The 57,671-nt window shown below is 64.6% G+C and carries 49 protein-coding genes (2 of these 49 cut by a window edge); 34 read left to right on the forward strand and 15 right to left on the reverse strand.

Annotated features, from left to right (window positions below; all coding sequences use genetic code 11):
• The 7 genes from sucC to lpdA form a co-directional block, all read left to right on the forward strand.
• On the forward strand, window positions 1-212 hold the 3' end of the coding sequence (gene sucC, locus RBB46_RS06755) for an ADP-forming succinate--CoA ligase subunit beta (RefSeq protein WP_306028134.1). 982 nt of this gene lie to the left of the window's left edge; 212 of the gene's 1,194 nt are visible here — the last part of the coding sequence; its start codon lies off the left edge, out of view; the stop codon is at window positions 210-212.
• Window positions 213-597: 385 nt separating this feature from the next.
• Window positions 598-1,506, forward strand: coding sequence for a succinate--CoA ligase subunit alpha (sucD, locus tag RBB46_RS06760; RefSeq protein WP_306028135.1), 909 nt, complete (start codon window positions 598-600; stop codon window positions 1,504-1,506).
• Between the two features lie 203 nt (window positions 1,507-1,709).
• The gene (locus tag RBB46_RS06765) at window positions 1,710-4,700 is read left to right on the forward strand and encodes a 2-oxoglutarate dehydrogenase E1 component (RefSeq protein WP_306028229.1); all 2,991 of its coding nucleotides are present in this window, start codon (window positions 1,710-1,712) and stop codon (window positions 4,698-4,700) included.
• A gap of 145 nt (window positions 4,701-4,845) precedes the next feature.
• Window positions 4,846-6,357, forward strand: coding sequence for a 2-oxoglutarate dehydrogenase complex dihydrolipoyllysine-residue succinyltransferase (odhB, locus tag RBB46_RS06770; RefSeq protein ID WP_306028136.1), 1,512 nt, complete (start codon window positions 4,846-4,848; stop codon window positions 6,355-6,357).
• Window positions 6,358-6,402: 45 nt separating this feature from the next.
• Entirely contained in the window at window positions 6,403-7,017 is a 615-nt protein-coding gene (locus tag RBB46_RS06775; RefSeq protein ID WP_306028137.1) for a LysE family translocator, read from the forward strand.
• Between the two features lie 35 nt (window positions 7,018-7,052).
• Entirely contained in the window at window positions 7,053-7,811 is a 759-nt protein-coding gene (locus RBB46_RS06780) for an SDR family oxidoreductase (RefSeq protein WP_306028138.1), read from the forward strand.
• A 54-nt stretch (window positions 7,812-7,865) separates the two neighbouring features.
• The gene (lpdA, locus tag RBB46_RS06785; protein WP_306028139.1) at window positions 7,866-9,275 is read left to right on the forward strand and encodes a dihydrolipoyl dehydrogenase; all 1,410 of its coding nucleotides are present in this window, start codon (window positions 7,866-7,868) and stop codon (window positions 9,273-9,275) included.
• Window positions 9,276-9,389: 114 nt separating this feature from the next.
• Here lpdA and RBB46_RS06790 read toward each other — a convergent pair whose 3' ends face one another.
• The 4 genes from RBB46_RS06790 to fsa form a co-directional block, all read right to left on the reverse strand.
• Window positions 9,390-9,623, reverse strand: coding sequence for a hypothetical protein (locus RBB46_RS06790; protein ID WP_306028140.1), 234 nt, complete (start codon window positions 9,621-9,623; stop codon window positions 9,390-9,392).
• Between the two features lie 201 nt (window positions 9,624-9,824).
• Window positions 9,825-10,241, reverse strand: coding sequence for a hypothetical protein (locus tag RBB46_RS06795; protein WP_306028141.1), 417 nt, complete (start codon window positions 10,239-10,241; stop codon window positions 9,825-9,827).
• A gap of 62 nt (window positions 10,242-10,303) precedes the next feature.
• Window positions 10,304-11,266 (reverse strand): tyrosine recombinase XerC, encoded by a 963-nt coding sequence (locus RBB46_RS06800; RefSeq protein ID WP_306028142.1) that lies wholly within the window; start codon window positions 11,264-11,266, stop codon window positions 10,304-10,306.
• Between the two features lie 62 nt (window positions 11,267-11,328).
• The gene (gene fsa / locus RBB46_RS06805; RefSeq protein ID WP_306028143.1) at window positions 11,329-11,982 is read right to left on the reverse strand and encodes a fructose-6-phosphate aldolase; all 654 of its coding nucleotides are present in this window, start codon (window positions 11,980-11,982) and stop codon (window positions 11,329-11,331) included.
• A 180-nt stretch (window positions 11,983-12,162) separates the two neighbouring features.
• Here fsa and RBB46_RS06810 point away from each other — a divergent pair, with 180 nt between their 5' ends.
• The 7 genes from RBB46_RS06810 (at window position 12,163) to RBB46_RS06840 (ending at window position 20,369) form a co-directional block, all read left to right on the forward strand.
• Window positions 12,163-14,397 carry a primosomal protein N' gene (locus tag RBB46_RS06810; protein WP_306028144.1) on the forward strand — a complete coding sequence of 745 codons (2,235 nt, stop codon included), beginning with the start codon at window positions 12,163-12,165 and terminating at the stop codon, window positions 14,395-14,397.
• 257 nt (window positions 14,398-14,654) lie between these two features.
• The gene (locus tag RBB46_RS06815; protein WP_306028145.1) at window positions 14,655-15,215 is read left to right on the forward strand and encodes a F0F1 ATP synthase subunit delta; all 561 of its coding nucleotides are present in this window, start codon (window positions 14,655-14,657) and stop codon (window positions 15,213-15,215) included.
• Entirely contained in the window at window positions 15,215-16,744 is a 1,530-nt protein-coding gene (gene atpA / locus RBB46_RS06820) for a F0F1 ATP synthase subunit alpha (protein ID WP_306028146.1), read from the forward strand. The genes RBB46_RS06815 and atpA overlap by 1 nt, the downstream gene beginning before the upstream one ends.
• Before the next feature lie 35 nt (window positions 16,745-16,779).
• Window positions 16,780-17,649: a F0F1 ATP synthase subunit gamma gene (locus tag RBB46_RS06825; RefSeq protein ID WP_306028147.1), complete on the forward strand. Its 870-nt coding sequence runs from the start codon at window positions 16,780-16,782 to the stop codon at window positions 17,647-17,649.
• Between the two features lie 24 nt (window positions 17,650-17,673).
• Complete coding sequence (gene atpD / locus RBB46_RS06830; RefSeq protein ID WP_306028148.1) at window positions 17,674-19,113, forward strand: F0F1 ATP synthase subunit beta; 1,440 nt, start codon at window positions 17,674-17,676, stop codon at window positions 19,111-19,113.
• A 24-nt stretch (window positions 19,114-19,137) separates the two neighbouring features.
• Window positions 19,138-19,545, forward strand: coding sequence for a F0F1 ATP synthase subunit epsilon (locus tag RBB46_RS06835; RefSeq protein ID WP_306028149.1), 408 nt, complete (start codon window positions 19,138-19,140; stop codon window positions 19,543-19,545).
• A 230-nt stretch (window positions 19,546-19,775) separates the two neighbouring features.
• Complete coding sequence (locus RBB46_RS06840; protein ID WP_306028150.1) at window positions 19,776-20,369, forward strand: alpha-ketoglutarate-dependent dioxygenase AlkB; 594 nt, start codon at window positions 19,776-19,778, stop codon at window positions 20,367-20,369.
• A gap of 43 nt (window positions 20,370-20,412) precedes the next feature.
• On the opposite strand, the gene RBB46_RS06845 is transcribed toward RBB46_RS06840, so the two are convergent.
• Window positions 20,413-22,023, reverse strand: coding sequence for an MFS transporter (locus RBB46_RS06845; RefSeq protein WP_306028151.1), 1,611 nt, complete (start codon window positions 22,021-22,023; stop codon window positions 20,413-20,415).
• A gap of 36 nt (window positions 22,024-22,059) precedes the next feature.
• On the opposite strand from RBB46_RS06845, the gene RBB46_RS06850 reads away from it, so the two are divergent.
• Window positions 22,060-22,917: a helix-turn-helix transcriptional regulator gene (locus RBB46_RS06850; protein ID WP_306028152.1), complete on the forward strand. Its 858-nt coding sequence runs from the start codon at window positions 22,060-22,062 to the stop codon at window positions 22,915-22,917.
• 49 nt (window positions 22,918-22,966) lie between these two features.
• Here the strand turns inward: RBB46_RS06850 and ubiB are convergent, their stop codons facing one another.
• Complete coding sequence (gene ubiB / locus RBB46_RS06855) at window positions 22,967-24,535, reverse strand: 2-polyprenylphenol 6-hydroxylase (protein WP_306028153.1); 1,569 nt, start codon at window positions 24,533-24,535, stop codon at window positions 22,967-22,969.
• 7 nt (window positions 24,536-24,542) lie between these two features.
• Entirely contained in the window at window positions 24,543-25,340 is a 798-nt protein-coding gene (gene ubiE, locus RBB46_RS06860; protein WP_306028154.1) for a bifunctional demethylmenaquinone methyltransferase/2-methoxy-6-polyprenyl-1,4-benzoquinol methylase UbiE, read from the reverse strand.
• Between the two features lie 229 nt (window positions 25,341-25,569).
• Here ubiE and mutM point away from each other — a divergent pair, with 229 nt between their 5' ends.
• From mutM to rpsL, 9 genes are all read left to right on the forward strand, one after another.
• Window positions 25,570-26,487, forward strand: coding sequence for a bifunctional DNA-formamidopyrimidine glycosylase/DNA-(apurinic or apyrimidinic site) lyase (gene mutM, locus RBB46_RS06865; protein ID WP_306028155.1), 918 nt, complete (start codon window positions 25,570-25,572; stop codon window positions 26,485-26,487).
• Window positions 26,488-26,623: 136 nt separating this feature from the next.
• A complete protein-coding gene (locus RBB46_RS06870) occupies window positions 26,624-27,397 on the forward strand; it encodes an enoyl-CoA hydratase (RefSeq protein ID WP_306028156.1) in 774 nt (257 codons plus the stop codon).
• A 277-nt stretch (window positions 27,398-27,674) separates the two neighbouring features.
• Window positions 27,675-27,941 (forward strand): 30S ribosomal protein S20, encoded by a 267-nt coding sequence (rpsT, locus tag RBB46_RS06875; protein WP_306028157.1) that lies wholly within the window; start codon window positions 27,675-27,677, stop codon window positions 27,939-27,941.
• A 1,137-nt stretch (window positions 27,942-29,078) separates the two neighbouring features.
• Window positions 29,079-30,554, forward strand: a complete 1,476-nt coding sequence (dnaA, locus tag RBB46_RS06880; RefSeq protein ID WP_306028158.1) for a chromosomal replication initiator protein DnaA — start codon at window positions 29,079-29,081, stop codon at window positions 30,552-30,554.
• A 229-nt stretch (window positions 30,555-30,783) separates the two neighbouring features.
• Window positions 30,784-31,902: a DNA polymerase III subunit beta gene (gene dnaN, locus RBB46_RS06885; RefSeq protein WP_306028159.1), complete on the forward strand. Its 1,119-nt coding sequence runs from the start codon at window positions 30,784-30,786 to the stop codon at window positions 31,900-31,902.
• Window positions 31,903-31,990: 88 nt separating this feature from the next.
• Window positions 31,991-33,130 carry a DNA replication/repair protein RecF gene (recF, locus tag RBB46_RS06890; protein WP_306028160.1) on the forward strand — a complete coding sequence of 380 codons (1,140 nt, stop codon included), beginning with the start codon at window positions 31,991-31,993 and terminating at the stop codon, window positions 33,128-33,130.
• A gap of 41 nt (window positions 33,131-33,171) precedes the next feature.
• The gene (locus RBB46_RS06895; protein WP_306028161.1) at window positions 33,172-33,789 is read left to right on the forward strand and encodes a LysE family translocator; all 618 of its coding nucleotides are present in this window, start codon (window positions 33,172-33,174) and stop codon (window positions 33,787-33,789) included.
• A 215-nt stretch (window positions 33,790-34,004) separates the two neighbouring features.
• Entirely contained in the window at window positions 34,005-36,458 is a 2,454-nt protein-coding gene (gene gyrB, locus RBB46_RS06900; RefSeq protein ID WP_306028162.1) for a DNA topoisomerase (ATP-hydrolyzing) subunit B, read from the forward strand.
• Between the two features lie 117 nt (window positions 36,459-36,575).
• Window positions 36,576-36,947 carry a 30S ribosomal protein S12 gene (rpsL, locus tag RBB46_RS06905; RefSeq protein WP_306028163.1) on the forward strand — a complete coding sequence of 124 codons (372 nt, stop codon included), beginning with the start codon at window positions 36,576-36,578 and terminating at the stop codon, window positions 36,945-36,947.
• A 113-nt stretch (window positions 36,948-37,060) separates the two neighbouring features.
• Here rpsL and RBB46_RS06910 read toward each other — a convergent pair whose 3' ends face one another.
• From RBB46_RS06910 to RBB46_RS06945, 8 genes are all read right to left on the reverse strand, one after another.
• Entirely contained in the window at window positions 37,061-38,602 is a 1,542-nt protein-coding gene (locus tag RBB46_RS06910; protein WP_306028164.1) for a cryptochrome/photolyase family protein, read from the reverse strand.
• Between the two features lie 150 nt (window positions 38,603-38,752).
• On the reverse strand, window positions 38,753-38,968 hold the full coding sequence (locus RBB46_RS06915) for a hypothetical protein (protein ID WP_306028165.1): 216 nt from the start codon (window positions 38,966-38,968) through the stop codon (window positions 38,753-38,755).
• Between the two features lie 265 nt (window positions 38,969-39,233).
• Window positions 39,234-39,701, reverse strand: coding sequence for an OmpA family protein (locus RBB46_RS06920; protein WP_306028230.1), 468 nt, complete (start codon window positions 39,699-39,701; stop codon window positions 39,234-39,236).
• Between the two features lie 90 nt (window positions 39,702-39,791).
• Entirely contained in the window at window positions 39,792-40,439 is a 648-nt protein-coding gene (locus tag RBB46_RS06925) for a L,D-transpeptidase (RefSeq protein ID WP_306028166.1), read from the reverse strand.
• 197 nt (window positions 40,440-40,636) lie between these two features.
• A complete protein-coding gene (locus RBB46_RS06930) occupies window positions 40,637-42,253 on the reverse strand; it encodes a molybdopterin-binding/glycosyltransferase family 2 protein (protein WP_306028167.1) in 1,617 nt (538 codons plus the stop codon).
• Window positions 42,250-42,948 (reverse strand): XdhC family protein, encoded by a 699-nt coding sequence (locus RBB46_RS06935; protein WP_306028168.1) that lies wholly within the window; start codon window positions 42,946-42,948, stop codon window positions 42,250-42,252. The genes RBB46_RS06930 and RBB46_RS06935 overlap by 4 nt, the downstream gene beginning before the upstream one ends.
• Window positions 42,949-43,016: 68 nt before the next feature.
• Complete coding sequence (locus RBB46_RS06940; protein ID WP_306028169.1) at window positions 43,017-43,358, reverse strand: XdhC family protein; 342 nt, start codon at window positions 43,356-43,358, stop codon at window positions 43,017-43,019.
• Window positions 43,359-43,539: 181 nt separating this feature from the next.
• Complete coding sequence (locus RBB46_RS06945; RefSeq protein WP_306028170.1) at window positions 43,540-45,153, reverse strand: phosphoenolpyruvate carboxykinase; 1,614 nt, start codon at window positions 45,151-45,153, stop codon at window positions 43,540-43,542.
• Window positions 45,154-45,661: 508 nt separating this feature from the next.
• Here RBB46_RS06945 and RBB46_RS06950 point away from each other — a divergent pair.
• From RBB46_RS06950 to tsaE, 10 genes are all read left to right on the forward strand, one after another.
• Window positions 45,662-47,056, forward strand: a complete 1,395-nt coding sequence (locus tag RBB46_RS06950; protein WP_306028171.1) for an MATE family efflux transporter — start codon at window positions 45,662-45,664, stop codon at window positions 47,054-47,056.
• 113 nt (window positions 47,057-47,169) lie between these two features.
• A complete protein-coding gene (locus tag RBB46_RS06955) occupies window positions 47,170-47,868 on the forward strand; it encodes a response regulator transcription factor (protein ID WP_306028172.1) in 699 nt (232 codons plus the stop codon).
• 76 nt (window positions 47,869-47,944) lie between these two features.
• Window positions 47,945-49,786, forward strand: coding sequence for a sensor histidine kinase (locus RBB46_RS06960; protein WP_306028173.1), 1,842 nt, complete (start codon window positions 47,945-47,947; stop codon window positions 49,784-49,786).
• The gene (locus RBB46_RS06965; protein ID WP_306028174.1) at window positions 49,783-50,283 is read left to right on the forward strand and encodes an HPr kinase/phosphorylase; all 501 of its coding nucleotides are present in this window, start codon (window positions 49,783-49,785) and stop codon (window positions 50,281-50,283) included. Before RBB46_RS06960 ends, RBB46_RS06965 begins: the two co-directional genes overlap by 4 nt.
• 213 nt (window positions 50,284-50,496) lie before the next feature.
• Window positions 50,497-50,901 (forward strand): PTS sugar transporter subunit IIA, encoded by a 405-nt coding sequence (locus RBB46_RS06970; RefSeq protein ID WP_306028175.1) that lies wholly within the window; start codon window positions 50,497-50,499, stop codon window positions 50,899-50,901.
• On the forward strand, window positions 50,898-51,194 hold the full coding sequence (locus tag RBB46_RS06975; protein ID WP_306028176.1) for an HPr family phosphocarrier protein: 297 nt from the start codon (window positions 50,898-50,900) through the stop codon (window positions 51,192-51,194). The genes RBB46_RS06970 and RBB46_RS06975 overlap by 4 nt, the downstream gene beginning before the upstream one ends.
• Before the next feature lie 196 nt (window positions 51,195-51,390).
• Window positions 51,391-51,780, forward strand: a complete 390-nt coding sequence (locus RBB46_RS06980) for a VOC family protein (RefSeq protein WP_306028177.1) — start codon at window positions 51,391-51,393, stop codon at window positions 51,778-51,780.
• Window positions 51,781-51,990: 210 nt separating this feature from the next.
• Window positions 51,991-53,388 (forward strand): adenosylhomocysteinase, encoded by a 1,398-nt coding sequence (gene ahcY / locus RBB46_RS06985; RefSeq protein WP_306028178.1) that lies wholly within the window; start codon window positions 51,991-51,993, stop codon window positions 53,386-53,388.
• A gap of 301 nt (window positions 53,389-53,689) precedes the next feature.
• Window positions 53,690-56,212, forward strand: coding sequence for a PAS domain-containing sensor histidine kinase (locus RBB46_RS06990; protein ID WP_306028179.1), 2,523 nt, complete (start codon window positions 53,690-53,692; stop codon window positions 56,210-56,212).
• 68 nt (window positions 56,213-56,280) lie between these two features.
• Window positions 56,281-57,671: the 5' portion of a tRNA (adenosine(37)-N6)-threonylcarbamoyltransferase complex ATPase subunit type 1 TsaE gene (gene tsaE, locus RBB46_RS06995; RefSeq protein ID WP_306028180.1), read on the forward strand. It continues 118 nt past the right edge of the window; only the first 1,391 of its 1,509 coding nucleotides appear in the window; it begins with the start codon at window positions 56,281-56,283; its stop codon lies off the right edge, out of view.

A 57,671-nucleotide genomic window follows, 5' to 3' on the forward strand; every position in this document is an offset into this window, starting at 1 on the left:
TCTTCGGCGGCATCATGCGTTGTGACGTCATTGCCGAAGGCGTGATCGCGGCTGTGCAGGACGTTGGCCTGAAGGTGCCGCTGGTCGTGCGCCTCGAGGGCACGAATGTCGAGCTTGGCAAGAAGATCATCAATGAGAGCGGTCTCAACGTCATCGCTGCGGATGACCTCGACGATGCCGCGCAGAAGATCGTCAAGGCCGTTAAGGGTTGAGCCACACGCACGCTCGAAACGACGTAGGGCTGCGGATACTTGGGAGTTGATAGGAGCTTTGATTCCGATAAGCAGCCTGTTGGGGGGAGTTGCGTTGGCACTGTTGGGGCTAAGCATCTTCTCGTTTGCAGCGGGTCGCTGGGCTGGTTGGCTTGGGTTTGAAAAATGGGTGTCTCTAACATCCGTTGCCTTATCTGGCTTGGCCTGCGGCGCTTGTTGGGTTGTTGCTAGCTATCTATCGAACAATGCAAATAACGGGTTCCAGCCGATGGCGGCCGCGTATTTTGCGTTCTTTACTTCCGCGGTTCTCCTGATGAATGCCCTAGTGGCATTGTTTGGAATGTGGTTTCGGAGGCGCGCCGTGAAAATCAAGGAAGGCAGCTAGATGTCCATTCTCGTCAACAAAGACACCAAGGTCATCGTCCAGGGATTGACCGGCAAGACCGGCACGTTCCACACGGAACAGGCACTCGAATACTACGGCACCAGGATGGTGGCCGGCGTGCATCCGAAGAAGGGTGGCGAAAGCTGGTCGTCGGGTCTGGAAAGCGCGGCGTCCCTGCCGATCTTCGCCACCGTCGGCGAAGCGAAGGAAGCGACCGGTGCGGATGCGTCGGTGATCTACGTTCCGCCGGCAGGCGCAGGCGCCGCGATCATCGAGGCAATCGATGCCGAGGTGCCCTTCATCGTCTGCATCACGGAAGGCATTCCGGTCGCCGACATGGTCAAGGTGAAACGCCGGCTGGAGAAGTCCAACTCGCGTCTGCTCGGACCGAACTGCCCGGGCGTCCTGACGCCGGAAGAGTGCAAGATCGGCATCATGCCGGGCTCGATCTTCAAGAAGGGCTCGGTCGGTGTCGTCTCGCGCTCGGGCACGCTCACCTATGAGGCGGTGTTCCAGACCTCCAACGCCGGTCTCGGCCAGACCACGGCCGTCGGTATCGGCGGCGACCCGGTCAAGGGCACCGAGTTCATTGACATCCTGGAGATGTTCCTCGCCGACGACGAGACCCAGTCGATCATCATGATCGGCGAGATCGGCGGTTCGGCCGAGGAAGAGGCTGCCCAGTTCCTCAAGGACGAGGCCAAGAAGGGCCGTTCGAAGCCGATGGCCGGCTTCATCGCCGGCCGTACGGCGCCTCCGGGCCGCACCATGGGTCATGCCGGCGCGGTCATCTCCGGCGGCAAGGGCGGCGCCGAGGACAAGATTGCGGCGATGGAAGAGGCGGGCATCCGCGTCTCCCCGTCCCCGGCCAAGCTGGGCGAGACCCTGCTCGAGGTTCTCAAGGGCTGATTTTCCGCGATCACCGGTTTTTTTACCGAGTTCGCAGTCACATATGGGTACGGGTGCTTCCCTCAAGGAAGTTTCCCGTGTACCGCTTTACATAGAAGCCACGCGGGACACGCCTCGCGTGGCTTCATCCCACATCCGTTTAACGGGGCGCTGCGTGAAAGGGCTCCCCTCAACAGGTGGGCGGGGGAGACCTCGCTATGGTGATGGCTCGGCAGGACGCGAACAGTGCTTTCGCGATGACGTCGTTTCTTTACGGCGGCAACGCGGCGTATATCGAAGATCTTTATGCGCGCTTCAAGGAAGACCCCGGCTCTCTCGATGAGACGTGGCGAGATTTCTTCTCCAACCTTGCCGATGAAAAGTCGGACGTCCTGAAGGAGGCGCGCGGCGCCTCCTGGAAGCGTCCCGACTGGCCGCCGGCCGCCAACGGCGATCTGGTCAATGCCTTCGACGGCAACTGGGCGCCGGTGGAGAAGGCGATTGGCGACAAGCTGAAGGCGAAGGCGGAGAAGGGCGGCAAACAGCTGACCGATGCCGACGTCCAGCAGCAGACGCGCGATTCGGTTCGGGCGCTGATGATGATCCGCGCCTATCGCATGCGCGGCCATCTGCACGGGGACCTGGATCCGCTGCACCTCAAGGAGCAGCTCGATCACGAGGAACTGCATCCCTCCTCCTACGGCTTCACCGAAGCCGACTGGGATCGCAAGATCTTCATCGACTACATGCTCGGGCTGGAATTCGCGACCATTCGCGAGATGCTCGATATCCTAAAGCGGACCTATTGCTCGACGCTTGGCGTCGAGTTCATGCACATCTCGAATCCTGCCGAGAAGGCCTGGATCCAGGAGCGCATCGAGGGTCCCGACAAGGAGATCGAGTTCACCCCGAAGGGCAAGAAGGCGATCCTCAACAAGCTGATCGAGGCCGAGGGTTTCGAGAAGTTCCTCGATATCAAGTACACCGGCACCAAGCGGTTCGGCCTGGACGGCGGCGAAGCCCTGCTGCCCGCGCTTGAGCAGATCATCAAGCGTGGCGGCGCGCTCGGCGTTCAGGAAATCGTGCTCGGCATGGCCCATCGCGGCCGTCTCAACGTGCTTTCCCAGGTCATGGGCAAGCCGCTGCGTGCGATTTTCCACGAGTTCAAGGGCGGGTCCTTCACGCCGGACGACGTGGAAGGCTCCGGTGACGTCAAGTATCACCTTGGCGCGTCTTCGGACCGCGAGTTCGACGGCAACAAGGTGCACCTGTCGCTGACTGCGAACCCGTCGCATCTGGAGATCGTCAACCCGGTGGTCCTGGGCAAGGCCCGCGCCAAGCAGGACCAGTTGTCGGCGGTCGACGGCAAGTGGGTGGACACGACCGATGTCGACCGGTCGAAGGTGCTGCCGCTGCTGCTGCATGGCGATGCCGCGTTCGCCGGTCAGGGCGTGGTTGCGGAGTGTTTCGGGCTTTCGGCATTGCGCGGCCATCGCACCGGCGGCTCGATCCACGTCATCATCAACAACCAGATCGGCTTCACCACCAATCCGCGGTTCTCGCGCTCATCGCCCTATCCCTCGGATGTGGCCAAGATGATCGAGGCGCCGATCTTCCATTGCAACGGCGACGATCCGGAAGCCGTCGTCTATGCGGCCAAGATCGCGACCGAGTTCCGTCAGCTTTTCGGCAAGCCGGTCGTTATCGACATGATCTGCTACCGCCGCTTCGGCCACAACGAGTCCGACGAGCCGGCATTCACCCAGCCGATCATGTATCGCAAGATCCGCAGCCATCCGACGACGCTGCAGATCTACTCGGAGCGTCTGGTCAAGGACGGCGTGCTGACGGCCGAGGAAATCGACGCCATGCGCGCCGAGGTTCGTGCGCGCCTGGACGAGGAATTCGAGGCCGGACAGGCCTACAAGCCGAACAAGGCCGACTGGCTCGACGGCAAGTGGTCGGGCCTGAAGCAGGCGCAGGATCTCGACGATCCCCGCCGCGGCCAGACCGGGCTGCCGATCGAGGAGGTGCGTGAAATCGGAGCGGCCCTGACAAGGGTTCCCGAGGGTTTCAACGTTCACCGGACCATTCGCCGCTTCCTCGACAACCGGAAGAAGATGTTCGAGACCGGCGAAGGTGTCGACTGGGCAACCGCCGAGGCACTGGCCTTCGGGTCGCTGCTTCTGGAAGGACATGCGGTGCGTCTCTCCGGCCAGGATTGCGAGCGCGGCACGTTCTCCCAGCGTCATTCGGTTCTCTACGATCAGGAGGACGAATCGCGGCTGATCCCGCTCAACAACCTGCGCGAGGGCCAGGCCCGCTACGAAGTCATCAACTCGATGCTCTCCGAAGAGGCGGTTCTCGGCTTCGAGTACGGCTACACGCTGACGGAGCCGGGCGCGCTGACCTTGTGGGAAGCCCAGTTCGGCGATTTCGCCAATGGCGCACAGGTCGTCTTTGACCAGTTCCTGTCGTCTGGCGAGCGCAAGTGGCTGCGCATGTCGGGGCTCGTCTGTCTCCTGCCGCATGGCTATGAGGGGCAGGGGCCGGAGCACTCCTCCGCGCGCCTCGAGCGCTTCCTGCAGATGTGCGCGGAAGACAACATGCAGGTGGCGAACTGCACCACGCCGGCCAACTACTTCCACATCCTGAGGCGCCAGCTGAAACGCGACTTCCGCAAGCCGCTGATCCTGATGACGCCCAAGTCGCTGTTGCGCCACAAGCGCGCGGTCAGCCGGGTGGAAGAGTTCGCGGACGGGTCAAGCTTCCATCGGCTGTTGTGGGACGATGCGCAGCTTGAGGGCTACAGCGACATCAAGCTGGTGGCCGACGACAAGATCCGGCGGGTGATCATGTGCTCGGGCAAGGTCTATTACGACCTGTTCGAGGAGCGTGAGAAGCGCGGCATCGACGATGTCTACCTGTTGCGCGTCGAGCAGCTCTATCCGTTCCCGACCAAGGCGCTCGTCACCGAGCTTGCCCGGTTCAAGGACGCGGATTTTGTCTGGTGTCAGGAAGAGCCGAAGAACATGGGCTCCTGGTTCTTCGTTCAGTCCTACCTCGAGTGGGTCCTGAACCAGATTGACGCCAAGCATGCGCGCCCGCGCTACATCGGGCGTGCCGCGTCGGCGGCGACGGCGACCGGCCTGATGTCCAAGCATGCGGCCCAGCTGCAGGCATTCCTCGACGAGGCATTTGCCGACCAGTCATAGCCGGTTGTCCCGCTCCCGGTATTCGTGCCGGGAGCGGGATGCCATCATTCTCCCCGGCCTTCGGCCGGGAAAATGCCAGAACCCATCGTTCGCGCGCGCAGAGCCGGGATCTTCGCGCAGCCACCGAATGAAAGAGATTGTGACCATGGCGACCGAAATTCGAGTGCCCACCCTCGGCGAATCCGTGACCGAAGCGACGATTGCCCAGTGGTTCAAGAAGCCGGGCGAGCAGGTGACGGCCGATGAGCCGATCGTCGAACTCGAAACCGACAAGGTAACCGTCGAGGTGCCGGCGCCGGCATCCGGCACGCTTGGCGAGATCCTGGTCAAGGAAGGCGACACGGTGGAGGTCGGAACCTTGCTCGGGCAGATCAACGAAGGCGAGGGGGCCGGCGCGGCTCCGGCCAAGCCTGCGGCCGCGAAGACGGAAGCAGCGCCGGCCAAGGCGCCCGCCTCGGCGGAAACCGTTGATGTCGTCGTGCCGTCGGCGGGCGAGAGCGTGACCGAAGCCGATGTCGGCGAATGGTTCGTGAAGGTCGGGCAGCAGGTCAAGGCCGACGACATTCTCGTAGAGCTGGAGACCGACAAGGCGGCCCAGGAAATACCGGCACCTGTTGCCGGAACCGTGACCGAGATTGCTGCCGCGACGGGTGACACGGTCACCCCGGGCCAGCTGCTGCTGAAGATCGCTGTGGGTGCCGGCGCTGCCGCCGCGCCGGCCGCGAAGCCCGCGGCCGCTGCCCAGGCCGATCCTGCCACCTCGATGCCGCCGGCGCCTGCCGCCGCCAAGATGATGGCCGAGAAGGGTGTTGCCGCCGACCAGGTCGCCGGGTCCGGCAAGCGTGGCCAGGTGCTGAAGGGGGACGTGATTGCAGCGGTCGCTTCCGGCATGACGCAGGACGCGCCCGCGGCGAGCGCACCGGCTGCGGCCCGCGCGCCGTCCGGCGAGGAAGATGCCGTGCGCGAGGAACGTGTGCGCATGACCAAGCTGCGCCAGACCATCGCCCGTCGCCTCAAGGACGCTCAGAACACGGCGGCCATGCTGACCACCTATAACGAGGTGGACATGGGCCCGGTGATGGAGCTGCGGAAGACGTACAAGGACCTGTTCGAGAAGAAGCACGGCGTCAAGCTCGGCTTCATGGGGTTCTTCACCAAGGCGGTCTGCCATGCGCTGAAGGAAATCCCGGCGGTGAACGCCGAGATCGATGGCACCGACATCATCTACAAGAATTACTGCCATGTCGGCGTGGCCGTGGGCACCGACAAGGGGCTTGTCGTCCCGGTCGTGCGCGATGCCGATCAGATGTCGATCGCCCAGATCGAGCAGGAGATCGGCAATCTCGGCCGCAAGGCGCGTGACGGCAAGCTCGGCATGGCCGACATGACGGGTGGCACCTTCACCATCTCCAACGGCGGTGTCTACGGCTCGCTGATGTCCTCGCCGATCCTCAATGCGCCCCAGTCGGGCATTCTGGGGATGCACAAGATCCAGGAGCGGCCGATGGTCGTCGACGGCCAGATCGTGGCACGGCCGATGATGTATCTGGCGCTCAGCTACGACCACCGGATCGTCGATGGCAAGGAAGCCGTGACGTTCCTCGTTCGGGTCAAGGAGAGCCTGGAAGACATCCAGCGCCTCGTCCTGGACCTCTAGATCGGGAACGGGCGGGTACGGGACCGCGAATCGGGAGGCGCACGCATGGGTCTGGAATTCCTGCTCACGGCCCTGCTCGTGGTCCTGATCCCCGGAACCGGAGTGGTCTACACGGTGGCGACCGGCCTCGCGCTTGGCCGCCACCAGGGGATTGCGGCGGCCTTTGGTTGCACGGTCGGGATCCTGCCGGCGCTTTTGGCTTCGACGCTGGGTCTGGCGGCATTGTTGCATGCCAGTGCGCTTCTGTTTCAGATCCTGAAATATGCGGGGGCGGCCTACCTTCTCTATCTCGCCTGGCAGGCGTTCAGGGAGGCTGGTCCGATGGCACTGGTGGGACGCTCGGCAAACGCACCCAGCCTTTGGGCGGTGGCCCGGACGGGTTTTCTCATCAACGTGCTCAATCCCAAGCTGTCGCTTTTCTTCCTGGCGTTCCTGCCGCAGTTCATCCACGCGGAGGGCGGTTCGGCAACACTGCAGGTGCTGCAGATGGGCGGCGTCTTCATGGCGCTCACGCTGATCGTGTTCATCGGGTACGGGATGTTTGCCGCCGTGCTCGGCGCGCGCGTCCTTGGAAGCCGGAGGGCCATGGCCTGGCTGAGCCGGACAGTGGCGCTGGCCTTCGCCGGGTTCGGCATCCGGCTCGCCCTTTCCGAACGATAACCGGTCATGTGTAACGCATCCATTCGGGGGATATGATGGCTGAAGACGTCGTCGTGGTAACCGGCGGCAGCCGGGGGATCGGAGCCGCAGCCGCGCGCCGGCTGGCCTCCACTGGCGCCACGGTGCTCCTGACCTATGTTTCCAGCGCCGGGCGCGCGGATGAGGTGGTTGCAGAGATCGTCGGCCAGGGCGGCAAGGCTGTCGCGCTTCGTGCCGATGTGGGCACGGAAGATGACTGCCTGCGCATTTTCGCGGAAGCCGACCGGATCGGCCGGCTCCGCGGACTGGTAAACAATGCCGGGGTGGTTGATCTGGCCTGCCGGGTGACCGACATGTCGTTCGAGCGCCTTCGGCGCATCTTCGATATCAACGTGCTGGGCTCGATTGTCTGTGCCCGCGAAGCAGTGAGGCGCATGTCCACCGCACATGGCGGCGATGGCGGCAGCATCGTCAACCTGTCGTCGGCATCGGCCAAGCTCGGTTCTCCCGATCAGTATGTTGATTATGCCGCCGCCAAGGGGGCCATCGATACGTTTACGGTGGGACTGGCAAAGGAGGTCGCGGGCGAAGGCATCAGGGTCAACGCCGTGCGTCCGGGGATTATCGACACCGAGATCCACAGCTCGGGCGGCGATCCCGACCGTGCGGCCCGCATGGCCGCCGACCTGCCCATGCGCCGTGCCGGGACAGCGGAGGAATGTGCCGAGGCGATCGCCTGGCTGATGTCCGATGCCGCAAGCTACACGACGGGAGCGATTCTCGACGTGTCCGGCGGCCGCTCGATCCTGCCCTGAGACACCATCCGGCGGCGCATGCCGCCGAAACGCGTAAAGCAAGAGGCGAATGCAATGTCACAGTTTGATCTCGTCGTGATCGGCACCGGACCGGGGGGCTATGTCTGCGCCATCAAGGCGGCCCAGCTTGGCCTCAAGGTCGCGGTTGTGGAGAAACGTGCCACACATGGCGGCACCTGCCTGAACGTCGGCTGCATTCCCTCCAAGGCTCTGCTGCACACCTCTGAACTTTTCGAGGAAGCGGCGGAAAGCTTCGAGGGCTTCGGCATCAAGGTCGGCAAGCCCAAGCTCGATCTCAAGGCGATGATGGGGCACAAGCAGAAGACCGTGGACGGCAACGTTACCGGCATCGACTTCCTGTTCAAGAAGAACAAGGTGACGGCCTTCCACGGCACCGGCAAGATCCTGGCGGCCGGCCAGGTCGAGGTGAAGGCGGAAGACGGCTCGACCCAGATTGTCGAGGCGAAGTCGATCGTGATCGCGACCGGCTCCGACGTTGCCCCCTTGCCCGGTGTCGAGATCGACGAGAAGCAGATCGTTTCCTCGACAGGCGCGCTCGAACTCGACAAGGTTCCCGGCAAGCTGCTCGTCATCGGCGCCGGCGTCATCGGTCTCGAGCTCGGATCCGTCTGGCGCCGGCTTGGTGCCGAGGTCACTGTCGTCGAGTTCATGGACAAGATCCTCGGCCCGATGGATGGCGACGTGTCCCGCAATTTCCAGCGGATGCTGAAGAAGCAGGGGATGGAATTCCATCTCTCGTCGAAGGTCACCGCGGTCGAGAAAAAGGGCAAGCAGCTTGCCGTCACCGTCGAGCCGGCAGCTGGCGGAGAGGCGGCTGCGCGCACGCTCGAGGCCGATGTCGTGCTGGTCGCCATTGGCCGCCGTCCGGTCACCGATGGCCTCGGGCTCGATGCGGTGGGCGTGGCGCTTGACGATCGCGGCCGGGTCAGGACCGACGGCCACTACCAGACCAACGTGCCAGGCATCTACGCCATCGGCGACGTGATTGCCGGGCCGATGCTTGCCCACAAGGCTGAGGACGAGGGCGTCGCGCTCGCCGAGATCCTTGCAGGGCAGGCGGGTCACGTGAATTACGGCGTCATCCCCGGCGTGGTCTACACCAGCCCGGAAGTCGCCGAGGTCGGCAAGACGGAAGAGGCGCTGAAGGCCGAGGGCATCTCCTACAAGGTTGGCAAGTTCGCGTTCATCGCCAATGGCCGCGCCAAGGCAACCGGGCATACGGAGGGGTTTGTGAAGGTGCTTGCCGATGCCGAGACGGATCGTGTGCTGGGTGTGCATATTCTCGGCCACGGCGCCGGCGAGATGATCCACGAGGCCGCGGTCCTGATGGAATTCGGCGGGTCTTCGGAAGATCTGGCACGCACCTGCCATGCTCATCCCACCATGAGCGAGGCCGTCAAGGAAGCCGCGATGGCTGCCTTCGCCAAGCCGATCCACGCCTGATCCTGCTCAGAGGGCCGGGTGCCGGCCAAATGGCAAAAGGCCCGCGCCGTTTACGGCGCGGGCCTTTTGCGTATGCGGGCCAGGATCATCTGCGAAACAGCGGTGACCATCCTGTCACTGCTGCGTGTCAGGTTCCTCGCCGGGCGTATCGAGGGCCTCGGCCTGGCCGGCTTTCACCAATTCGTCCGTCAGGTCGTTTGTGGCCAGGGATGTCTGCGGCAACTCGGTGGATGCAACCGGGCTCATTTTCTTCTGGGAGGTCTTCATCCAGTTGCACTCGGCGATGGCCGGCGCGGTGGAAAAGGCGGCCAGGGCAACAAGACCCGTCAGTCCGGCTAGAATACGCATGTTCCTCTCCGTTGTTGGCGGCGGGCGGTGGGAAACCCGCACCCGCCGCTGGCGGTTTCGACATGGCGTGGCGCCAACCGAAGCGGCACCTTGGCGTCGTCCGGTGCCTCGGGCAGGGCGCGTGAGACGAGGAAGACGCTACGTTAGTTTAGCGCGCCGATGCTGCTGCGGCCAGTGGTGATTCGTTGAAGATCGGGGGCGTTATTCCCGCGTGAGGATTGCCGCGTGGAAGCTGTCGGCGACTTTGGGATCGTGCGAATCGATCTTCACCAGCGCCTCGATGCGCGATCCCATCGAGATGATTTCGATCTCCCGCGCGCCGAAGAAGCCGGGGAAACGGGCGATCAGGCGACCGTTGGTCAGCCGGATCGCGGGTGTCCAGCCCCATTTGCAGTCCCGCGGTGCACATCGGGTGAACGCGCGCATACGCGAGACGATGACGCCACCGGCACAGTGGCTCTCGATCTCGATGCGGCGGATCTGCTGGGTCTGGGCGGCCGAATTGTACCAGTGCCCGATCTCGGGGATGCGGCAACGGTCTTCAGCCTGTGCGCCCGTCGCGAAGAGCGGAGCGCACACAAGCAAGGCGATGAAGGACAGAATCAGCATCATCGGCATGCATGATTCTTGTCCGGAAAGGCCCATGCCGCAAGCGGTTTCGGAACCCGCATCGGGCTCCCCTATTGCGACCGCCCCGCGCCGCGCGGATGGGCCTTGTCATAGGCATCCAGCAGTCTTGCCGTGTCGACCTCGGTGTAGATCTGGGTGGTCGACAGGCTGGCATGTCCCAGCAGTTCCTGGATGGTCCGCAAATCGCCGCCGCCGGCCAGCAGGTGCGTGGCGAAGGAATGGCGCAACGCATGCGGCGTGGCGCTGTCCGGCAGGCCCAGGGCCCGGCGCGCCCGCGCCATGGCCAGTTGCACGATGCGCGGATTGAGCGGTCCCCCGCGAATCCCGAGGAACAAGGGACCCTCGGCGGCGGGAACATGTGGGCACAGCGCCAGATAGGCATCGACCGCGTCGCAGACGACGGGCAGGACCGGCACGACCCGCTCGCGCCCGCCCTTGCCGACGATTCGAAGGCTTCGCGTACCCCGTCGCGGAGCCGTCTTTCCTGTCAGCGACAGGGCTTCCGAGATGCGCAGTCCGCAACCGTAGAGAAGTGTCAGCACCGCCGCGTTTCTGGCCGCCACCCAGGGCTCTTCCTCAAGGCTCGCCTCCGCATCGACCAGCGTCATGGCGTCACCGGCGGAGACGGGCTTGGGCAGGGATTTCGGCTGACGGGGGGCACGTATGGCGGCGCTCGCGGCGGCATTGACCTGGCCGCGGGCCTCCAGAAAGCGCAGAAAGGAGCGGATCCCTGCAAGGCCGCGGGCGAGTGTCCGGCTTTCCGCGCCGGTCTTGCGGCGCGCGGCGAGAAAGCCGCGAAAGTCCGCCGGCTTCAACTCCGCGAGATCGGCGATCGCCGGAGGTTCGCCAAGATGCATGGTGAGGAAGCGCAGGAACTGGCGCAGGTCGCGTTCGTAGGCGACCAGCGTCTTGTCGGCAAGACGCCGCTCCGAGCCGAGCTGATCCAGCCAGTCGCCGATCGCCGCGTTGATGTCGGGCTTCGCCAGGACGAGAAGGGAATCACCATTGCTCATGGTGCAAGCCTAGCATGCCGTCGGCACTGGCGCGGCCTCCCGCCAGTGCCGGTGCGGCAGGGTTACAGGATGCTCTGGCCGGTCTTGGCCCAATCGGAAAGGAACTGCTCGAGCCCCTTGTCGGTCAGGGGATGCTTGACCAGTCCCTTGAGCACGGCAGGCGGCACGGTCGCGACGTCGGCGCCGACCAGCGCGCAGTCCTTGACGTGATTGGCGCTGCGGATCGAGGCGGCGAGAATTTCGGTCTCGAACCCGTAATTGTCATAAATGATGCGGATTTCCCGGATCAGGTCCATGCCGTCGATGTTGATGTCGTCAAGCCGGCCGATAAAGGGCGAGATGAAGCTTGCGCCGGCCTTGGCGGCGAGCAGCGCCTGGTTTGCCGAAAAGCACAGCGTGACATTGACCATGCGCCCTTCGTCCGTGAGCGTGCGGCAGGCCTTCAGCCCGTCCAGCGTCAACGGCAGCTTGACCGCGATATTGTCGGCGATGGCAGCCAGGGAGCGGCCTTCCGCGATCATCGCGTCGGCTTCGGTGGCGGTAACTTCCGCGGAAACCGGTCCTTCGACCAGGTCGCAGATCTCGGCGATAACGTCCTTCATGGGCCGGCCGGCCTTCAGGATGAGCGACGGGTTGGTCGTCACACCGTCGAGCAGTCCGGTTGCGGCAAGCTCCTTGATGTCTGCTGTATCGGCGGTGTCGACAAAGAATTTCATGACGGCTCTGGCTCCTTCGGCAAAGGCGGCGTAAGGCGGACGCGGAAATCGCGAGGGCGCGGGCAAGCGCTGTCGCCCGCGCCTGTCTGCATACCGTAGGATGGCGCGCGACGACAGTCCCGATTCGCGCCCGATGGCGGAAGCCGGCGCGGCGGATACGAGGTTACGAGGGCGAACAAGATGCCGGCGGGCAACGGGCAGGACCTGTTCGGAAACAACAATGCGGGCGCCGGCGGCGCCACGATCGCGCGTGTCCTGCTGCCGGTGGCGCTTGATGTCGCCTACAGCTATCGAGTGCCGGCCGGCGAGAGCGTTCGCCCGGGGACGATCGTTCGCGTTCCGCTCGGGCCCCGCGAGGTGACCGGTGCCGTCTGGTCGCTCGCACCTGCCGGTGCCGATGGAATCGCGCCCTCGCGGCTGAAGGACATCATCGAGGTCTATCGGGACGCGCCGCCGCTCGATGACACGCTGCGTGCCTTTGTCGACTGGGTCGCCAGCTGGACACTGGCACCTCCCGGCATGGTTCTGCGCATGGTTTTGCGATCCGAGGAGGCGCTGGTCGCCGAGCCGCCGCTGCCCGGCGTCCGGAGGGCGGAGGGTGGAGGTCCGCCGGACCGGCTCACGCCGGCGCGAAAGCGCGTTCTCGCCTTGCTCGAGGAGGGTCTCGCCTTCACCAAGAGCGGGCTTGCCCATGCCGCCGGCGTCAGTCCCTCGGTTGTCGACGGGCTGCTTGCCCATGGCACGCTGGAGGTCGTCGAGCTTCCCGCCGCACCGCCCCCGCCGCTTCCCGAGCCGGACTGGAACGCACCGAAACTGACCCCGGCGCAGGCCCGTGCGGGTGAGGTGCTGGTCGAGAGTATCGGCAAGGGGTTTCGAACCTTCCTGATCGACGGCGTTACGGGTTCGGGCAAGACCGAGGTCTATTTCGAGGCGGTCGCCGAGGCACTGCGCCAGGGCAGGCAGGCGCTGGTTCTCATCCCGGAAATCGCCTTGACCAGCGCCTTTCTGAAACGGTTCGAGCAACGGTTTGCCGTGCGACCGGCCGAATGGCATTCTGAAGTCACCCCCCGCCAGCGCGCCAGGGTTTGGCGCGGGGTCGCCACCGGCGATGTCCGTGTCGTTGTCGGGGCCCGTTCCGCGCTGTTCCTGCCGTTTCGCGACCCCGGCGTCATCATCGTCGACGAGGAGCATGACGGCGCCTACAAGCAGGACGACCGGGTTCCTTACAACGCAAGGGATATGGCGGTCGTGCGCGGGCATCTTTCCGCGATCCCCGTGATTCTCGCCTCGGCCACCCCGTCCGTCGAAAGTCGGGTCAACGCGGACCAGCAGCGCTACACCAGGCTTGAGCTGCCGGAACGCGCCAGCGGTGCGCCGATGCCGGAGATCTCGATCGTCGACATGCGCCAGGACGGCCCGGAGCGGGGACGGTGGCTTGCGCCGACCCTCTGCCATGCGATGGCCGAAACGCTTGCCGGGGGCGGGCAGTCGCTGCTCTTCCTCAATCGCCGTGGCTACGCCCCCCTGACATTGTGCCGTTCCTGCGGCCATCGCTTCCAGTGCCCGAATTGCAGCGCCTGGCTTGTCGAACACCGCTTCCGGGGACGGCTGGCCTGTCATCACTGCGGCCATGGCGAGCCGACCCCGGACCATTGTCCGTCCTGCGGCGACACGCAGTCGCTGGTGGCATGCGGTCCGGGCGTGGAGCGGATCGCAGAAGAGGCCGCAGAACTCTTCCCCCAGGCGCGGGTGCTGGTGTTGTCCTCCGACCTGCAGGGCGGGCCGGACAGGCTCAGGCGCGAGATGCGGGTGATCGAGGAGGGGGGCGCGGATATCGTCGTGGGCACGCAGCTTGTCGCCAAGGGACACAATTTCCCGCTGATGCGCCTTGTTGGGGTCGTCGATGCCGATCTTGGACTTGCCAACGGCGATCCGCGCGCGGCCGAGCGGACCTTTCAGCTCCTGGCGCAGGTCACCGGCCGGGCCGGACGCATCGGCGGCGGAGGTCGTGGCCTGCTCCAGACCTACGCACCCGAGCATCCCGTCATCCGGGCATTGGCATCCGGTGACAGCACAGCCTTCTACGAGGCGGAGATTGCGGCGCGGCGGGTGGCCGGCCTGCCGCCGTTCGGCCGGCTTGCCGCGCTCATCGTGTCGGGGCCCGACAAGGCGAAAGCCCAAGATTATGCCCGGCAGGTCGCCCGTGCCACCCCGCATGACCGGGATATCACCGTCCTGGGGCCGGCCGAGGCGGCGCTGGCTCTTGTCCGGGGGCGTCACCGGTTCCGGCTGCTTGCCATGGCGCCTCGCGGTACCGACCTGCAGGCCGTGCTGAGGGGCTGGTTGGCCCGGCTTCCCAAGCCTGCCGGCGGTGTTCGGCTGCAGGTGGACATCGACCCGCAGAGCTTCTTCTGACGCTTCCTCGCAGATGGACCTTGCGCCGATGCCCTGCGGCTTTTAAGCCTGTTTGACCTTTTTCGGACCGGATTGCGGCATTTGGACCCCGTGGCGATGTTGCCCCGGTGTGAAGCCTGTGCTAATCGAAGCGCGGTTTTGCGGGACAGGCGCTGACTGGCGTTTCCCGCTTCTGAGAAAGTTACGATTTTCCAAAGCCTTGCGATCAGCTCTGCTGGGCGCACCGGCTCAAACCTGCCTAAGAGAGCACGGACCCTGTGACCGACAACGTATCTCTCATTTCAGGTGTGGCTCACCGTTACGCAACGGCGCTGCTCGACTTGGCCGAGGAGCAGGGCTCCGTCGCCGAGGTCGAGACCGCGCTGAATGCGTTCGAGAAGCTGCTCCAGGACAGCGCCGACCTGCGTCGTCTCGTGACCAGCCCCGTGTTTTCCGCCGATGAACAGCTCAAGGCGCTGTCGGCGGTTCTCGACAAGGCGGGGCAGACGGGTCTAGCAGCCGGCTTCCTGAAGCTTGCGGCCAAGAACCGGCGCCTCTTTGCCGTTCCGGGCATGATCCAGGCGTTCCGCGCGGATCTCGCGCGCCGTCGTGGGGAAGTGCCGGCGGAGGTCGCCTCGGCGGCGCCGTTGTCGGACACCCAGCTTTCTGCCCTTGCCAAAGCGCTCGATGCGGCGACCGGCAAGAAGGTGGTGATTTCGTCGAAGGTCGATCCCGCGCTGATCGGCGGCCTTGTCGTCAAGGTCGGCAGCCGGATGATCGATACTTCGCTCAAGACCAAACTCAATTCCCTCAAGTTCGCGATGAAAGAGGTCGGCTGATGGATATTCGGGCAGCGGAAATCTCCGCCATCCTCAAGGACCAGATCAAGAATTTCGGCAAGGAAGCCGAAATTACGGAAGTTGGTCAGGTGCTCTCGGTGGGCGACGGTATCGCTCGCGTCTACGGTCTCGACCAGGTTCAGGCCGGCGAGATGGTCGAGTTCCCGGGCGGCATCAAGGGCATGGCGCTCAACCTTGAAACCGACAATGTCGGTATCGTGCTTTTCGGGTCCGATCGTGACATCAAGGAAGGCGACACGGTCAAGCGGACCGGCGCCATCGTGGAGATCCCGGTCGGCAAGGGCCTTCTCGGCCGCGTCGTCGATCCGCTCGGCCAGCCTCTCGACGGCAAGGGGCCGATCGAGGGCGCCGAGATGCGCCGCGTCGATGTCAAGGCACCTGGCATTCTGCCGCGCAAGGGCGTGCACGAGCCGATGTCGACCGGTCTCAAGGCCATCGATGCCCTGATCCCGGTCGGCCGTGGCCAGCGCGAGTTGGTAATCGGTGATCGCCAGACCGGCAAGACCGCCATCATTCTGGATACTTTCCTCAACCAGAAGCCGATGCACGCGACGGACAATGAGGGCGAGAAGCTCTATTGCATCTACGTCGCTGTTGGCCAGAAGCGCTCCACCGTCGCCCAGTTCGTGAAGCAGCTCGAGGAATCGGGCGCCTTGGAGTACTCGGTGATTGTCGCGGCCACCGCGTCGGATGCGGCGCCGCTGCAGTTCCTGGCGCCGTTCGCGGGCACTGCCATTGGCGAGTATTTCCGCGACAACGGCATGCATGCCGTGATCGGTTACGACGATCTGACCAAGCAGGCCGTGGCCTATCGCCAGATGTCGCTCCTTCTCCGCCGTCCGCCGGGGCGTGAAGCCTTCCCGGGCGACGTGTTCTACCTGCACTCTCGCCTGCTCGAGCGCTCGGCCAAGCTGAACGAGGCCAACGGGTCCGGTTCGCTGACCGCGCTGCCGGTCATCGAGACCCAGGGCAACGACGTTTCGGCCTTCATTCCGACCAACGTGATCTCGATCACCGATGGCCAGATCTTCCTTGAGACGGATCTGTTCTTCCAGGGCATCCGCCCGGCGGTGAACGTCGGTCTGTCGGTGTCGCGCGTGGGCTCGTCCGCCCAGATCAAGGCGATGAAGCAGGTTGCCGGCAAGATCAAGGGCGAGCTCGCCCAGTATCGCGAGATGGCGGCGTTCGCCCAGTTCGGTTCGGACCTCGATGCCACGACCCAGCGTCTGCTGAACCGTGGAGCGCGACTGACCGAGCTTCTGAAGCAGGGGCAGTTCCAGCCGCTGAAGACCCAGGAACAGGTCGCCGTGATCTATGCCGGCGTCAATGGTTACCTGGACAAGCTGCCGCTGGACAAGGTGAAGGCCTTCGAGGAAGGCCTGCTGCTCAACCTGCGCGGCGAACATGCCGACCTCCTAGATGCGATCTGGGAGAAGAAGGCGCTGGACGACGAGCTCGAAGGCCGCCTGAAGGCGGTTATCGAGACGTTCCTGAAGAACTTCGCCTGACGTGTGACTGACGGCAACCGGGACAAGGGGCGGCCATGCCGAGCCTGAAGGATTTACGAAACCGGATCGCCTCCGTGAAGGCGACGCAGAAGATCACCAAGGCCATGCAGATGGTGGCCGCGGCGAAACTGCGTCGTGCGCAGGAGGCGGCCGAGGCCGCGCGGCCCTATGCGGAACGCATGGAAGCAGTGCTGGCCAATCTTGCCAGCGCCTTCGAGGGACGCGACGACGCACCGCAGCTCCTTGCCGGTACCGGCAAGGACGATGTGCATCTGCTTCTCGTCGCCACCGCCGAGCGCGGTCTATGCGGCGGCTTCAACTCCTCGATCGCCAAGCTGGCGCGCGAGCGGGCGAAGTCGCTGATCGCGCAGGGCAAGACGGTCAAGATCGTCTGTGTCGGCAAGAAGGGCTTCGATTCCTTGAAGCGCGACATGGGCGCTCACATCGTCAAGACGATCGAGCTTCGCCACGTCAAGCGGGTCGCCTTCGAGAACGCGGACGAGATCGGCGATCTCGTCCGGCAAATGTTCGAAGAAGGCGAGTTCGACGTCTGCACGCTCTTTTATGCCCGGTTCCAGTCCGTGATCAGCCAGGTGCCGACGGCACAGCAGCTCATCCCGGCGATATTCGGCGAGGCAGCGGAGCTTGACGCGGTCTACGAGTACGAGCCCGACGAGGCGGAGATTCTCGAGGATCTCCTCCCGCGCAACATCTCGGTACAGATCTTCCGGGGTCTTCTCGAGAATGCGGCTTCCGAGCAGGGCGCGCGCATGAGCGCGATGGACAACGCCACACGCAACGCTGGTGACATGATCAACAAGCTGACGCTCAACTACAACCGTCAGCGGCAGGCTCAGATCACCAAGGAGCTGATCGAAATCATCTCGGGCGCCGAGGCGCTCTGACCGGATCGAGACGAGGATAGCAATATGGCTGACAAAGCAGTCGGGCGGATCACTCAGGTCATCGGTGCCGTGGTCGACGTCAAGTTCGACGACCACCTGCCGCCGATTCTCAACGCCCTTGAGACCGACAACAATGGCAACCGCCTCGTGCTTGAGGTGGCCCAGCATCTTGGCGAACACACGGTTCGCACCATCGCCATGGACGCGACCGAGGGTCTCGTGCGCGGACAGGAAGTGGTCGACACCAGCGAGCCGATCTCGGTTCCGGTCGGTGCGGGCACGCTCGGCCGCATCATGAACGTCATCGGCGAGCCGGTCGACGAGGCCGGTCCGATCGTTCACGAGACCAGGCGCGGTATCCACCAGGAAGCCCCGAGCTTTACCGAGCAGTCCACCGACGCGGAAATCCTGGTGACGGGCATCAAGGTCGTCGACCTGCTCGCGCCTTACTCCAAGGGTGGCAAGATCGGCCTGTTCGGCGGTGCCGGCGTCGGCAAGACCGTGCTCATCATGGAGCTGATCAACAACATCGCCAAGGCGCATGGCGGCTACTCCGTCTTCGCCGGCGTCGGCGAGCGGACCCGCGAGGGCAACGATCTCTATTGGGAGATGATCGAGTCCAACGTGAACCGTGACCCGAAAGAGCATGACGGCTCGACCGAAGGCTCCAAATGCGCGCTGGTCTACGGCCAGATGAACGAGCCCCCGGGCGCTCGTGCCCGCGTGGCGCTGACGGGCCTCACCGTCGCCGAGCATTTCCGTGACGAAGGCCAGGACGTGCTGTTCTTCGTCGACAACATCTTCCGCTTCACCCAGGCGGGTTCGGAAGTGTCGGCGCTTCTCGGCCGTATTCCCTCGGCCGTGGGCTACCAGCCGACGCTGGGTACCGACATGGGTGCGATGCAGGAACGCATCACCACCACGACGAAGGGCTCGATCACCTCGGTGCAGGCCGTCTACGTGCCGGCCGACGATCTGACCGATCCGGCGCCGGCCTCGACCTTCGCTCACCTCGACGCGACGACGGTTCTGAACCGGTCGATCGCCGAAAAGGGCATCTACCCGGCCGTTGATCCGCTCGACTCCACGTCGCGTATCCTTGATCCGCGGATCATCGGTGACGAGCACTATGAGACGGCCCGTGCCGTGCAGGCGACCCTGCAGCGCTACAAGGCGCTTCAGGACATCATCGCCATTCTCGGCATGGACGAGCTCTCGGAAGAAGACAAGCTCACGGTGGCACGCGCCCGCAAGATCGAGCGCTTCCTGTCCCAGCCGTTCTTCGTCGCCGAGATCTTCACCGGTTCGCCGGGCAAGCTTGTCGCGCTCGAGGACACGATCAAGGGCTTCAAGGGTCTGGTGGAAGGTCAGTACGACCATCTCCCGGAGGCCGCCTTCTACATGGTCGGCTCGATCGATGAGGCGATCGAGAAGGCTCAGCGCCTGGCCGCCGAAGCCGCGTAACGAGACAGGGATCAGAGGCACGACATGGCAGGAGCATTCCAGTTCGAGCTCGTCTCTCCGGAGCGACTTCTTCTGTCCGAAGAGGCGACGATGGTCGTGGTGCCGGGGGCAGAGGGCGAATTCGGCATCATGGCCGGCCATGCTCCGATGATGTCCACCCTGCGACCGGGCGTCCTCAGGGTGTCCGGTGCAGCCGGCGACGATCAGGCCTATTATGTGCGTGGCGGGTTCGCCGAAGCCGGTCCCAAGGGACTGACGGTTCTTGCCGAGCACGCAATCGCGCTCAATGACCTCAACGCCGATGATCTGGCGCGCCAGATCAAGGAGGCCGAAGAGGACGTGACGGATGCCGACGATGATGCCACGCGCGAGAAGGCGGCGGTGCATCTCGCCCAGCTCCGCGATGTTCAGGCGGCGCTCGCTGCGGCCTGACCCTTGCGAGGGCCAATCTTCGGCTTGCGGATATCAGGGGCGCCCTACCGGGCGCCCCTTTTTTGTCCAGACCTGGCCAAACGGAAGCCACGCGGTCCCGATTGAAAGCGGATGCGAAAACGGGTGGACATCGCTCGCATGCATCCCGCATCGTTCAGTCAATGAGCAACGCCGCATCATCCGCATTCGCCTCCTCCACTGGTCGCCCCGCGGCGCCGGAGGGATTTCGCGTGCTTCCCGGCCGGCTCGACCGTGCGGCGCAGGAAAGCCTCCTGGGGGAAGTTCGCGCGGTCGTCGCGGAGGCTCCGCTGTTCACACCGGAAATGCCGCGCAGCGGTAAACCGTTCTCCGTCCGGATGACGAATTGCGGACCGTTGGGTTGGGTGTCGGACCGTGGCGGCTACCGCTATCAGGCGACACACCCGGTGAAGGGCACACCCTGGCCGGCCATGCCGCAAAGCCTGCTGGCACTGTGGCGCGAGCTTGCGCCCGATGCGCCGGATCCCGAGGCCTGCCTCGTGAACTTCTATGCGCCGGGCGCACGGCTTGGCCTGCACCAGGACCGGGACGAGGAAACGTTCGACGCGCCGGTCGTCTCGGTCTCGCTCGGAGCGACCGGCCTGTTCCGTATCGGGGGGCTGGCGCGACGAGATCCCACTCGCTCGTTGCGTCTTGCATCGGGCGATGTTGTCATGCTCGCCGGCACGGCCCGGCTGGCCTATCACGGCATCGACCGGATCCTGCCGGGGACTTCGACGCTGCTGCGCGATGACGGCCGTATCAACCTGACGCTGCGCCGGGTGACCTCGCTTTCCGCGTCCTGATCCCCGCCTCTCGGCGGCAGTGCGGTACGCGACCCGCGTTCCTTCATCGCTGATCAGGAGAGCCGCCCAGCACCCTTGCGCAGACGAGAACGAGTATCGCGGCACCGACGGCCGCTCCCGCGGCGGAGACGCTCATTCCGCAGGTGAACGCGGTTCTTGCCTCATCAACGAGGTCCGTCGACATCGCCGGTGTCGCCGCTGTTGCCGCCCACAGGCTCTCCGTCAAGGCGGCTGAGAGGTCCCGCGGAAAGGTGTCCGGCATGCGTGCGAGGATCTCGTGGCGGTAGACCGCGGTCGTCAAGCTGCCGAAGAGCGCCACGCCGACAGCAAGGCCAAGCTCCTGCACGGTTTCGGTCATGGCCGAGGCCGATCCGGCCTTCTCCCGCGGCGCGGCGCTGACCACCAGATCGGTGCCGAGCGCGGCGATCGTGCCCAGTCCGAGATAGATCAGGGCGTAGCCGCTCAGGACCAGCGCAAGACCCGGGACCCAGGCGACGAAGGCGACCAGCAGGTACCCGACCGCCGAGGATGCCAGCGCTCCGGCCATTACATAGCCGGGGCGTATATGACGCGCCAACAGAGGCGCACCAACGCCGGCCGCGATCATCAACAGGGCAGGCGGTCCCATCCAAAGTCCGGCCGTGACCGGGGCAAGGCCCAGGACCAGTTGCAGATACTGTGTGACCAGCAGCATCGCCCCACCAACGCCAACCAGCCCAAACAGCAGGACGGCCAGCGCGGCGGTGAAGCTTCTATTGCCGAACAGGCGGATGTCGAGCAGGGGGTCGGTCAGGTTGCGCTGACGCTTGGCGAAGATCAGGCCAAACCCGAGCCCGGCCGCCAGGATCAAAAGAGAAAACGACGACAAGCCCGTTTCGGCGCTTTTCTTGACGAAGAACACAATCGGAAGAATCGCGGCCAGGGACAGTGCCACGCTGGTCGGATCGAGCCGCCCGCGCGTCGGTGCCCGGTACTCGGGCAACAGAAAAGGCGCGGCCATCAGCACGATCGCGACGATCGGCACGGCGACGAGAAACGCCGCCCCCCACCAGAACTGTTGCAGAAGTGCGCCGCCGACGAGCGGGCCAACGGCCATGCCTAGGCCGAACATTGTGGCCCATATCCCGAATGCCAGGCCCCGCTGCCCTGCATCGCGAAACATGTTGCTGATCAGCGCGAGCGTCGATGGCATCAGGGTCGCGCCGGCCACGCCGAGCGCTGCACGGGCGGCAATCAGGATGTTGGCTGACGGCGAGAATGCGGCCAGAACGGAGGCAAGGCCAAAGGCGAGGGCTCCGATCATCAGCAGCCGTCGCCGCCCGATCCGGTCGCCCAACGAGCCCATTGTGATCAGCAGCCCCGCGATCATGAAGCCGTAGGCGTCCATGATCCACAGGGCCTGGGTGGTGCTGGGCTGGAGATCCTCGGCCAGCGCCGGCAGGGCGAGATAGAGCAACGTGACATCCAGCCCGAGCAGCGCGGTCGGCAGAGCGAGCACCGCAAGGCCGCCCCATTCCCTGGCCCCGGCCCGCCTGGGGATGCGGTGGTTCGTGACGGGCTGATTTGACGTTCGAGGGCGATCCTGATCGGTGTCGGTTGACATGCTGCCTCCTTGTGTTGGCAGCACATATGCCCCAATTTGATAGAGGTACAATTTTGCAGTTTATTCTATTACTAAAGGTAACACGACATGCCGCCTCGATCCCTTGAACGCAGTCGCACGGATCTTGCCGACTTCCTGCGCCAGCGCCGGGAACGGCTGCTACCCGCCGATCTCGGCCTGCCGCCGGGAAAACGCAGGCGAACGCCGGGCCTGCGCCGCGAGGAGGTTGCCGTCCTGGCTGGCGTCGGTCTCACCTGGTACACATGGCTTGAGCAGGGGCGGGACATCGGCGTATCCGAGGATTTTCTCCTGAGACTGGCCAAGGTTCTGAAACTGGACGATGCCGACTGTGGTCATCTGTTCATGCTGGCGCATGGCCGCCCGCCGCGTGCCGAAGCCTATCGCTGGCCGGGGATTCGTCCGCGTGTGCAGCAATTGATGGACGAGATGGCGGATCGGCCGTCCTGTGTTCTCAATCTGCGCTGGGACATCATCGCCTGGAATGACGAGGCTGACCGGCTGTTCGGCCTTGCTCGCCGGGACCCGGCGGGCCGCAACATGCTTCGAATGACGTTTGCGGATCCGGAGTTTCGCCGCCGTCTTCCCTCATGGCACGACGAAGCGCCGGGTCTTGTCGAAGCCCTGCGGCGCGACTTTGCCCTGGTGGCCGAAGACGCCGGCATGCGCGAATTCGTGGATGACCTTGCCCGGGTCTCCCCCGACTTTCGGAAATGGTGGGGCAAGGCGCAGGATTGCCCGGCCTGCCGCGGGCCTGCGACCATCCTCGACAATGGCCGCGAACGACGGTTCGACCAGGAAGTGCTGATCGTCGACGAGTACCGGCATCTGCGCATGGTCGTTTATTTCGAAACGGATGGGACCGAAAATCTAACGGCAGGCCGGGGCGGTCCACCGGAACGCCCGCGTTCCGGGTTTTCGGGGTAGGGCCGATCCGGGACCCTTCAGTTTGGCGGGCCGCAGACTCGCTCGCGTCCTATCCCAGGACCGCGATGGCCAACAGCGCCGCTATCACCCACAGGGCCAGTCTGCCCGAACGCGTGTATCGCGCCTCCGCCCGCCCGATTGCCTCGGCAGTGGCCGCGTCAAAGCGCAGGCCCTTTTCGGTCATGGCCTCGAGCTCGGCGGAAAGGCGGGTGGCCCGGTCGGCAAGCAGCGGCAGGTCGGCTGCCAGCCGTCCGAGGGCGGCAAGGCCTGTTGCGGCATCCTGCAGGCGGCCGGCGGGACCCAGGTTCCGCTCGATCCAGCCGCGCACGACCGGCTCGGCCGTATGCCACATGTCGAGATGCGGGTTGAGCGTGCGCGCCACGCCCTCGACCACGACCATGGTCTTTTGCAGCATGATCAGCTGCGTCTGCGTCCGCATGTTGAAGAGTTCCGTGACCTCCAGCAGCTGCGTCAGAAGGCGTGCCATGGAGATTTCCGAGGCGTCGTGGCCGTGGATCGGCTCGCCGATGGCACGGATCGCCTGCGCGAACACATCCACGTCCTGATCGGCGGGAACGTAGCCGGCCTCGAAGTGAACCTCGGCCACGCGCCGGTAGTCGCGTGTGATGAAGCCGAACAGAATCTCCGCCAGGAAGCGGCGCTCGGCCCGGCCAAGACGTCCGGTGATGCCGAAATCGACGGCAACCAGCGTGCCGTCCGGCTCCAGGAACAGGTTTCCCTGGTGCATGTCTGCGTGGAAGAAGCCGTCCCTGACCGCGTGACGCAGGAAGGACTGGATGATGTTGGCGCCGATCGCCGGCAGGTCGTGGCCATCGGCCGCAATCCCGGCCACGTCGGAGAGCTTGCGGCCAGAAATCCATTCCATCGTCAGCACGGCCTTGGCGGTGCGGGGCCAATCGACAGCCGGCACACGGAAGCCCGGATCGTCCTGGGTGTTCTCGCCCATTTCCGAAAGCGCTGCGGCCTCGAGACGGAAGTCCATCTCCAGTTCGACGGAACGCGCCAGTGTGTCGACAACGGCGACCGGCCGAAGGCGACGGGAGGGCGGATGCAGCCGCTCGATCAGCCGTGCGATCAGGTAGTAGCTCTTGAGATCCCGCCGGAACCGTTCGGCGACACCCGGGCGCAGCACCTTGACCGCGACCTTGCGCCGGGTTCCGTCCGCGGCCTCGATTTCGGCCGGGTGAACCTGTGCGATTGACGCCGCGGCGACCGGCGGCTCGAAGCTTGCATAGATTTCCTCGACCGGGCGACCGAGCTGCTCGCGCACCACACGGCGGGCCTCGTCCATGCCGAAGGGAGGGATCTGGTCCTGCAGAGCCGTCAGGTCCGATGCGATGTCGCGGCCGACAACATCCGGGCGGGTGGCAAGGAACTGTCCGAGTTTCACGTAGGACGGGCCAAGCCGGACCAGGGCATCGGACAGCCGCTTGTCCGCGGCCTTGTGGCGGACGGAGCGGCGCTCCAGCACGCGCACGATCCGCAGGGCGATTCTCTGCGCCGGCGGGAGGTCGGGCAGATCGACAATGCCGAAGACGCCTTCGCGGGCCATGACGAAACCGGCGCGGGCAAGGCGGATAAGGGATCCGACGGGCATCGGCGCCTCAGATCGCCCAGCCGGAATGCAGGCAGGCGATGCCGCCGGAATAGTTCCGGTGGTCGACGCGCGAGAAACCGGCTTCGCGTATCATGTCGGCAAAACGCTCCTGATTGGGAAACTTGCGGATCGACTCCACCAGATAGCGATAGGGTTCTCCATCGCCGGTGACGAGCCGGCCCATGGCGGGAATGGCGTTGAAGGAGAAGGCGTCATAGATCCGGTCCAGGCCGGCGACGTCGACCTGGCTGAACTCCAGGCACAGGAAGCGACCGCCGCGCTTGAGCACGCGACGCGCCTCGGTCAGCGCCTTGTCGATGCGGGGCACGTTGCGGATGCCGAAGGCGATCGTGTAGGCATCGAAGGACCGGTCGGGAAACGGAAGGTCCTCGGCATTGCCCTCCACGAAGCGCAAGCGATCCGAAAGCCCCGCCTTTTCGGCGCGCGTCTGCCCCACCTGAAGCATCGAACCGTTGATGTCGCAAACGACGGCGTTCGTCTGTGCCCCGCCGCGCGTGACGATGCGGGTCGCGACATCGCCGGTGCCGCCGGCGACGTCCAGCACGCGAAAGGCGCGCGTGTTCGAGCGTGGCGGCGCAAGGCTGGAGACCATCGCGTCCTTCCACAGGCGGTGCAGCCCGCCCGACATGAGGTCGTTCATCAGGTCGTAGCGGTTGGCGACCTGGTGAAACACGTCATTCACGAGGGGTTGTTTTTCACCGTTCTCGACCGTGCGGAAGCCGAAGCTTGTCGCCATTTCCGGGCCGTGGGTACGCGCCCGGTCGCTGTCCATGCGTCCCGACATCTGCCTCTCCGTGCGGTTCGTTTTCGCTTGCTGAGGCTTGGCTTACAGCATTTCCGGAGAGAGGTCACGGGCGCGGATCGGCGCAGGTCCGGTTCGTGTGGTCGCAGGTTCGAAAAGGTCGCCGACCACGATCACTTCCCTCCGAATTGCCGGATGGCGGCAGCATGTCGATTGACGCCGCCTGCCGTTGCCTGCAAGCAGGGTCCGGACAGGTCAACTGGAGCCAGAGATGCCGGAACTTCCCGAGGTAGAAACCGTTCGGCGCGGCCTTGCGCCGGTCATGGAGGGAGCGGTCATCCGCGACGTCATGCTGCGGCGTGCGGATCTCCGCTTTCCGTTCCCGGAGGATTTCAGCTCGCGGATTGCCGGCCGCAGGGTTGTCGCGATGGGGCGGCGGGCAAAATACCTGCTTGCCGATCTCGAGGGCGGCATGGTCGTCGTGATGCATCTGGGCATGTCCGGCGCCTTTCGCATCGAGCGGGTCGTGGAGGGTGGAGACAAGCCGTCCCCAGCGACGATTGCAGGCGAGATGTTCCGCTATCCGCGGTCCGAAAACCGCACGCATGACCATGTCGTGTTCAGCCTCGACGAGGCCGTGGGCACCAACATGCGGATTGTCTATAACGACCCGCGCCGCTTCGGCTTCATGACGCTTGTCCCGCGTGATGCGCTCGACCAGCATCCCTATTTTGTCAATCTGGGACTGGAACCGACGGGCAATGCGCTTGATGCGGCGCATCTCGCCTCGGTGCTTCAGGGCAAGATTGCCCCCCTGAAGGCTGCGCTTCTCGATCAGCGCAATATTGCCGGTCTCGGCAACATCTATGTCTGTGAGGCCTTGCACCGGGCCGGTTTGTCGCCGCGTCGCGCGTCCGGCACGCTGGTGACCGGGCAGGGGCGTCCCGGCGCGGGTGCGGTCCGGCTGGCCACGTCGATCAGGGAGGTGATCGATGCGGCCATTGCCGCCGGCGGCTCGACCCTGCGGGACCATCGTCAGGCGGACGGGGAACTCGGCTATTTCCAGCACTCCTTCCTTGTCTACGGGCGCGAGGGCGAGGCCTGCCCGCGATCGGGCTGCCGGGGAACGGTCGCGCGTATCACCCAGTCGGGACGTTCGACCTTCTTCTGCCCGCAGTGCCAGCGCTAGACTACGCCGCGGCATGCCGGCCGAGGACCGGTGCGCTGCGGGGTTTGCCCGGTTGCGGCCGATGGCCGCTTCGGCTACCCCTTGAGCCGCGAAGACGGCGCCGCCCTCCGGCGCTGCTCCATCTCCGGGAGGTCCCATGGGATACGAGAATATTCGGGTCGAGAAGCGCGGGCGCGTAGCGCTTGTCACGCTCAACCGGCCGAAGGCGTTGAACGCCCTGAATTCCGAGCTGATTGCCGAGCTCAATGCCGCCCTGGCGCTGTTTGAAAGCGACGACAAGGTGGGCTGCGTGGTGCTTACCGGATCGGAAAAGGCCTTCGCTGCAGGCGCCGACATCAAGGAGATGAGTTCTCTTTCCTTCGTCGAGGCCTACAAGACCGATTTCATCACCTCCTGGGATCAGGTCTCCCGTTTCCGCAAGCCGATCATCGCCGCGGTCGCCGGCTATGCGCTTGGCGGCGGGTGCGAACTGGCGATGATGTGCGACTTCATTCTCGCTGCCGACAATGCCAAGTTCGGTCAGCCCGAGATCACCCTTGGGGTGATGCCCGGCGCCGGGGGCACCCAGCGACTGACCCGTTTCGTGGGCAAGTCCAAGGCCATGGAAATGTGCCTGACGGGCCGCATGATGGATGCCGAAGAGGCGGAGCGTTCCGGGCTTGCCAGTCGGGTGGTGCCGCTCTCCGATCTTGTCGACGAGGCCTTGAAGGTCGCGGAGAAGATTGCCGACTTCTCCCTGCCCATCGCCATGATGACCAAGGAAAGCGTCAATCGCGCCTACGAGACGACGCTCGCCGAAGGCGTGCGCTTCGAGCGTCGGCTGTTCCACTCCATGTTTGCGACTGACGACCAGACCGAAGGCATGGCCGCTTTCGTCGAGAAGCGTGCGCCGCAGTTCAGGAACAGCTAGCGCCGTTTCCGGATCGGGGGGCACTTGGATGCCCGTTGCAGCCGGTGCGTGGGGTCTATGATCCGTCGCACCATGCCGCCCCCGTGCGGCTGGGAGCCATTCCGAGCCACTTTGCCTCGAAGATTGCGAGTTTCGCGTTGACGGGGCGCGGCCGGCAGCCTATAACCCAGCCGACCGGTGGCGGCTCGTTCCGCCGCCGCTTTCGTTTGACCGGGGTGACATCTGGCGCCTCGATCGCGACGAGCCAGAATGATCACGTAACGCATCAGGACAAAATATGGCCAACACCCCTTCGGCCAAGAAGGCGGCGCGCAAGATTGAGCGCCGCACGGCCATCAACAAGGCCCGCCGCAGCCGAGTGCGGTCGCACCTGCGCAAGGTCGAGGAAGCGATTGCTTCCGGCGATCAGGCGGCGGCGAACCAGGCGCTCCAGGCGGCCCAGCCCGAACTCATGCGGGCGGTAACCAAGGGCGTTGTTCATCGCAATACGGCGTCGCGGAAGATTTCTCGCCTGAGCGCGCGGATCAAGTCGCTCGGCGCGTAGGTTTTCTACCCCGTCTGAACATTTGAAACCCGGCCTTTTGGTCGGGTTTTTCTTTTGCCGGCACACATCCGTCAGATTGCCAACCGCCTAACCAACCCGCGCGATTCGAGTGTTGCGAAGGATAAAAGGCTTGGCAGAGATATTTCTGTTTTTACAATGACTTAAAGTGATGTTGTTGAGCGTTCTTCGGATCGCGGTCGCTTTGCAGGCTGTCAAGATTGAAGCTGATAATTTTTTTTTAGTGCACAGCAAATTGGGTTTCCGACTGCTCGCCAGGGCAAAAACACGTTGAGTCAAAACGCGTTCTTTTTTGCTTTCCCGGCGTCACCTTCGGTTGGCCGGTGCCGGCCCGCCCGGTGCGTTGTCGAATTGGCTCGAGACGCTGTTGCGGGCCTGATGGGCGCTGTGTATGGTTTGTCTATCGGGCACTCGCCCGGTCAAATCTTACAAGAAACGCGACGGGGGCCTCTCGGAGAGCAATGATATATTTGCGTCTGAAATATACATTGAGCGAATGGCATTGTCTCTCCTTGCGAATGTTCGAAGATGCTCGCTCTGGTGTGGCGTCTAGTCTGTAGTAAACCAACTGTCGCGTTAGAAAATCCCGAAATCGCAATGTTCTGGCTTGCTGATACTTTCGGCAGGGCGCTTTGTTTTTGTTCGCCGCCAGACGTCTGCGTGGGAATTGATGCCGAAAGGGACTTGCGGAGACAACCGGAAGTCATGTGTGGCGGAACCTGACGACAGGACGTCGCACCGCAGCAAAGACTGGAAAGAGGGGCTTGACGATGAGTGCTCAATCGACTTTCTGTGCCGCTCCGATGGAGCGGCCCTGCAGGGGGCCGGTAACCTGATTTCTGCGTGTCGCCGGCGAGCGTTCCCGACCGGTGGTTTCCTTGGATCACGCGTAACATCCGCGCCTGCCAGATAAGAGGGGCGCCCGTGCCGGAACCGGCGTGCGGCGCAGCTTGGACAGCTTGGCGCGAAACATGGCACCGGGGCGAGCATCGCTTTCTCCGGCAGGGATACGTCGCGCTTGCGACAACCGAAAACAAGCCGATTGCGGCGAAAACAGACAAAGATCAACGGGCTCTGCGGCGGCGGAGCATCCCGTTGGCGATATTTGGAGGCGTTACCATGAACTTGCAGGAACTGCCGGCATCCGAAGCCGCAGGGATCGATCATTGGACACGCGTGAAGAAGCGCCTGCGCGCGGAGCTGGGCGAGGACGTCTTCTCAAGCTGGTTCGCACGGGTGGATCTTGAGGATCATTCGGACGGCACGGTTCGCCTGTCGGTCCCCACGCGCTTTCTCAAGCAGTGGATTCAGTCGCACTATCGCGAGCGCCTCATGGGGCTTTGGAAGCACGAGTGCGAGGATGTCCATCGCATCGAGCTGACCGTGCGCGGCGCGGTCCGGGCCCGTCCGGCGGCAGTCGCAGCAGCGCGCGCGCTTCCCTCCTCTCCGCGTTCCGCCCAGCCGGTCAAGGTGGTCGACAACACGTTCGGCGGCGGCAACGGAGGGGCGGCAAGCGTGGGCTCGGCGTCACCGGCCGCATCGCGTGGGGGCACCGACAGCCTCGAGGGCGCCGCGCTCGACCCGAAATACACGTTCGATTCCTTCGTCGAGGGCGAGTCCAACGCGCTCGCACTGGCCGCCGCCCGGCAGGTCGCGACGGCGGCCTCCGTCACTTTCAACCCGCTCTACATCCACGCCTCCGTCGGGCTTGGAAAGACCCATCTGATGCAGGCGGTGGCCTCGGCCGCGCGGGCGAGCGGCAAGCGGGTCCTGTACCTGACGGCCGAGCATTTCATGTATCGTTTCGTGGCGGCGCTGAAGGCGCAGTCGGCGCTTGCCTTCAAGGACACGCTCCGGACCATCGACCTGCTGTTGATCGACGACATGCAGTTCCTTCACGGCAAGCAGGTCCAGCAGGAATTCTGCCACACGCTCAATGCGCTGATCGACGGCGCACGGCAGGTGGTGGTTGCCGCCGACCGGCCGCCGGCGGATCTGGAGACGCTCGACGACCGCATGCGCTCGCGCCTTGCCGGCGGGCTTGTCGTTGCCATTTCCGAGCCGGACTTCGGCCTGCGTCGGGCAATCCTGAGCGGCCGGATCGAAACCGTGCGCCGGGCGCATCCGAGTTTCTCGATCCCCGAGGGCGTGCTGGACTATGTTGCGCGGCATGTCGGCAATTCCGGTCGCGACCTGGAAGGGGCGCTCAACCGGTTGATCGCCCACAACCAGCTGACCAACCATCCGGTGACGCAGGAAATGGCCGAAGCCACCCTGCGGGACCTGGTTCGCAACACCGAGCCGCGGCGGGTCAAGATCGAAGAGATCCAGCGCATCGTCTCCAAGCACTACAATGTCTCCAAGGCGGATCTGCTGTCCGCCCGGCGCACGCGCACGATCGTGCGTCCGCGCCAGATTGCTATGTATCTGGCCAAGATGATGACGCCACGCTCGCTGCCGGAGATCGGCCGCCGGTTTGGCAATCGCGACCACACCACGGTTCTTCATGCGGTGCGCAAGATCGAGGATCTGGCCCGCTCTGACACGGCTCTTGCCCAGGAGCTGGACCTGCTGAGGCGGATGCTTGACGCCTGACGAGGCCCGGTTTCGGTGACGTCCGGTTTGCAGTGGCGCGAGCACGTGTTCGCGCCACTGCCTTGCCGGCTTGTCCCCCGCCCGCCGGCGTCGCTTGCACGGATTGCTACCGACCTCCAGAGGCTTGCATTTCGCAGCGCAACGGGGCAGTGTCGACGCCCATTTGACCGTTGCGGCTTCCGCGCGGACGACCTCTCGACACCCACGCTTTTCGACAACGGACGACGCAATGAAAGTGACACTCGAGCGGACTGATCTTCTGAAGTCCCTGACCCATGTTCATCGTGTCGTCGAACGCCGCAACACCATTCCGATCCTGTCGAATGTGCTGCTGCGGTGTGAGGACGGCCAACTGCTCCTCAAGGCAACGGATCTCGATCTGGAAATCTCGGAGCGCATCACGGCGCTGGTCGAGCAGCCGGGCGCGACGACGGTGCCTGCGCATATGATCTACGACATCGTGCGCAAGCTGCCGGAGGGTGCCCAGGTGGCGCTTGAGACCTCCCCGGACAACGCGACGCTGGAAATTCGGGCGGGCCGCTCGCGCTTTGCCCTGCAGATGCTGCCGGAAGCCGACTTTCCGGATATCACTGCAGGCGAATTCACTCACTCCTTCACGCTCGCTTCCCGCGATCTGCGCACGATCATCGATGCGACCCAGTTCGCCATCTCCACCGAGGAGACGCGCTACTACCTGAACGGCATCTATGTGCACGCGGTGGCGGCCGAGGCCGGCGAGCGGCTGCGCGGTGTCGCGACCGACGGGCATCGCCTGGCGCGGGCGGAGATCCCGGCGCCTGCCGGTGCGACCGGCATGCCGGGCATCATCGTGCCGCGCAAGACGGTAGGCGAGATCCAGAAGCTTCTGGAGGCGCCGGATGCTGAGGCGCTGATCGAGATTTCCGAGACCAAGATCCGCATCACCACCGGGGATGTCGTGCTGACGTCGAAGCTGATCGACGGCACCTTCCCCGACTACGGCCGGGTCATCCCGCAGAACAACGACAAGGAAATGCTTGTCGAGCGGGACGAGTTCAAGGCCGCGGTCGATCGTGTCTCGACGATCTCCTCGGAGCGCGGCCGGGCGGTGAAACTTGCCATCTCGGAAGGACGGATGATCCTCACGGTCGTCAATCCGGACAGCGGCTCGGCCACCGAGGAACTGGCCATCGACTATGACAGCGATCCGCTCGAGATCGGGTTCAATTCGCGTTACCTGCTTGAGATCGCCGGACAGCTTCGCGGTGATACTGCCTCCTTCCGTTTTGCCGATGCCGGCGCGCCGACGCTGATCCAGGACAAGGGCGTGGAAGACGCGCTCTATGTCCTGATGCCGATGCGCGTCTAGGCGTCAAACGCCTTCCGGGACCGCCTTGCAGGCGGTCTCGCCCCACGGATACCCGCGGCAGGGACACACGGTTCAAGGTGGATGCGGAATGGGCGAACCGATCCAGGTTGCTCTCCGCAGCCTCAGCCTGACAGATTTCCGAAACTACACGCAGGTGTCCGTCTCGCTCGGCGCGCGCCTTGTCGCGCTGGTCGGCGACAACGGGGCCGGCAAGACGAACCTGCTGGAGGCGGTTTCCCAGCTGACGGCTGGGCGCGGCCTGCGTCGGGCGCAACTCGATGACATTCGCCGCAAGGATGCGGATACCGGTTGGTCCGTCGCGGCACGGCTGGACGGGCCGTTCGGGGAGACGCGGATCGGTGTGGGGCATGCGCCGGGGGCGCCTGGCCGCCGGATCCGGATCGACGGCGCCGATGCCAGGTCGTCCGAGCAATTGCTGGAACACATGCGGGTCCTGTGGCTGTTGCCGGCCATGGACGGGCTGTTCACCGGCCCTGCCGGCGATCGCAGGCGGTTTCTGGACCGATTGGTGCTTGCCGTCGACCCGGGCCACGGACGCCGTGTCGCGGATCTGGAAAAGACGCTGCGGGCGCGCAACCGGGTGCTCGACGAGGGTGGTACGCCGGCATTTCTGGATGCGGTCGAGGCGCAGCTCGCCCCGCTGGCGGTTGCGGTGAGTTGCGCGCGCAAGGAGACGGTTGCCCTCCTGCAGGCGAGAATCCGGGCGCAGGACGATCTCGGCCTGCCGTTTCCCCGTGCCGGTATCGCCCTTGTCGGTGACTTCGAGGCAGAGGCCGACGGGCAATCTGCCTCGGAGCTGGAAGACTGGTACCGCGACCTGCTGGTTGCGATGCGCGGCCGGGACCGGGCGGCAGGGCGCACGCTGTCCGGCCCGCATCGCAGCGATCTGGAGGTGCGGCATCTTGCCAAGGACATGCCAGCCGCCCTGGCGTCGACGGGGGAGCAGAAGGCGCTTCTGATCGGCCTCGTCCTGGCCCATGCGGAGGTTACGGCGGTGACCGCCGGAATGACACCGGTCCTGCTTCTCGACGAGGTGGCGGCCCATCTAGATCCCGGCCGTCGCAAGGCCTTGTTCGCCAGGCTTGCCGATCTCGGACTGCAGGTCCTGATGACGGGAACGGACGCCCGGCTTTTCGCGGATCTTCCGCCGGAAAGCCTCATCCTGAAGGTCGCAAGTTCGGGTATAAGTCCCTATATAGAGGGGTGAGCTGAAAGCTCCCCACCGTTCAGTTCGGGAAACGTCTCTCAATGGAAGTCTCCGCGCTTGTCGTGTTCGCCGCTGCCTTGTTCGTGGCGGCGGCAATTCCCGGTCCGGGCATCGCCGCGATTGTTGCCCGTGTGCTGGCGCGCGGTCGTGAAGGCGCCGCCGCCTTCTGCTTCGGCATCGCGCTCGGCGACGTCATCTGGCTCGGGTTCGCGGTTGCCGGCCTTGCCGTTCTGGCAAAGACGTTTGGCGCCGTATTCCTCATGATCAAGTATCTGGGTGCGGCCTATCTCGCCTACCTTGCCTGGAAGATGTGGACCGCTCCCGCCGATGCAGGGATGGCGAAGGTTCGCGTGTCGCGGCAGGAGAGCCCTTTCCGTCTCGCGCTCACCGGACTGGCGCTGACGCTCGGCAATCCCAAGACGATGGTCTTCTACCTGGCGCTCCTGCCAAACATCATCGCCCTCGAAACGGTCACGGTGCTCGGCTATCTTGAGCTTTCGCTCGTGACCCTGGTGGTGCTGGCGGTGGTGCTCGGCGGCTACTGTCTGCTCGCCGAGCGTGCGCGGGTGATGATCACCAGCCCGGGTTCGGTGCGGCTTCTCAACAGGGTTGCAGGCTCGGTGATGGCCGGTGCCGCTGTCGCGGTGGCGACGCGGTAGTCGTCGCATCGTAGTCGGGGCGTGGTGGCTCGTTGATATTGCAAGGAAAACTTGCGGCCTTCGGCGGCATGACAAGAACGACGCAACGCGGCGGGTCCGATCCGGTTTTTTGCCCCGGTTTGGCTTGAGGAAACGGCGCCCGCGGCTTGGTTGAACCCATGCTTCAACCCCGTATAACTGTCTGACAGACACGACCAGGTGAGCAACTGATTCGAATGACCGATACCCCGACGACCGGCGAACCCGATCCGCAAATTTCCGCTGATGCCGACGAGTACGGTGCCGGCTCCATCAAGGTCCTCAAGGGCCTCGATGCCGTGCGCAAGCGCCCGGGCATGTATATCGGCGATACCGATGACGGCTCGGGTCTTCACCACATGGTCTACGAGGTGGTCGACAATGCCATCGACGAGGCACTTGCCGGCCACGCCGACCGGGTGACCGTCACCCTCAACGCCGAGGGGTCGGTCACCGTGACCGACAACGGGCGCGGCATTCCCACGGACCTGCATCCGGAAGAGGGCGTCTCGGCCGCCGAGGTCATCATGACCCAGCTGCATGCCGGCGGTAAGTTCGACCAGAACTCATACAAGGTGTCGGGCGGCCTGCACGGTGTCGGCGTTTCCGTCGTGAATGCGCTGTCGACCTGGCTTGATCTGCGAATCTGGCGCAACGGCAACGAACACCGCATGCGGTTCCGCGACGGCGACGCCGAGGCGCCGCTGACAGTGGTCGGCCCCGGCGAGGGACGCAAGGGCACGGAAGTGACCTTCATGCCGTCGCCGGCGACCTTCACGCGGATCGAGTTCGATTTCGCCACCCTGGAACACCGGCTGCGGGAGCTTGCCTTCCTGAACTCCGGCGTGCGCATCCTCCTGACGGACCGACGCGGCGTGGAGGAAAACGCCGTCGAACTGTTCTACGAAGGCGGGCTGGAAGCTTTTGTCCGCTATCTCGACCGGGCCAAGCACCCGTTGATCGAGGCGCCGATCGTGATGCGGGCCGAAAGGGACGGCATCACCGTGGAGGCGGCGATGTGGTGGAACGACAGCTACCACGAGCATGTCCTGTGCTTTACCAACAACATTCCCCAGCGTGACGGCGGCACCCATCTTGCCGGCTTCCGTGCGGCCCTGACCCGGCAGATGACGGGTTATGCCGAACAATCGGGACTTTTGAAGCGGGAGAAGGTCTCGCTGACCGGCGACGATTGCCGCGAGGGGCTGACTTGCGTCCTCTCCGTCAAGGTGCCGGACCCGAAATTCTCGTCGCAGACCAAGGACAAGCTCGTGTCCTCCGAGGTCCGCCCCGTGGTCGAGAACGTGATCAACGCGACCTTGTCGACCTGGCTTGAGGAGAACCCGGCGCCGGCCCGCACCCTGGTTTCGAAGGTGGTGGAGGCGGCCAGCGCCCGCGAGGCGGCACGCAAGGCGCGCGAATTGACGCGGCGCAAGGGAGCCCTCGATATCGCCTCCCTGCCCGGCAAGCTTGCCGATTGCCAGGAACGCGATCCGGCCAAGGCCGAACTTTTCCTGGTCGAGGGCGACTCGGCCGGCGGCTCGGCCAAGCAGGGCCGCAGCCGCGAGAACCAGGCGATCCTTCCGCTGCGCGGCAAGATCCTCAATGTCGAGCGGGCCCGTTTCGACAAGATGCTGTCTTCCAACGAGATCGGCACGCTGATCACCGCTCTGGGCACCGGTATCGGAAAGGAGGAGTTCAACCTCGAAAAGCTCCGGTACCACAAGATCATCATCATGACGGACGCCGACGTCGACGGTGCCCATATCCGCACGCTGCTGCTGACCTTCTTCTTCCGGCAGATGCAGGACCTGATCGAGCGTGGTCACATCTACATCGCCCAGCCGCCGCTCTACAAGGTGAAGCGGGGCAATTCGGAGCAGTACCTGAAGGATCAGGAAGCGCTTGAAAACTATCTCATCGACACCGGGCTCGAGGATTGCTCGCTGACACTTGCCGACGGCGAGGTCCGTGCGGGCAAGGACCTGCGCGATGTCGTCGAAAAGGCGCGCGCCGTCGCCCATATCCTGGACGGTCTGCATTCGCGCTACGACCGGGATGTGGTCGAGCAGGCAACCATTGCCGGCGCGCTTGATGCCGATGTTCACCACGATGCCGACAAGGCTGGTGAGGCCGCGGCCTATATCGCCCGGCGTCTCGACATTCTGGCCGATGAGTTCGAGCGTGGCTGGGAAGGGCGGGTGCTCGACAACGGCGACCTCGTCTTCGAGCGCGTGGTTCGCGGTGTGAAGGAGGCCGCCACCATCGATGCGGCGCTTCTGGGAGCCGCCGACGCACGCAAGCTGCACGCCCGGGCCGGGCATCTGCAGGAGGTCTATGGCAAGGCCGCGACCCTTTACAGAAGAGGCACGGAGACGGCGATCCGCGGGCCGCGGGCCCTTCTGGATTCAGTGTTCGCGCAAGGCCGCAAGGGAATATCCCTGCAGCGCTACAAGGGTCTGGGCGAGATGAATGCCGAGCAGCTCTGGGAAACGACGCTCGACCCCAACGCGCGCTCCCTGCTGCAGGTGAAGGTGCGCGAGGCCGATGCCGCAGATGACATTTTCACCAAGCTGATGGGTGACGACGTCGACCCGCGTCGTGCTTTCATCCAGGAGAACGCGCTCGCCGTCGCCAATCTCGACGTGTGATCGACGAACCCGGTCGCGGAAATCGCCGCGAACGGGGATTCTTTCTTTGACAAAGCCGGCCGCCCCCCCTATAGGAAGCGGCCAAGACATTCCTCAAAAACAAGCTGCAAACCACCTATGCCGACAATCAACCAGTTGGTTCGTCAGAACCGCAAGCCGACCGTCAAGAAGTCCAAGACCCCTGCGCTGGGCGGAAACCCGCAGAAGCGCGCCGTCTGCACGCGTGTCTATACGACGACGCCGCGTAAGCCGAACTCGGCGCTTCGTAAGGTTGCCCGCGTGCGCATGACGAACGGCAATGAAGTCACGGCCTATATCCCGGGCGAAGGCCACAACCTGCAGGAGCACTCGGTCGTGCTCGTGCGTGGTGGCGGCCCGAACGATCTTCCCGGTGTGCGCTACCGCGTGATCCGCGGTGTGCTTGACACCCAGGGCGTCAAGGATCGTAAGAAGCGTCGTTCGCTCTACGGTTCGAAGCGTCCCAAGTAAGATCTCGAGACGCCGGCCGCGACAAGCGCAGCCAGTGGACGGATTTCCGAGACCTCCCGAAGCCTTTTCGGGAGGTTTTCGCGTTTGCGGCACCGTGATCCTGTAGCTGCCGCCTACAGGCAGCCCTTCTCAAGCCGGACGAGAACGTCCTTCGCGTTGTCGAGACAGGCGGAGCGGGTCTGTTCCGGCATCCTCTCCCAGCTTCGATAGGCCTGGGTCAGGCGGGGATTGCGATGGAGCTTTTCCCTGTTACGCGCGAGAAAGTCCCAGTAGAGCGAATTGAACGGGCACGCGTCCGGTCCGGTCCGCTTCCTGACGTCATAGCGGCAATTGCCGCAATAGTCCGACATCTTGTTGATGTAGTTGCCGCTTGCAGCATAGGGCTTTGACCCCAGAAGCCCGCCATCTGCGAACTGGCTCATGCCGAGCGTGTTGGGCAGTTCCACCCATTCGAACGCATCGGCATAGACCGCAAGGTACCATTCATGCACCTGGCGCGGTTCGATCCCCGCCAGAAGTGCGAAGTTCCCCGTCACCATCAGCCGCTGGATGTGATGCGCATAAGCCGTCTCGCGGGTCTGGGTCACCACCTCCCGGACACAGGCCATTTGGGTGTCGGCATTCCAGTAGAACGCGGGAAGTGGCCGCCTTGCGTTGAGGAAATTGTTTTCCTCGTAGCCCGGCATCTTCAGCCAGTAGATGCCGCGCACGTACTCGCGCCAGCCGATGATCTGGCGAATGAAGCCCTCGGCGGAGTTGAGCGGCACCGTGCCCTCGCGCCACGCCGTCTCCGCTCGCCGGCACATGTCGAGCGGATCGAGCAGGCCGGCATTCAGGTAGGCGGAAAGCGCGGAGTGATACAGGAACCGTTCCCCACTCAGCATGGCGTCCTGATACGCCCCGAAACGGGGCAGGGCGCGTTCGATAAAAAGGTCGAGGGCTCGCTCCGCGTCCTGCCGCGTCACGGCAAGGTCGAACGGCTCGATCCGGCCAAATCGCTCAGGGAAAAGGCGCGCGACCATGCTGATGACGTCCTGCGTCGTCGCATCCGGTTCGACCTGCAAGGGGCGCGGCATGAACAGGTCACGATCAGCCGGCTTGCGGTTCTCCGCGTCGAGGTTCCAGCGGCCTCCGGCCGGTTCCCCCGCTTCCATCAGAAGCCCGGTCTTTCTGCGCATTTCGCGGTAGAAATACTCCATCCGGAACTGACGGCGCTCTCCGGCCCATTCCGAGAACTCGGCGCGGGAGCAGAGAAACCGGTTGTCGTCGACGATATCCACGCGGATGGGGAAACCGGTCTGCCAATGGCGCGCCATCTCCTGAACCCGCCACTCGCCCGGTTCGGTCAGGGCGACACGCGAGGCGTCGTGACGGGCCAGGGCGCGGCCGAGTTCTCCGGTGAAGGAACCGGTATTGTCCGGGTCGTCAAGCCGGACGTAATCGACGTCCCAGCCGGCCTGCCGCAATGCCTCGGCATGATGACGCATGGCGGAGAAGAGGAACGCGAGCTTTTTTCTGTGATGGGCGGCATGGTTGGCTTCTTCTGCCACCTCGACCATCAGCACCCGGTCGCGCCGGCAGTCGGCATGCGCCAGAACCGACAGGTTCACACTGAGCTGATCGGCAAAAACGGGGACAATCGTGGTTTCCGGCATTGGCACCTGGTATCGAGCGGAGATCAGGTCGCACCCCGGTCGCGGGACGCCTGACATGCGATACGTGGGCGGCAAGTCGCCGGATCCAACAAAAAGGGCTGCCGGCGGTGTCGCGGGCAGCCCTGGAAGCATCATGCGCCGAATACGGTATCAGGCGGCGATGCGCTTTTGCTGGGCGCGGAAGGCGATCGGGGCATTCTCCCGGTTCCGGCGGCGCTCTTCCGGGGAGATGTAGACAAGGGCGTGGTGCTCGTCGCAATAGGATGTTCCGGCATCAACCCGGTTGCGGCACGGAAAGGTGTAGTTGCCGCCCGTGCCCTCGGCCCACTTGCACTGGCCGGAGCGTGGCAGACGAAGATCGATCATTGGTTCAGTCCTTTGGTTGAGGCGTTTGCCGACCGTGGCAAGGCCCCCGGGGTCTTCGCCGGAGCACCTGCAACCTGGACGGCGGTCGCGCGAACGCGTTCGCCAAAAAAGCCGGGCAATCCCTGCAAGGCCCCGGCATTGAATTCAGCCCCGTAATATACTTGTCACAATCGCGGAGTCCAAGCGCGGTACGGGCATGGGAGCTATGCCGATACTGCAGTGCAGCAATCGCGCGGCAACTCCGGCGGCGGGAGAACGCCAGGCGTCAGCGTTCCTTCTCCTCGCGCAAATTGGTCACTACGCGCCTGTTCTGGGCCTTGCATTCCTCCTGGGCGCAGTCGCGCACCTTGCGCTCGGTTCCGTAACCCTTGGCCCAGAGCCTGCCGGGGGGCACGCCCTTGGAAACCAGGTACGCCATTGTCGCATTGGCGCGCCGGGTGGACAGGTCGCGATTAGCCGCCGCGCTGCCGGGGTCGTCGGCGAACCCCTGGATCTTCGCATACCAGCTGGAGTTGCGAATGAGCCATTCGGCCTGTTTGTCGAGGGTCATCCGGGCCGTTTCGTCGATCTCGGCCGAACCGGCGGCGAAATAGGTCCGGCGCCCGACATTGAGCATGAATGCCTCTTCGCTGCCGGGCTCCATGTTGGCGAAGCCGACGGCGGGCGCATTGGTCACGTTGGGGGTTGCGATGTTCTCCGCGGTATTGCATGCGCCGAGAACGCCCGCGCCCAGTGTCAGGAACGCGACCGCGGCATTGCGCCGAAGGATGTGGCGGAGGGGTCTTCCCCCGATGGAAGCCGAAACGCTGGTCACCTTGTCCCCTTACCCCTGCTGGCCCGCGCCAAGATGCTCCAGAACGGAAACGCGGGTTCCCACCGGGCAGCGCTGATAGAGATCGATCACGTCTTCCGGGAACATCCGGATACAGCCGGAAGAAACGTCGTTGCCGATGCTCCACGGCTCGAGTGTTCCATGGAGGCGATACCCGGTATCCTGGCCGCTGTCGTAATGGAGATAGAGTGCGCGAGGCCCCAGCGGGTTGTTGGCCGCCCCTCCCTCGACCATTTTGGGCAGGTCGGGCTGGCGCTTGCGCATTTCGGGGGGAGGGACCCAGCGTGGCCACAGTGACTTGCGACGGATCTGCGCCCGCCCGTACCACTTGAACCCTTCTCGTCCGACGCCGACGCCATAGCGCAGCGCCGTGCTGTTTTCCCAGACCCAGTAGAGAAAGTGATTGCGGGTGTCGATGACGACGGTGCCGGGCGATTCCGGTGAAAGATACTTGACCATCTGCCGTCGCCAATGCGGCTTGATCACCGAGAAATTCGTTCGCCGATAGGCAAAACCATTGTCGCTTGCCGTGCCCTGGAACCATTTTGACGATGCGATGGCTGGCAGCGGAAACGACGTGTTGGCCACGATCGCTCCTGCGCCGACAAGCATGGCGCGCCGGGTAATATATGTCGTCATGCCGTCGCCTCCTCTGACGGTCATCCGCACATTTGCCATGCTGGTGACACGTCTCGTGTCACCGCCGGCGCATATGGCTCTGTGGAAAAGGCGGCTGCTCCTCCCGTAACGCGCTGCGTCCGCAATGTTCCTCCCAAGCCCTGCCTATTACGGTTCATCAGGGCGGAAAGGTCAATCCTCCGCAGGATTGCGCAGTTTCACGATGTCGGGGCGGCAACGGCGCCGGCGGCGGCAAGCGCTTCCGGAGTGTCGAGGTCGAGACGTGCGGTCTCCCCGATTTCGACATGACGCGCCGACGCGCCATGCTCCCCGATCAGGTGTCGCGCCCCGGTATCGCCTTCCAGCCGGGCGAGAGCATCGAAGAAGCTTCGGTCCCAGACAACGGGATTTCCGCGTTTCCCGCCAACACTGGCAAGGGCGATCGTGATGCCTTGCTCGGGGCTGAAAGCCTTCAGGATCGCATCGATCGCTCCGGCGTCCACGCCCGGCATGTCCGCAAGAAGGATCATCGCCGCATCGACGCCGGGGTCGAGCGCGTTGACGCCGCAGCGAATGGAACTCGCCATTCCTTCCATGTAATCCGCATTGTGGGCGAAGCGCAGATCGAGCCCGGACAGCGCGCCCTCGATCTCGGCGCGCATGTGTCCGGTCACGACCGTCAACTGCGAGAGCCGGCTGGTCAGCGCCGCTTCCGCGGCAATGCGCACCAGCGGCTTTCCGTCCATGGTTGCAAGCAGCTTGTTGATGTCTCCAGCGCGCCGGGACTGGCCGGCGGCGAGCAGAATACCCTCGATCTTTCGGGGGCGGGCGGGTGTCGGCGATGTCTCGCGCGGCTGCGGCCGGGTGCCTATCTCCATCAGCAGACCTCCGACCCCCATGCCCGAAATGTCGGACGCGGTCACGGGGCAGTCCGCCATCAGCCGGTCCAGGACCCAGTCGAAACCGTTCTCCTTGGGACTGCGGGCGCATCCCGGAGCGCCGATGACCGGGATCCCGTCGACCTCACCGACCAGCAAGAGGTTGCCAGGGTCGACGGGCATGCCGAAGTGAATGATCCGCCCGCCGGCCTGCTCGATCGCGGAAGGGATCACGTCATTGCCGTCGACGATTGCGGAGGCACCGAAGACGAGCACCATTTCCGCGCCATCCGCGATGCTTGACCGAATTGCCCTGGCGGTTGGTGTTGCTTCGTGCGCGACCCGCAGCTCTCCGCGCAGGCACGATCCGGAGACCGACAGCCGGGCCTCGGTAATACGCCGCGTTTTGTCGAGAACCGATGCCTTGAGGTGCGGGAGCGTGGTCGCGACAAGTCCCACCGGCCTTGGCCTAAACGGCGCGACGCGCACGGCCCCCCGGGCAAGGCCCGCAGCCTTCTCGACGAGTTCGCGCGAAACGGCAAAGGGAATGATCTTTGCCGTGGCGACCATTCGGCCACGGCTAACCCGGGCGAACTCCGGCAGGGTGGCAAGCGTGATCGCTGGGTCGACGCGATTGACCGCGTCGATGGCCTGCCTGTCGACCACAAGCACCCCGTCGCTGGCCGCATGGATATTGACCCGGCCGGTAAACGGCGGGTCAAGCGTCACACCGCCGCCATCGCCCGCGTGGGCCAGAATGCCGGCGGCCTCGTCCTCGTGGCAGTCGGTGGGCTCCAGGCGCGCGACGATGACCTCCTCGACACCGGCCGCGGCAAGCCGGGCAATATCCTCGCGGGTAAGGCTGTGGCCTTTCTTGAGGGCCCCATCGGCAAGCCGCACCGTATGCGCGATGAGTGTGCCTTCGGCGTCCCGCGTGGCGACCGGGCCGAACTTCACGAGCGGTCTCCCGGCCCTTTTCGCAAGGCGGCGATGATATTGGCAAGAACGGCGACGGCAATTTCCGCTGGCGAGGCTGCGCCGATATCCGCGCCGATCGGTGCGTCGACAGTTTCGAACGCGTCGGGGCTCACGCCATTTGCAAGCAGGCGCTCCCTCCTTTTTCCGTGGGTTTTGCGGCTGCCGAGCGCACCGACATAGAAGCAGCCCGCTTCAAGCGCTGCGGCGATCGGAAGGTCGTCGATCTTCGGATCGTGGGTGAGCGCCGCAACGGCGGTGTAGGGATCGAGTGCAATGTCGGCAAGCACGTCCGCGGGCCAATCGGCAAGCAGCCGCGCACCAGGAAAACGCTCCGGCGTGGCAAAGGCCGTACGGGGGTCCACGATCGTCAAGTCGAAGCCGGCAAGCGTTGCCATGGGAAGCAGGGCCTGACTGATATGCACCGCGCCGACAAGAACGACCCTTGGGGGCGGCACGCTGACGGTCAGGAAGAATGTGCCGCCGCCCCGTGTCTCCACCAGGCCGGATTTTCCGGAGCGGAACCGGCTGGCCAGTTCGTCGGCAAGCGGGTCGTCCCCGGCAAGATCTTCAGGCGTGGCAAGGCGTTGCGCGCCAGTGTCCATGTCGGTGACGAGGATCGCGGCGCGGCGCCCGGAGCGGGCCGCGTTGAGCCTGGAAAGGAGGTCTAGGTCCATCTGTCGGAAACCCTGCTTGCGCGAGCCGTGGCTCTTCGCTGCCGGAGGCGTGTTGGCGGAAGGATATCTCAGCCCGCAGTTACCGGCTCCACATAGATCCGGATGCGTCCGCCGCAGGACAGGCCGACCTGCCATGCGGTCTCGTCGGCGACGCCGAACTCAAGCACCGTCGGCCGCCCGGTCTCGATCACGTCCGCCGCTTCGGCCACAACGGCGCCCTCGACGCATCCCCCCGAGACGGAGCCTTCGAAGTTTCCCTCCGAATCGATCACAAGGTGGGAGCCGACCGGGCGCGGAGCGGATCCCCACGTCTCGATTACGGTAGCCATCGCGACCCTGCGCCCGCCGGCCGCCCAGGTCTCTGCGAGCATCAGCGGGTCCGGTCCGACCGGTGTCACGTCTTCCTGCATGTCGAGCTCTCCGTTTCGGAGAGAATATAGGCAGCTGCCGCCCTCCTGCACAGGGCGCGGGCATGTGGCCTTTGGTCGGAAGCGGTTCCGGGGAAGGAAAGCAGCGTCACCAACGAAAAGGGCGCCCCGCTGGAACGGGACGCCTTCGTATCCGGCTCCGGACCTCGCCGGCCGGAGTTGTCTACTCGGCCGCCGCCTGGAACGAGGGCGCTGCCGCCAGGACCGTGCCGTCGACATGGCTTTCGAACTTGGCGAAGTTGGTCACGAACATTTCCACCAGCTTGGCGGCCTGCGCGTCATAGGCATCCTTGTCTGCCCAGGTCGAGCGCGGATCGAGGATCGCCGGGTCGACGCCCGGAACCTCGACCGGCACGGCAAAGCCGAAATTGGCGTCCACGCGATATTCGACATCGCGCAAGGAGCCGTCCAGGGCGGCGGCGAGCAGGGTGCGGGTTGCCCGGATCGGCATGCGATAACCGGTTCCGTGCGCGCCGCTTGTCCACCCGGTGTTGACCAGCCAGCAGTCGACATTGTGGCTGGCGATCAGCGAGCGCAGCAGATTGCCGTACTCGGACGGGTGCCGCGGCATGAAAGGCGCGCCGAAACAGGTCGAGAAGGTCGCCTGCGGTTCGGTGACGCCCTTCTCCGTACCGGCGACCTTGGCGGTGTAACCGGACAGGAAATGGTACATCGCCTGCGCCGGCGTCAGCCGCGCGATGGGGGGCAGCACGCCGAAGGCGTCGGCCGTCAGCATGATGATGTTCTTGGGATGCGGGGCGCGTCCGGTGTCGCTGGCGTTGGAGATGAAGCTGATCGGATAGGCGCAGCGCGTGTTTTCGGTCTTCGACCCGTCGTCGAAGTCGACGACGCGTGTGTTCTCGTCGAAAGCGACGTTCTCCAGCACGGTCCCGAAACGCTGGGTCGTGGCGTAGATCTCCGGCTCCGCCTCGGCCGACAACTTGATGGTCTTGGCATAACAACCGCCTTCGAAATTGAAGACGCCGTCACCACCCCAGCCATGTTCGTCATCGCCGACCAGCGTCCGCCCCGGGTCCGCGGAAAGCGTGGTCTTGCCGGTTCCCGACAGCCCGAAGAACACCGCCGTATCGCCCTCGTCCCCGACATTGGCGGAACAATGCATCGGCATCACCCGCTTTTCCGGCAGAAGGAAATTGAGAAGCGAGAAAACGGATTTTTTCATCTCGCCGGCATAGGACGTACCGGCAATGAGCACGATCTTGTTGGTGAAGTCGCAGGCGATCACGGTTTCCGTCCTGCACCCGTGACGCTTCGGATCGGCCTTGAAGCTCGGCAGGTCGATGATCGTCATTTCCGGAGCGAAATCGGCAAGCTCGGAGCGCTCCGGCCTGATCAGCAGGTTGCGAATGAAGAGTGAGTGCCATGCAAACTCGGTGAAGACGCGGACATTGATGCGGTGGCCGGGATCGGCACCACCGTAAAGGTCCTGCATGTAGAGGGGCATGCCCCTGGCGTGCGCGGCCATGTCCGCGTGAAGCAGGGCGAACTGCTCGGCGCTCATCGCGGCGGTGTTGTCCCACCAGACGGTGTCGCGGGTCGTGTCGTCGACGACGACGAACTTGTCCTTGGGGGAACGTCCCGTATGCACGCCGGTCTCGACGACAAGTGCGCCGCCGTCGGCAACGTTTGCCTCGCCGCGACGCAGGGAGTGCTCATAGAGCGCGGGTGCCGTGAGATTGCGGTAAAGCCCGCCAAGATCCGTCAAGCCGCACATGTCCGTGCTTTTCGAGGGAAGCCCTACGCCCTGGTCCGCCATGTTTCCGAGATCCCTGTGCTGCTTTGTCGTTCGGCCGTTCTTGATCGCGTTCCCGCTGGCCGTTACGTCCGATGCCGAAGTCCTGTTTGCGCAAGATGATGCGCGTCGGTCTGCTTGGTGTCAGGCCATGTCGCGATGGCCCTGGAGACCTATCCTCGACGCGCCCGCCGGCCAGCAATCCGATCAGGGTTGCGCCGGTCCGGCCATCTTCGTTTTTCGCACGGCGAAACTAGTGGATGGACCGAAGATCAACAAGCGGAACAAATGCCGCAGGCAGGATGTTAAATCGATTTAATCCACGGTATTCGCGGTTATAATTATTTTTCGAGGTAAATTAATTCCACAAGCTCTGGAATAATATATGGAATACTCGTTTCATTTGGTGGGGTAAGCGGAGTGTCCGTTCGAAAATCCACCTGTCTGCGGCACTAGAGGTCGATGACGTGCACCAGCCGACGCGGCCACGGTCGTGCGTTCACGCCAACCTTTCCAGGAAGAGATAATCGTCTTGCAGCGCCATGAGCCGCAGTCCCTTCTACTTCATCTGCGCCGGACGATCGCGCTCGCCCTGCCGATCATCATCGCCCGGGCAGCCCTGGTCGTCATGTTCACTGTCGATACGGTCATGGTTGGACGGGCAGGAGCTGCCGAGCTTGCCTATTTCGGCCTTGGTGTTGCGCCTCAACTGACCTTGATGCTGATCGCCGTTGGGGCATTGCAGGCAACGGCGGTCCTTGCCTCGCAGGCGCTGGGCGCGGGCGATGCCAGGCGTGCCGGAGCGATCCTGCGGGCGGCCCTTGCCCATGCCGTGGCCATGGGGTTTGCGGTGCTTGTGCTTTCGGCCTTCGCCGAGACCTTCTTCCTCGGCACGGGCCAGACGCGCGAACTGGCGGCGGGCGCGGCGCGGGTGTCGCTTGCCTTCGGCTACGGCATGCCCGGCATTCTCCTGTTCGTCGCCTGCAACCTGTTTCTGGAGGCGACCGGCCGCCCGAAAACGGGCATGGCCATCATGCTCGCCGCCAACCTTCTCAATATCCCCCTCAACATGATCTTCGGCTTCGGCTGGGGAGGCCTTGTCGCACCGATGGGGGCGGAGGGAGTGATGCTGGCGAGCAGTCTTGCCCGCTCTTTCGCCGGCCTCACGGTGCTGGCAATCCTGGTCGATCAGGCGCGTCGCGACGATGCCTTCCAGATCCTGCCGAGCCGGAAGTTCGGGCCTGCATTCGCCGGAATGTGGTTCGATCCCGATGCACGCCTGCTCCGCCGTCTTGGTCTTCCCATGGGTCTTGCGCAGGGCGTGGAAAGTGCCGCTTTCGCCACGGTGGTGATGATGGCCGGACGGCTCGGGACAGCGGAACTTGCGGCCTATCAAACGACGATGACCCTGGTCACGCTGACATTCATGATGGCGATCGGCACGGCCGGTGCGACGGCGATCAGGGTTGGCCGCGCCTTTGGTGAGCGCGACGGCGCGAACATCGGGCGCGCCGGTTGGGCCGGCATCCTGGTCGGGGCCCTGTGGCCGGTTCCGGTCGCGCTCTTCTTCTTCAGCGCACCCGAGATGGCGGCTCTCGCCGTGACATCCGATCCTGCAACCGTCGCCGCCGCCGGCAGGGCGCTTTTCATAGCGGGCTTCATGCTCTCCGTCGACGCGGCGATGGCGGTCGCAATCGGTGCCTTGCGCGGGCTTGGCGACGTCTGGTGGCCGACGCTGCTGCAGATCGGTGCCTTCTGGCTCGTGGCGATCCCTTGCGCCTACGTGACGGCGATTGCCCTGAGGCTTGGTGCAAGCGGGCTGATCGGCGGACTGATTGCCGGGATCATCGTTTCCTTCACCGGCCTGGCGCTCCGTTTCCGCTACCAGGTGGCGCGTCATGCCACCGGGCCCGCGTCGCTCGGGTGAGGGGGCCGCGTGCCCGGTGTCCTTCCGTCTCGCCATAATTTATGCGCATTTGGACCGCCTAGGCTGGTAAACCAAGATGATGCAACAAGAAGAATGGGATCAGGGCTGCCATCATGCCGACGATCGCGCTTGTAGACGATGACCGCAATATCCTGACCTCCGTGTCGATCGCGCTGGAAAGCGAGGGTTATCGTGTCCACACCTATACGGACGGATCCTCCGCACTTGACCGGCTGATCACGGATCCGCCGGATCTTGCCATCTTCGATATCAAGATGCCGCGCATGGACGGCATGGAACTCCTGCGCCGGTTGCGGCAGAAGTCGGACCTGCCGGTCATCTTCCTGACCTCGAAGGACGACGAGATCGATGAGCTCTTCGGGCTGAAGATGGGCGCCGACGATTTCATCCGCAAACCCTTCTCGCAGCGGCTTCTGGTCGAGCGCGTCAAGGCGGTCTTGCGCCGCGTCCAGCCACGCGATCCTACGGCAACCAAGTCGGAGAGCGACAAGCTTCTGGAACGGGGCGACCTTGTCATGGACCAGGAGCGGCACACGTCGACCTGGAAGGGGCAGCCGGTGACGCTGACCGTCACGGAGTTCCTCATCCTCTACGCGCTTGCGCACCGCCCTGGCGTGGTCAAGAGCCGCAATGCCCTGATGGATGCGGCCTATGACGATCAGGTCTATGTGGACGACCGGACCATCGATAGCCATATCAAGCGGCTGCGGAAGAAGTTCAAGCTGGTGGATGACAGTTTCGACATGATCGAGACGCTCTACGGCGTGGGATACCGCTTCCGGGAAGGGTAGGCAGGAAGACCTGCCTTTGGCATTTTGGGGCGGATTGACCGCACAGGGCGGGAGGAGACCGCACCGGGGAAGGTGAATGGCACTAGAGGTGGAGACGGGCGCCCAGGCCGGCGAGACGCCGCGCCACGAGGCCGGGCCTGACGCGCAGCCTGCGGCCGAGCGCGTGTCCGGCCTGAGGTCGCTCGGCCAGCGCCGCTTGCGCCGGCGCCTGCGCTCGCGCATTGGCGGCGCCATCGGTCCCTATCTCACCTCCTCGCTGACGCGTCGCATTCTCGTTCTCAATCTTGCCGGCCTGTGTGCCCTTGTCGGCGGCATTCTCTATCTCAACCAGTTCCGCGCCGGTCTGATCGACGCGCGCACCCAGAGCCTCCTGACCCAGGGCGAGATCATCGCCGGGGCGATTGCCGCCTCCGCGACGGTGGAGACCGACGGGCTGATGGTCGATCCGGAGCAGTTGTTGCAACTGCAGGCCGGCGAGAGTATCTCGCCGACCGACGGATCGCGGCTCATCGACTTTCCCATCAATCCCGAGCGTGTCGCGCCGGTCCTGCGCCGGTTGATCTCTCCGACCCGCACGCGGGCCCGGATCTACGATCCCGAAGGCATTCTGATCCTGGACTCGCGCCATCTTTATGCGCGCGGCCAGATCCTGCGCTTCGACCTGCCGCCGCCGACGACGGAGGAGCCGGGGCTCTGGGACAAGTTCTGGGCCGATGTCAAACTCTGGTTCCGGCGTGGTGACCTGCCGCTATACGAGGAGATCGGGGCCGGCAACGGCCGCGCCTATCCGGAGGTCGAGGCGGCGCTGGCGGGCTCCCCGGCAAGCGTCGTTCGGGTGTCGCCGCGCGGCGAGTTGATCGTCTCCGTCGCGGTTCCGGTGCAGCGGTTCCGGGCCGTGCTCGGTTCCTTGCTGCTGTCGACGCAAGGCGGTGATATCGACGCGATCGTGCGGGCGGAGCGGGTCGGCATCGTCCGGGTGTTTCTGGTTGCGGCGACGGTGACCATGGTGCTCTCGATCCTGCTTGCCGGAACGATCGCCGGTCCTGTCCGCCGGCTTGCGGCGGCGGCCGAGCGGGTGCGCCGGGGCATCAAGTCCCGCGAGGAGATCCCGCAGTTCTCGGAGCGCCGCGACGAGATCGGCCATCTTGCGCGCGCGCTGCGCGACATGACCAACGCGCTCTACAATCGCATGGATGCGATCGAGACCTTTGCGGCCGATGTCGCCCATGAGTTGAAAAATCCGCTGACATCGCTGCGCAGCGCCGTCGAGACCTTGCCTCTCGCCCGGCAACCGGAGGCCCGGGAGCGGCTGATGGAGGTCATCCAGCATGACGTGCGCCGCCTCGACCGCCTGATCACCGACATCTCCGACGCCTCGCGGCTGGATGCGGAACTGGCCCGTACCGACGCCGAGCCGGTCGATGTCTCCGCACTGCTTCTCGGGGTCGCCGATCTGGCAAACGAGCGCGCGAATGCGGACGATGCGCGGGTCGAGGTGTTGCTGCACCCCACGCGCCGCGACCATCCCTACCGTGTGCTGGGCCATGACAGCCGGCTCGGGCAGGTGATCAACAACCTGATCGACAACGCCCGATCGTTCTCCCCGCCCGGTGGCAAGGTTGTCATCCAGGCGAGCCGCACCGCCGACATGGTCGAGATCACCGTCGACGACGAAGGGCCGGGGGTGCGGCCCGAGCTGCAAGACCGCATCTTCGAGCGCTTCTATACCGACCGTCCCGAAGCCGAAGGGTTCGGCAACAATTCCGGTCTCGGCCTGTCCATCTCCAGGCAGATCGTCGAGGCACATCGCGGCACGATTTCGGTCGTCAATCGCGAGAAGAAGGTCACGGGCACGGGCGAGACCCGTGTCGAGGGTGCCCGCTTCGTCGTGCGGCTGCCGGCGGAGACGCGCGGATGACCGATGAGGCGGCGCATGCCTCATGCGTTCTTGCAGGCACCGCCGGCGTGCTGCTGCGCGGCGCGTCGGGGTCCGGCAAGTCGAGGCTTGGCTGGCGCATTGTCGAAGAGGCACAGGCGCGTGGCTGGCTTGGCCTGCATGTGGCGGATGACCGTGTTCACCTTCGGCCGCGAAACGGGCGACTGATCGCATCATGTCCGTCGCCGATTGCCGGGCTGTGGGAATTGCGCGGCGAGGGCATCGTGAAGGTGGCCTGGGAGACGCGCGCCGTCGTTCGCCTGGTGATCGATCTTCTGCCGGACGTGGAGATCGATCGGCTGCCGGACGTGAATGAGCGAACAGTCCGCCTGCACGGGGTCGACCTTGCAAGGCTGGCACTGCCGTGTGGCGTTGACGGAGGCGGGGTCTTGCGGATTCTGCGCGCGCTCGAGGGGCTGCAGGATGCGGATTGCGGCGCGCCGGCCACGGCAAGTCTGGGGATGGAAGGCCACTTGTGACGAAAAACCCGGCACGCACCGCCGATTTTTCTTGCGCTGTGCCGCTGCCTTGCGGACATTGGGCGCCCGGCGGGGAAAACCTCCTGGGCAGGGTACATACCGCCGTGCGAGGGCCCGCGGATCGCTTGGATCTCGACAGGATGCCGCTCTGCCGGACGGCGGGTGCAGGTTTCCGGGCATGGCTCGAACGGACGGACAAATGACGGACAGGGCATGATAGGTCTCGTACTCGTCACGCACGGACGGTTGGCGGAAGAATTCAAATCGGCGCTGGAACATGTGGTGGGGCCGCAGGAGCGGATCGGCACGATCTGCATCGGTCCTGACGACGACATGGAACAACGCCGGCAGGACATCCTTGCTGCTGTCGAGGATGTCAACGACGGGTCGGGCGTCGTTCTGCTGACGGACATGTTCGGCGGAACGCCGTCGAACCTGGCGATTTCCGTTATGGACGGAACCAATATCGAAGTGATCGCCGGGGTAAACCTCCCCATGCTGATCAAGCTGGCGAGCGTGCGCGGTGAAAGCGTGATCGCCGAGGCCGTCGACGAGGCGCGCAAGGCTGGCCAGAAATACATCTCCGTTGCAAGCCAGGTGCTCTCCGGCCAAGGATGAAGATGAGCCAGATCGACGTAACCGGCCTCACCCGTGACCTGCGCATTGTCAATCGCCGCGGCCTCCACGCCCGCGCTTCCGCCAAGCTCGTGAAGCTTGTCGAGACCTTCGATGCGGATGTGGTCGTGATGAAGGACGGGCAGTCGGTCGGGGGAACCTCGATCATGGGCCTGATGATGCTGGCTGCAAGCCCGGGCTGTTCGATCCGCGTCAGCACCTCCGGCGCTGAAGCGGAGGCGGCCCTCGCCGCGATCGCCGAACTGGTCGAAAACGGTTTCGGCGAAACGGACTGATCTCGATTTCTTCTTCTCCTGCCGGGATTGCCCTCAAGGGTTTGCGCCAACCGGTCGGCCTGATAAAGTGCGCAGCGGGCACCGTCTCGAAGATCAATTCGCGCCAACCGGCACCACGGTTGGCGCTGTCACCGGAACCAACAGCGCAGGAACACCGCTTCCAGCCTCCCGGTCCGGCCGGTCAGACAGGTCCCGCATGACATTCCCGCATACCCCTTCGTTTCGCTTCGGCCGGCTTGCGCCGACGCTTCCGGTTCGCGACATGGCCGTCGCGCTGGCCTTCTACGAAGGCGCCCTCGGCTTTCGTCGGGTGTTCGAGAACGGCGAGCCCCTCGGCTTCGTCATCCTGCGTCGCGATGAGGCGGAACTGCACCTCTCCCTTCAGCGGAATCACCGCCCGGTACCCTTCAACGTAATGCATATGATTGTCGGCGATGTCGATGCGATGCACGAGACCTGTAGGCGGTCGGGCATGCGCATCGTCAAGGGCTTGCGGGTTCATGAATACGGCCTGCGCGCCTTCGTCTTCGCCGACCCCGATGGCAACCGGATCGATGTGGCGGCCCCGATTTCCGATCGGACATAAAGAAATCTTTATATCCTTATTGCTTTGTATCGCTGCTCGGCCTATAACCCGGACACGAATGCTGGCGCATCGCGCCGGACACGCGACATTGCCTGCGTCAAGGCCGTTCGGGCCTGGCGTCGAGCGCCGAGATGGCGGCGCGCTGCGACACTGCGGCGCGCGCCAGCAAGCCGATTAACGAATTCCAACCCAAGTGAGCGGAACATACCGATGAGCACGGCAACTGATTATTACGTCAAGGATATCTCTCTGGCCGACTACGGTCGCAAGGAGATCGATATCGCTGAAACCGAGATGCCGGGCCTGATGGCCTGCCGCAAGGAATTCGGCGAAAAGAAGCCGCTCAAGGGCGCGCGCATCGCCGGCTCCCTGCACATGACCATCCAGACGGCCGTGCTCATCGAGACGCTGGTCGCGCTCGGTGCCGACGTGCGCTGGGCATCCTGCAACATCTTCTCCACCCAGGACCATGCCGCTTCGGCGATTGCCGCGGCCGGCGTCCCGGTCTTCGCCGAGAAGGGCGAGACCCTGGAAGAGTACTGGGACTATTGCGACCGCATCTTCTTTTTCCCGGAAGGCACGGCCAACATGATCCTCGATGATGGCGGTGACGCCACCATGTACATCCTGCTCGGTGCCCGCGCCGAAGCAGGCGAGGACGTCCTGTCCAAGCCGGGTTCCGAGGAGGAGACCGTTCTCTTCGCCCAGATCCGCAAACGCATGGCTGCGAGCCCCGGCTGGTTCACCAAGCAGCGCGATGCGATCCGCGGCGTCTCAGAGGAGACGACGACGGGCGTCAACCGTCTCTATCAGCTCAAGGCCAAGGGGCTGCTTCCCTTCCCGGCGATCAACGTCAACGACAGCGTCACCAAGTCGAAGTTCGACAACAAGTACGGCTGCAAGGAAAGCCTGGTCGACGGCATCCGCCGTGGCACCGACGTGATGATGGCCGGCAAGACCGCCGTCGTTTGCGGCTATGGCGATGTGGGCAAGGGTTCTGCCGCTTCGCTGCGCGGCGCCGGCGCCCGCGTCAAGGTCACCGAGGTCGATCCGATCTGTGCGCTGCAGGCGGCGATGGACGGTTTCGAGGTCGTGACGCTGGAGAAGGCGGCGCCGACCGCCGACATCGTCATCACCACCACCGGCAACAAGGATGTGGTGACGCTCGACCACATGCGCTCGCTCAAGGACATGGCGATCGTCGGCAATATCGGTCACTTCGACAATGAGATCCAGGTCGAGGCCCTGCGCAACTACAAGTGGACGAACATCAAGCCGCAGGTGGACATGATCGAGTTCCCGAACGGCAATCGCATGATCCTGCTGTCGGAAGGTCGCCTGCTCAATCTCGGCAATGCCACCGGCCATCCGAGCTTCGTGATGTCGGCCAGCTTCACCAATCAGGTGCTGGCCCAGATCGAGCTGTGGACGCGCCCGGACCACTACCAGAAGGACGTCTATGTCCTGCCGAAGCATCTGGATGAGCGCGTCGCCCGTCTGCATCTGGCCAAGCTGGGCGTCGAGCTGACCGAGCTGAGCTCCGAGCAGGCGGCCTATATCGGTGTCGAGACCACGGGCCCCTACAAGCCCGAGCACTACCGCTACTGATCCTGCCCGGACCATGCGCGCGGCACTGCCGCATGCATGGGTCCGAAGGCATGCCAAGACTGCCGAACGGGGGCTGTGGATGACACGGCCCCCGTTTACTTTTCGGTAACGTACGCTTCTTCGCGATTCGCGTTTGGGTTATGGTCTTTGCGAATCACGCGGTTCGTGAGGCAGAACTGTGATGAGGGCCGTCGGGCCGGGGCGATGTTGCGTGCCCGTACCGGCTGCCCGGGGGCCGGGAGCGTCAGTTCGCGGCACCGGGTCCCGTGTCGGACCCCAAGCGGCGTAGAGGATCGAACGGATGCCGGCGGACGGCCTGGAACATGCGTGCATGAATGCCGCATGGCGAGACAAGAGTCACAAGGCGCTGTTGCGCGTGTCGACCGCGCCGCTCGCCTGGCTGTCCCTCACGGGCGTCGCTCTGGCCCAGGAGGCCGGTGCCGTCGTCCCTGTGCTCTCCACAAATCCCTTCACGGCCGAGAAGGTCGTCTGGATGGCCGCGGTTGGCGGGGCCGTCACTTTCGCCGTCACGGCTGCGGTTACCCTCATCCGCAACATGCGGGCCAGCTCGGGAACGCTGACCAGCGCGCGGGAAAAGAATGCCCGCCTGGCCGCAAGGCTCGACCGTCTGGAGAGTCTTGTCGCCTCCGACGACCAGCGCATCGTGGTCTGGCAGCCGGGGGAGGACGAGCCCTTCGTCGCCGGAATGCTTGAAGAGGCATCCGGTGTGCCACGCTCGCCTTCTCGCCTTCTCGCCTTCGGAACATGGCTCGAGGCCCGTTCCGCAACCACGCTTGAACATGCCGTGGAGCGCCTGCGCGAACAGGGCGAGGCCTTTCAGGTTACCTTGCCCACTCTTTCGGGCGGGATGATCGAGATCCGCGGACGGGTTGCCGCGAGCGCACCCGTGCTGCGGCTGCGCGACCTGACCGGAGAGCAGAAGTCGCAGGCACTTCTCGCCGTTCGCACGGAAGCCTTGCTCAGCGAGTTGGAGACGATGCGCGCCCTGCTCGACGGATTGCCGGCGCCCGCATGGTTGCGCGACGAGACGGGAGCCCTTGTCTGGGTCAATGCCGCCTATGCGCGCGCGGTGGAGAGCGAAAGCGGCGATGCGGCGATTGCCGCGAGGGCCGAGTTCCTCGATGCCAAGGGGCGCGGCCAGATGGAGCGGGGCCGCGACGAGGCGGGCCAGTCGCGGGCGCGCCTGCCGGCGGTGGCGGCCGGCGCGCGGCGCATCTTCGACGTGACACAGATTTCCGCCGACAGCGGGTCGGGAGGCATCGCCATCGATGTCAGCGAGCTGGAAAACGTTCGCCAGGAACTCGGTCGCACCATCGACTTCCATGCCCGTACGCTGGATCAGCTCGCCACGGCCGTTGCCATTTTCAGCGCGGACCGGCGCCTGCAGTTCTACAATGCCGCCTTCCGCGGCCTGTGGGATCTCGACACCGGGTTTCTGGAAGGCAACCCCACCGACGGAGCCCTTCTGGACGCCTTGCGCGCAGCGCGCAAGCTGCCCGAGCAGGCCGATTATCGCGGCTGGCGCAACAAGCTGCTGGAAACCTATACCTCGCTCGACGCGCGGGAGTTCTGGTGGCACCTGCCCGACGGCCGCACCCTGCGCGTCATCGCCAACCCGCACCCGCAGGGCGGCGTCACCTATATCTACGAGAACGTCACCGAGCGGCTCGATCTCGAGAGCCGCTACAATTCGCTGATCCGCGTCCAGGGCGAAACGCTCGACAACCTGTCCGAGGCCGTGGCCGTGTTCGGCTCGGATGGCCGACTGCGCCTCTGGAATCCGGCCTTTGAGATCATCTGGGATCTCACGGACGACCGTCTCGGCGACAGTCCGCATATCACCCGCATCGTCGACCGCGAGATGCTGGAGCCGGACGAGGCCGCCACGTGGCAGCAGCTTGTCACAGCCGTTACCAGCCTTGCCGACAACAGGGAGCCGGTGGCCGGGCGCATGGAGCGCGACAGTGGCGAGGCGATCGATTACGCGACGGTCCCCCTGCCGGACGGCGGCACCCTGGTGACCTTCGTCAATGTCACGGACTCGGTGAATGTCGAGCGTGCGCTGCTCGACAAGAATGAGGCGCTGGAGCAGGCCGACCAGTTGAAGAACGCCTTCATCCAGCACGTCTCCTACGAGTTGCGCTCGCCGCTCACCAACATCATCGGCTTCGCCCAGCTTCTGTCGGACCCCAAGTTCGGTCCGTTGACGGCAAAGCAGGGGGAGTATGTGGATTACATCCTGTCCTCCTCCTCCGCCCTGCTTGCCATCATCAACGACATTCTCGATCTCGCCACGATCGATGCCGGCATCATGGAACTCGACGTCTCTTCCGTCGATGTCGCCAAGACCGTGCAGGCAGCCGTCGAGGGGCTGAAGGACCGCCTTTCGGATTCAGGGATCGCCTTGCAGCTGACGGTTGCCGACGATGTCGGCGTCATCCAGGCAGACGAGCGGCGGCTGCGTCAGGTCCTGTTCAACCTCATTTCCAACGCCCTGCGCTTCTCCGATGTCGGCGGAGCGATAGATGTCGGCTGCCTGCGCACCGGTGAGGCCATCGAGTTTCACGTTCGCGACCACGGCTGCGGCATACCGGAAGACATGCTGGACCAGGTCTTCGCGCGGTTCGTGGGTCGCGATTCCGGATCGCGCCGGCGCGGTGCCGGCCTCGGCCTTTCGATCGTCAAGAGCTTCGTCGAGCTGCATGGCGGCACTGTCTCGATCGAGTCGGAAGAGGGGGTCGGCACGTATGTCGTCTGCCGATTTCCCTGCGCTCCCGATGCCCTCAAACACGCCGCCGAATAGCTGATCCCGCGATGCGAGAGCAGGGCGGCCCGGCTGGGCCGGAACACGATCCCCAGGACCTGCCGATCATGATCGAGCTGGTGGACGAGGCGGCAACTCGGCGCCTCGCCGAGGATATCGCGATGTTGCTGGGGCCGGGGGACTGCCTCTGCCTTGTCGGCGGTCTGGGCGCAGGCAAGTCGACCTTCGCCCGCGCGCTCCTGCGTGCCCTGGCCGACGACGACACGCTCGAGGTGCCAAGCCCCACATTCACTCTTGTCCAGTCCTACGAGCTTGCCAGGTTTCCCGTCGCACATCTCGACCTCTACCGGCTCGAGGACGAAGAGGAATTCGACGAACTGGGTCTCGACGATGTGCTTCAAACGGGTGCCGCCCTGGTGGAATGGCCCGAGCGCGCAGCCTCGCGCCTGCCCGCAGCCCGTCTGGTCGTGAGGTTCGAGGAAGGGACAGCCGCAACCGCGCGCCGTGCCAGCCTGCGTGCCTCCGACCCTGTTTGGCGCGCGCGTGTGGAGCGGACGCTTGCCATTCGCGATCTGGTCGAGCGCGCCGGGTTCAGCCATGCGCGGCGGCGCTATTTCCAGGGAGATGCCTCCCCGCGCCGCTACGAGACCGTTCGCTCGGGGCAGCGCCATGCGATCCTCATGAACGCCGCGCCGCTCCCCCCGCAACCGACCCTGCGAGATGGTCTCGGCTATCGCCAACTCGTGCATCTGGCCGACGGTGTCGATGCAGTGGTCGCCGTGGCAGAGGCGCTGCGCGCGCGAAATCTTGCGGCCCCCGCCACGCTCGCCCTCGACATAACGGCAGGTCTTGTTCTCCAGGAGGATCTTGGCCGCGGTGCAATCGTCGAGAACGGAAGTCCGGTTCCAGAGCGCTATCTGGCTGCCGCCGGCTTGCTTGCGCACTTACATCAGGCGCCGCCCGAGCCCGTTCTGGCGCTCCCGGGAAGCGCCACGCCCGGATACCTCCTGCCGGAATTCGACATTCGTGCCCTTATGGTTGAGGCTGAACTGTTTCTCGACTGGTATCTCGCCGGACCGGGGGGGCAGCTAGTACCGGGCTTGCGGCAGTCTTTCGCCCGGGCATGGCAGCCGCTTCTCGAGCAGGCGGCGTCGGGTCCGCGCAACTGGGTGCTTCGCGATTTTCACTCGCCCAACCTGATCTGGCGGAAGGGAGAGGAAGGGCTTGCCAGGCTCGGCGTCGTCGACACGCAGGACGCGATGATCGGTCCGGCCGCCTATGATGTCGCATCCCTTGCCATGGATGCGCGGGTCGATATTCCGGTGGCATTGGAACGCGATATCGTTGCGCGCTATGTCGGCTTGCGTGGCAGGGCGGACGGCGCCTTCGACGAAGCTGGGTTCCGCCGGCAATACGCGATCATGGCAGCCCAACGCGCCACCAAGATCCTGGGCGTGTTCACGCGTCTGGCCGTGCGCGACGCCAAGCCCGCATATCT

It is taken from the genome of Stappia sp. MMSF_3263, from assembly GCF_030733745.1.
In the GTDB taxonomy this organism is placed as follows: domain Bacteria; phylum Pseudomonadota; class Alphaproteobacteria; order Rhizobiales; family Stappiaceae; genus Stappia.

Excerpts from the sequence above, each read along its gene's own strand:
- sucD (WP_306028135.1), top strand. The coding sequence starts at position 598 with ATGTCCATTCTCGTCAACAAAGACACCAAGGTCATCGTCCAGGGATTG.
- RBB46_RS06765 (WP_306028229.1), top strand. The coding sequence starts at position 1,710 with ATGGCTCGGCAGGACGCGAACAGTGCTTTCGCGATGACGTCGTTTCTT.
- odhB (WP_306028136.1), top strand. The coding sequence starts at position 4,846 with ATGGCGACCGAAATTCGAGTGCCCACCCTCGGCGAATCCGTGACCGAA.
- RBB46_RS06775 (WP_306028137.1), top strand. The coding sequence starts at position 6,403 with ATGGGTCTGGAATTCCTGCTCACGGCCCTGCTCGTGGTCCTGATCCCC.
- RBB46_RS06780 (WP_306028138.1), top strand. The coding sequence starts at position 7,053 with ATGGCTGAAGACGTCGTCGTGGTAACCGGCGGCAGCCGGGGGATCGGA.
- lpdA (WP_306028139.1), top strand. The coding sequence starts at position 7,866 with ATGTCACAGTTTGATCTCGTCGTGATCGGCACCGGACCGGGGGGCTAT.
- RBB46_RS06790 (WP_306028140.1), bottom strand. The coding sequence starts at position 9,623 with ATGCGTATTCTAGCCGGACTGACGGGTCTTGTTGCCCTGGCCGCCTTT.
- RBB46_RS06795 (WP_306028141.1), bottom strand. The coding sequence starts at position 10,241 with ATGCCGATGATGCTGATTCTGTCCTTCATCGCCTTGCTTGTGTGCGCT.
- RBB46_RS06800 (WP_306028142.1), bottom strand. The coding sequence starts at position 11,266 with ATGAGCAATGGTGATTCCCTTCTCGTCCTGGCGAAGCCCGACATCAAC.
- fsa (WP_306028143.1), bottom strand. The coding sequence starts at position 11,982 with ATGAAATTCTTTGTCGACACCGCCGATACAGCAGACATCAAGGAGCTT.
- RBB46_RS06810 (WP_306028144.1), top strand. The coding sequence starts at position 12,163 with ATGCCGGCGGGCAACGGGCAGGACCTGTTCGGAAACAACAATGCGGGC.
- atpA (WP_306028146.1), top strand. The coding sequence starts at position 15,215 with ATGGATATTCGGGCAGCGGAAATCTCCGCCATCCTCAAGGACCAGATC.
- RBB46_RS06825 (WP_306028147.1), top strand. The coding sequence starts at position 16,780 with ATGCCGAGCCTGAAGGATTTACGAAACCGGATCGCCTCCGTGAAGGCG.
- atpD (WP_306028148.1), top strand. The coding sequence starts at position 17,674 with ATGGCTGACAAAGCAGTCGGGCGGATCACTCAGGTCATCGGTGCCGTG.
- RBB46_RS06835 (WP_306028149.1), top strand. The coding sequence starts at position 19,138 with ATGGCAGGAGCATTCCAGTTCGAGCTCGTCTCTCCGGAGCGACTTCTT.
- RBB46_RS06850 (WP_306028152.1), top strand. The coding sequence starts at position 22,060 with ATGCCGCCTCGATCCCTTGAACGCAGTCGCACGGATCTTGCCGACTTC.
- ubiB (WP_306028153.1), bottom strand. The coding sequence starts at position 24,535 with ATGCCCGTCGGATCCCTTATCCGCCTTGCCCGCGCCGGTTTCGTCATG.
- ubiE (WP_306028154.1), bottom strand. The coding sequence starts at position 25,340 with ATGTCGGGACGCATGGACAGCGACCGGGCGCGTACCCACGGCCCGGAA.
- mutM (WP_306028155.1), top strand. The coding sequence starts at position 25,570 with ATGCCGGAACTTCCCGAGGTAGAAACCGTTCGGCGCGGCCTTGCGCCG.
- RBB46_RS06870 (WP_306028156.1), top strand. The coding sequence starts at position 26,624 with ATGGGATACGAGAATATTCGGGTCGAGAAGCGCGGGCGCGTAGCGCTT.
- rpsT (WP_306028157.1), top strand. The coding sequence starts at position 27,675 with ATGGCCAACACCCCTTCGGCCAAGAAGGCGGCGCGCAAGATTGAGCGC.
- dnaA (WP_306028158.1), top strand. The coding sequence starts at position 29,079 with ATGAACTTGCAGGAACTGCCGGCATCCGAAGCCGCAGGGATCGATCAT.
- dnaN (WP_306028159.1), top strand. The coding sequence starts at position 30,784 with ATGAAAGTGACACTCGAGCGGACTGATCTTCTGAAGTCCCTGACCCAT.
- recF (WP_306028160.1), top strand. The coding sequence starts at position 31,991 with ATGGGCGAACCGATCCAGGTTGCTCTCCGCAGCCTCAGCCTGACAGAT.
- RBB46_RS06895 (WP_306028161.1), top strand. The coding sequence starts at position 33,172 with ATGGAAGTCTCCGCGCTTGTCGTGTTCGCCGCTGCCTTGTTCGTGGCG.
- gyrB (WP_306028162.1), top strand. The coding sequence starts at position 34,005 with ATGACCGATACCCCGACGACCGGCGAACCCGATCCGCAAATTTCCGCT.
- rpsL (WP_306028163.1), top strand. The coding sequence starts at position 36,576 with ATGCCGACAATCAACCAGTTGGTTCGTCAGAACCGCAAGCCGACCGTC.
- RBB46_RS06910 (WP_306028164.1), bottom strand. The coding sequence starts at position 38,602 with ATGCCGGAAACCACGATTGTCCCCGTTTTTGCCGATCAGCTCAGTGTG.
- RBB46_RS06915 (WP_306028165.1), bottom strand. The coding sequence starts at position 38,968 with ATGATCGATCTTCGTCTGCCACGCTCCGGCCAGTGCAAGTGGGCCGAG.
- RBB46_RS06925 (WP_306028166.1), bottom strand. The coding sequence starts at position 40,439 with ATGACGACATATATTACCCGGCGCGCCATGCTTGTCGGCGCAGGAGCG.
- RBB46_RS06935 (WP_306028168.1), bottom strand. The coding sequence starts at position 42,948 with ATGGACCTAGACCTCCTTTCCAGGCTCAACGCGGCCCGCTCCGGGCGC.
- RBB46_RS06940 (WP_306028169.1), bottom strand. The coding sequence starts at position 43,358 with ATGCAGGAAGACGTGACACCGGTCGGACCGGACCCGCTGATGCTCGCA.
- RBB46_RS06945 (WP_306028170.1), bottom strand. The coding sequence starts at position 45,153 with ATGGCGGACCAGGGCGTAGGGCTTCCCTCGAAAAGCACGGACATGTGC.
- RBB46_RS06955 (WP_306028172.1), top strand. The coding sequence starts at position 47,170 with ATGCCGACGATCGCGCTTGTAGACGATGACCGCAATATCCTGACCTCC.
- RBB46_RS06960 (WP_306028173.1), top strand. The coding sequence starts at position 47,945 with ATGGCACTAGAGGTGGAGACGGGCGCCCAGGCCGGCGAGACGCCGCGC.
- RBB46_RS06965 (WP_306028174.1), top strand. The coding sequence starts at position 49,783 with ATGACCGATGAGGCGGCGCATGCCTCATGCGTTCTTGCAGGCACCGCC.
- RBB46_RS06970 (WP_306028175.1), top strand. The coding sequence starts at position 50,497 with ATGATAGGTCTCGTACTCGTCACGCACGGACGGTTGGCGGAAGAATTC.
- RBB46_RS06975 (WP_306028176.1), top strand. The coding sequence starts at position 50,898 with ATGAAGATGAGCCAGATCGACGTAACCGGCCTCACCCGTGACCTGCGC.
- RBB46_RS06980 (WP_306028177.1), top strand. The coding sequence starts at position 51,391 with ATGACATTCCCGCATACCCCTTCGTTTCGCTTCGGCCGGCTTGCGCCG.
- ahcY (WP_306028178.1), top strand. The coding sequence starts at position 51,991 with ATGAGCACGGCAACTGATTATTACGTCAAGGATATCTCTCTGGCCGAC.
- RBB46_RS06990 (WP_306028179.1), top strand. The coding sequence starts at position 53,690 with ATGCCGGCGGACGGCCTGGAACATGCGTGCATGAATGCCGCATGGCGA.